This window comes from Acinetobacter sp. NRRL B-65365, assembly GCF_001605865.1.
Lineage (GTDB): Bacteria > Pseudomonadota > Gammaproteobacteria > Pseudomonadales > Moraxellaceae > Acinetobacter > Acinetobacter vivianii.
Genome location: NZ_LRPD01000042.1, coordinates 1 through 57,671, shown reverse-complemented (window position 1 = coordinate 57,671; position 57,671 = coordinate 1). Strand labels below are relative to the sequence as shown.

At 40.5% G+C, this 57,671-nt stretch carries 49 protein-coding genes and 1 pseudogene (1 of these 50 running past the window's edge); 17 read left to right on the top strand and 33 right to left on the bottom strand.

Features of this window, described 5'->3' with window-relative positions; genetic code table 11:
• A protein-coding gene (locus AWW72_RS14415) for an IclR family transcriptional regulator (protein ID WP_005258332.1) crosses the window boundary here: on the top strand, window positions 1-798 show its 3' portion. Its footprint begins 48 nt before the window's first position; only the last 798 of its 846 coding nucleotides appear in the window; the start codon falls outside the window, past its left edge; it ends in the stop codon at window positions 796-798.
• On the opposite strand, the pseudogene AWW72_RS14410 reads toward AWW72_RS14415, so the two are convergent.
• The 6 genes and pseudogenes from AWW72_RS14410 to AWW72_RS14385 all read right to left on the bottom strand — a co-directional run bounded on the left by AWW72_RS14410 (window position 791) and on the right by AWW72_RS14385 (window position 7,403).
• Window positions 791-2,003, bottom strand: a pseudogene (locus AWW72_RS14410) (MFS transporter). The gene AWW72_RS14415 and the pseudogene AWW72_RS14410 sit on opposite strands and share 8 nt — an antisense overlap.
• A 63-nt stretch (window positions 2,004-2,066) precedes the next feature.
• On the bottom strand, window positions 2,067-2,909 hold the full coding sequence (locus AWW72_RS14405) for an IclR family transcriptional regulator (RefSeq protein WP_047428446.1): 843 nt from the start codon (window positions 2,907-2,909) through the stop codon (window positions 2,067-2,069).
• Window positions 2,910-3,018: 109 nt separating this feature from the next.
• On the bottom strand, window positions 3,019-4,224 hold the full coding sequence (locus AWW72_RS14400; RefSeq protein ID WP_047428443.1) for a 3-oxoadipyl-CoA thiolase: 1,206 nt from the start codon (window positions 4,222-4,224) through the stop codon (window positions 3,019-3,021).
• Window positions 4,225-4,238: 14 nt separating this feature from the next.
• Window positions 4,239-5,762, bottom strand: a complete 1,524-nt coding sequence (locus tag AWW72_RS14395; RefSeq protein ID WP_062847803.1) for a 3-hydroxyacyl-CoA dehydrogenase — start codon at window positions 5,760-5,762, stop codon at window positions 4,239-4,241.
• Window positions 5,763-5,823: 61 nt separating this feature from the next.
• Window positions 5,824-6,585 (bottom strand): SDR family oxidoreductase, encoded by a 762-nt coding sequence (locus tag AWW72_RS14390; protein ID WP_062847802.1) that lies wholly within the window; start codon window positions 6,583-6,585, stop codon window positions 5,824-5,826.
• Window positions 6,586-6,614: 29 nt separating this feature from the next.
• Window positions 6,615-7,403 carry an enoyl-CoA hydratase gene (locus AWW72_RS14385; protein ID WP_062847801.1) on the bottom strand — a complete coding sequence of 263 codons (789 nt, stop codon included), beginning with the start codon at window positions 7,401-7,403 and terminating at the stop codon, window positions 6,615-6,617.
• A 311-nt stretch (window positions 7,404-7,714) separates the two neighbouring features.
• Between AWW72_RS14385 and AWW72_RS14380 the strand changes: the two genes are divergently transcribed.
• Complete coding sequence (locus AWW72_RS14380; protein WP_062847800.1) at window positions 7,715-8,869, top strand: acyl-CoA dehydrogenase family protein; 1,155 nt, start codon at window positions 7,715-7,717, stop codon at window positions 8,867-8,869.
• 56 nt (window positions 8,870-8,925) lie between these two features.
• A complete protein-coding gene (locus AWW72_RS14375; RefSeq protein ID WP_062847799.1) occupies window positions 8,926-10,176 on the top strand; it encodes an MFS transporter in 1,251 nt (416 codons plus the stop codon).
• A 203-nt stretch (window positions 10,177-10,379) separates the two neighbouring features.
• Here the strand turns inward: AWW72_RS14375 and AWW72_RS14370 are convergent, their stop codons facing one another.
• Complete coding sequence (locus AWW72_RS14370) at window positions 10,380-11,531, bottom strand: winged helix-turn-helix domain-containing protein (protein ID WP_062847798.1); 1,152 nt, start codon at window positions 11,529-11,531, stop codon at window positions 10,380-10,382.
• A 90-nt stretch (window positions 11,532-11,621) separates the two neighbouring features.
• Window positions 11,622-12,398: an AraC family transcriptional regulator gene (locus AWW72_RS14365; RefSeq protein WP_062847797.1), complete on the bottom strand. Its 777-nt coding sequence runs from the start codon at window positions 12,396-12,398 to the stop codon at window positions 11,622-11,624.
• A gap of 150 nt (window positions 12,399-12,548) precedes the next feature.
• Between AWW72_RS14365 and AWW72_RS14360 the strand changes: the two genes are divergently transcribed.
• Window positions 12,549-13,772, top strand: a complete 1,224-nt coding sequence (locus AWW72_RS14360) for an MFS transporter (protein ID WP_062847796.1) — start codon at window positions 12,549-12,551, stop codon at window positions 13,770-13,772.
• Between the two features lie 74 nt (window positions 13,773-13,846).
• On the opposite strand, the gene AWW72_RS14355 is transcribed toward AWW72_RS14360, so the two are convergent.
• The 8 genes from AWW72_RS14355 to AWW72_RS14320 form a co-directional block, all read right to left on the bottom strand.
• The gene (locus AWW72_RS14355) at window positions 13,847-15,253 is read right to left on the bottom strand and encodes a molybdopterin-binding domain-containing protein (RefSeq protein WP_062847795.1); all 1,407 of its coding nucleotides are present in this window, start codon (window positions 15,251-15,253) and stop codon (window positions 13,847-13,849) included.
• Between the two features lie 230 nt (window positions 15,254-15,483).
• Window positions 15,484-16,350, bottom strand: a complete 867-nt coding sequence (locus AWW72_RS14350; protein ID WP_004772921.1) for a cysteine ABC transporter substrate-binding protein — start codon at window positions 16,348-16,350, stop codon at window positions 15,484-15,486.
• A 32-nt stretch (window positions 16,351-16,382) separates the two neighbouring features.
• Window positions 16,383-17,285 (bottom strand): transporter substrate-binding domain-containing protein, encoded by a 903-nt coding sequence (locus tag AWW72_RS14345; RefSeq protein WP_062847794.1) that lies wholly within the window; start codon window positions 17,283-17,285, stop codon window positions 16,383-16,385.
• Window positions 17,286-17,303: 18 nt separating this feature from the next.
• Window positions 17,304-18,035, bottom strand: a complete 732-nt coding sequence (locus tag AWW72_RS14340) for an amino acid ABC transporter ATP-binding protein (protein WP_062847793.1) — start codon at window positions 18,033-18,035, stop codon at window positions 17,304-17,306.
• Window positions 18,032-18,703: an amino acid ABC transporter permease gene (locus AWW72_RS14335; RefSeq protein ID WP_062847792.1), complete on the bottom strand. Its 672-nt coding sequence runs from the start codon at window positions 18,701-18,703 to the stop codon at window positions 18,032-18,034. Before AWW72_RS14335 ends, AWW72_RS14340 begins: the two co-directional genes overlap by 4 nt.
• A complete protein-coding gene (locus AWW72_RS14330) occupies window positions 18,693-19,352 on the bottom strand; it encodes an amino acid ABC transporter permease (RefSeq protein ID WP_062847808.1) in 660 nt (219 codons plus the stop codon). The genes AWW72_RS14335 and AWW72_RS14330 overlap by 11 nt, the downstream gene beginning before the upstream one ends.
• Before the next feature lie 204 nt (window positions 19,353-19,556).
• Window positions 19,557-20,279 (bottom strand): hypothetical protein, encoded by a 723-nt coding sequence (locus AWW72_RS14325; RefSeq protein ID WP_249409178.1) that lies wholly within the window; start codon window positions 20,277-20,279, stop codon window positions 19,557-19,559.
• Window positions 20,280-20,406: 127 nt separating this feature from the next.
• A complete protein-coding gene (locus tag AWW72_RS14320; protein WP_249409177.1) occupies window positions 20,407-20,808 on the bottom strand; it encodes a hypothetical protein in 402 nt (133 codons plus the stop codon).
• Between the two features lie 67 nt (window positions 20,809-20,875).
• Here AWW72_RS14320 and AWW72_RS14315 point away from each other — a divergent pair, with 67 nt between their 5' ends.
• The 3 genes from AWW72_RS14315 to xseB all read left to right on the top strand — a co-directional run bounded on the left by AWW72_RS14315 (window position 20,876) and on the right by xseB (window position 23,836).
• Window positions 20,876-22,234: an amino acid permease gene (locus tag AWW72_RS14315; protein WP_081410388.1), complete on the top strand. Its 1,359-nt coding sequence runs from the start codon at window positions 20,876-20,878 to the stop codon at window positions 22,232-22,234.
• Window positions 22,235-22,386: 152 nt separating this feature from the next.
• Window positions 22,387-23,664 (top strand): exodeoxyribonuclease VII large subunit, encoded by a 1,278-nt coding sequence (xseA, locus tag AWW72_RS14310; RefSeq protein WP_062847789.1) that lies wholly within the window; start codon window positions 22,387-22,389, stop codon window positions 23,662-23,664.
• Complete coding sequence (xseB, locus tag AWW72_RS14305) at window positions 23,639-23,836, top strand: exodeoxyribonuclease VII small subunit (protein ID WP_062847788.1); 198 nt, start codon at window positions 23,639-23,641, stop codon at window positions 23,834-23,836. The genes xseA and xseB overlap by 26 nt, the downstream gene beginning before the upstream one ends.
• Before the next feature lie 415 nt (window positions 23,837-24,251).
• Here xseB and AWW72_RS14295 read toward each other — a convergent pair whose 3' ends face one another.
• Window positions 24,252-24,941 (bottom strand): LrgB family protein, encoded by a 690-nt coding sequence (locus tag AWW72_RS14295; RefSeq protein ID WP_005258367.1) that lies wholly within the window; start codon window positions 24,939-24,941, stop codon window positions 24,252-24,254.
• 11 nt (window positions 24,942-24,952) lie between these two features.
• A complete protein-coding gene (locus AWW72_RS14290; protein WP_062847786.1) occupies window positions 24,953-25,384 on the bottom strand; it encodes a CidA/LrgA family protein in 432 nt (143 codons plus the stop codon).
• A gap of 110 nt (window positions 25,385-25,494) precedes the next feature.
• Between AWW72_RS14290 and AWW72_RS14285 the strand changes: the two genes are divergently transcribed.
• Entirely contained in the window at window positions 25,495-26,412 is a 918-nt protein-coding gene (locus AWW72_RS14285) for a LysR family transcriptional regulator (protein WP_155757772.1), read from the top strand.
• 113 nt (window positions 26,413-26,525) lie between these two features.
• A complete protein-coding gene (gene yghU, locus AWW72_RS14280) occupies window positions 26,526-27,377 on the top strand; it encodes a glutathione-dependent disulfide-bond oxidoreductase (protein ID WP_062847784.1) in 852 nt (283 codons plus the stop codon).
• A 99-nt stretch (window positions 27,378-27,476) separates the two neighbouring features.
• On the opposite strand, the gene AWW72_RS14275 is transcribed toward yghU, so the two are convergent.
• The 4 genes from AWW72_RS14275 to AWW72_RS14260 form a co-directional block, all read right to left on the bottom strand.
• Entirely contained in the window at window positions 27,477-28,625 is a 1,149-nt protein-coding gene (locus AWW72_RS14275) for an acetyltransferase domain-containing protein (RefSeq protein WP_062847783.1), read from the bottom strand.
• Between the two features lie 125 nt (window positions 28,626-28,750).
• Complete coding sequence (locus AWW72_RS14270) at window positions 28,751-29,641, bottom strand: LysR family transcriptional regulator (protein ID WP_047428505.1); 891 nt, start codon at window positions 29,639-29,641, stop codon at window positions 28,751-28,753.
• Window positions 29,642-29,839: 198 nt separating this feature from the next.
• The gene (locus tag AWW72_RS14265) at window positions 29,840-30,826 is read right to left on the bottom strand and encodes an aldo/keto reductase (protein ID WP_062847782.1); all 987 of its coding nucleotides are present in this window, start codon (window positions 30,824-30,826) and stop codon (window positions 29,840-29,842) included.
• 25 nt (window positions 30,827-30,851) lie between these two features.
• A complete protein-coding gene (locus tag AWW72_RS14260; protein ID WP_062847781.1) occupies window positions 30,852-32,036 on the bottom strand; it encodes an MFS transporter in 1,185 nt (394 codons plus the stop codon).
• 300 nt (window positions 32,037-32,336) lie between these two features.
• Between AWW72_RS14260 and AWW72_RS14255 the strand changes: the two genes are divergently transcribed.
• Window positions 32,337-32,831 (top strand): cyclophilin-like fold protein, encoded by a 495-nt coding sequence (locus AWW72_RS14255; RefSeq protein ID WP_062847780.1) that lies wholly within the window; start codon window positions 32,337-32,339, stop codon window positions 32,829-32,831.
• A 14-nt stretch (window positions 32,832-32,845) separates the two neighbouring features.
• Window positions 32,846-33,916: an alpha/beta hydrolase gene (locus tag AWW72_RS14250; protein WP_062847779.1), complete on the top strand. Its 1,071-nt coding sequence runs from the start codon at window positions 32,846-32,848 to the stop codon at window positions 33,914-33,916.
• Window positions 33,917-34,060: 144 nt separating this feature from the next.
• On the opposite strand, the gene AWW72_RS14245 is transcribed toward AWW72_RS14250, so the two are convergent.
• The 5 genes from AWW72_RS14245 to AWW72_RS14225 all read right to left on the bottom strand — a co-directional run bounded on the left by AWW72_RS14245 (window position 34,061) and on the right by AWW72_RS14225 (window position 43,342).
• Entirely contained in the window at window positions 34,061-35,773 is a 1,713-nt protein-coding gene (locus tag AWW72_RS14245) for a fructose-specific PTS transporter subunit EIIC (protein WP_062847778.1), read from the bottom strand.
• A complete protein-coding gene (pfkB, locus tag AWW72_RS14240; RefSeq protein ID WP_062847777.1) occupies window positions 35,760-36,710 on the bottom strand; it encodes a 1-phosphofructokinase in 951 nt (316 codons plus the stop codon). Before pfkB ends, AWW72_RS14245 begins: the two co-directional genes overlap by 14 nt.
• A complete protein-coding gene (gene ptsP / locus AWW72_RS14235; RefSeq protein ID WP_062847776.1) occupies window positions 36,703-39,564 on the bottom strand; it encodes a phosphoenolpyruvate--protein phosphotransferase in 2,862 nt (953 codons plus the stop codon). Before ptsP ends, pfkB begins: the two co-directional genes overlap by 8 nt.
• A 295-nt stretch (window positions 39,565-39,859) precedes the next feature.
• Window positions 39,860-41,149 carry a class I SAM-dependent methyltransferase gene (locus AWW72_RS14230; RefSeq protein ID WP_062847775.1) on the bottom strand — a complete coding sequence of 430 codons (1,290 nt, stop codon included), beginning with the start codon at window positions 41,147-41,149 and terminating at the stop codon, window positions 39,860-39,862.
• A gap of 93 nt (window positions 41,150-41,242) precedes the next feature.
• Window positions 41,243-43,342 (bottom strand): TonB-dependent receptor plug domain-containing protein, encoded by a 2,100-nt coding sequence (locus AWW72_RS14225; RefSeq protein ID WP_062847774.1) that lies wholly within the window; start codon window positions 43,340-43,342, stop codon window positions 41,243-41,245.
• A 458-nt stretch (window positions 43,343-43,800) separates the two neighbouring features.
• Here AWW72_RS14225 and AWW72_RS14220 point away from each other — a divergent pair, with 458 nt between their 5' ends.
• On the top strand, window positions 43,801-45,891 hold the full coding sequence (locus tag AWW72_RS14220; RefSeq protein ID WP_062847773.1) for a TonB-dependent siderophore receptor: 2,091 nt from the start codon (window positions 43,801-43,803) through the stop codon (window positions 45,889-45,891).
• 199 nt (window positions 45,892-46,090) lie between these two features.
• Entirely contained in the window at window positions 46,091-47,431 is a 1,341-nt protein-coding gene (locus AWW72_RS14215) for a PepSY-associated TM helix domain-containing protein (RefSeq protein WP_062847772.1), read from the top strand.
• A gap of 40 nt (window positions 47,432-47,471) precedes the next feature.
• On the opposite strand, the gene AWW72_RS14210 is transcribed toward AWW72_RS14215, so the two are convergent.
• From AWW72_RS14210 to AWW72_RS14195, 4 genes are all read right to left on the bottom strand, one after another.
• A complete protein-coding gene (locus tag AWW72_RS14210) occupies window positions 47,472-47,927 on the bottom strand; it encodes a copper resistance protein NlpE N-terminal domain-containing protein (protein ID WP_005258400.1) in 456 nt (151 codons plus the stop codon).
• Between the two features lie 38 nt (window positions 47,928-47,965).
• Window positions 47,966-50,203, bottom strand: a complete 2,238-nt coding sequence (locus AWW72_RS14205) for a TonB-dependent receptor (protein ID WP_155858563.1) — start codon at window positions 50,201-50,203, stop codon at window positions 47,966-47,968.
• 72 nt (window positions 50,204-50,275) lie between these two features.
• Window positions 50,276-50,788, bottom strand: a complete 513-nt coding sequence (locus AWW72_RS14200) for a DUF2946 domain-containing protein (RefSeq protein WP_249409176.1) — start codon at window positions 50,786-50,788, stop codon at window positions 50,276-50,278.
• Between the two features lie 476 nt (window positions 50,789-51,264).
• Complete coding sequence (locus AWW72_RS14195) at window positions 51,265-51,603, bottom strand: hypothetical protein (RefSeq protein WP_062847770.1); 339 nt, start codon at window positions 51,601-51,603, stop codon at window positions 51,265-51,267.
• 417 nt (window positions 51,604-52,020) lie between these two features.
• Here AWW72_RS14195 and AWW72_RS14190 point away from each other — a divergent pair, with 417 nt between their 5' ends.
• Window positions 52,021-53,292 (top strand): tyrosine-type recombinase/integrase, encoded by a 1,272-nt coding sequence (locus tag AWW72_RS14190; protein ID WP_062847769.1) that lies wholly within the window; start codon window positions 52,021-52,023, stop codon window positions 53,290-53,292.
• Between the two features lie 22 nt (window positions 53,293-53,314).
• Here the strand turns inward: AWW72_RS14190 and AWW72_RS14185 are convergent, their stop codons facing one another.
• Window positions 53,315-54,208 (bottom strand): NAD(P)/FAD-dependent oxidoreductase, encoded by an 894-nt coding sequence (locus tag AWW72_RS14185; RefSeq protein WP_062847768.1) that lies wholly within the window; start codon window positions 54,206-54,208, stop codon window positions 53,315-53,317.
• A 307-nt stretch (window positions 54,209-54,515) separates the two neighbouring features.
• Here AWW72_RS14185 and AWW72_RS14180 point away from each other — a divergent pair, with 307 nt between their 5' ends.
• Window positions 54,516-55,163, top strand: coding sequence for a TetR/AcrR family transcriptional regulator (locus tag AWW72_RS14180; RefSeq protein WP_062847767.1), 648 nt, complete (start codon window positions 54,516-54,518; stop codon window positions 55,161-55,163).
• Window positions 55,164-55,279: 116 nt separating this feature from the next.
• Here AWW72_RS14180 and AWW72_RS14175 read toward each other — a convergent pair whose 3' ends face one another.
• Window positions 55,280-55,915 carry a TetR/AcrR family transcriptional regulator gene (locus AWW72_RS14175; RefSeq protein ID WP_062847766.1) on the bottom strand — a complete coding sequence of 212 codons (636 nt, stop codon included), beginning with the start codon at window positions 55,913-55,915 and terminating at the stop codon, window positions 55,280-55,282.
• Window positions 55,916-56,109: 194 nt separating this feature from the next.
• Here AWW72_RS14175 and AWW72_RS14170 point away from each other — a divergent pair, with 194 nt between their 5' ends.
• Window positions 56,110-57,195: a hypothetical protein gene (locus tag AWW72_RS14170; protein ID WP_062847765.1), complete on the top strand. Its 1,086-nt coding sequence runs from the start codon at window positions 56,110-56,112 to the stop codon at window positions 57,193-57,195.
• Between the two features lie 118 nt (window positions 57,196-57,313).
• On the top strand, window positions 57,314-57,671 hold a 358-nt coding region (locus AWW72_RS14165), incomplete at its 3' end, for a hypothetical protein (RefSeq protein WP_062847764.1).

The window sequence follows — 57,671 nt, the reverse complement described above, 5'->3', positions numbered from 1 at the left end:
TTAAGGCATGAGTTGTTACATCCGATTGAAGACATGCAAGATGAAAATGACCGCCAATTTATTACGGCTTTAGCTCGTGGTTTAGAGCTGCTACGCTGCTTCACTCCAAAACATCAGCATCTGGGCAATCAGGAATTGGCGCAAATGACAGGTTTGCCGAAGCCAACGATTACTCGTCTCACGCATACTTTGTCTCGTTTGGGATATATCAAGCAAGTCCCGAATTCGAGCAAATTCCAGCTCTCTGTGGGTGTCTTGGCTTTTGGTTATTCCATGCTGTCCAATGTATCGATTCGTTCTATTGCGCATCCTTATATGAAGAATTTGGCTGACTATGCAGGTGCTGCGGTTGCAATGGCAACACGTGATCGTCTGAATATGATTTATCTGGATGTGGTACAGGGCAAAGGCAATATGACCATGCGCCGTCAGGTCGGTACTTATTTACCGATTCATTTGAGTTCGATGGGGCGTGCTTGCCTAGCTGCAATGCCTGAAGATGAACGAGAATTTTTACTTGATGCGATTCGCAGCAAGCATAAAGAAGACTGGATCAAGATTAACCGTGATTTAGATAAAGCCTTTAAAGACTATCAGGATTTTGGCTATTGTTTTTCAGTGGGTGAATGGCATAAAGATGTCAACTCGGTTGCTGTTCCATTAATTCATGAACAGCATGGTTTACTGGTATTTAACTGTGGCGGTCCAAGTTTTATTATGAACCGTGAGAAGCTTGAAGAAGATATCGCACCACGTCTTTTACATATGGTGAATAATATTCGTACCGAAATTAGTTAAGCGCGTTCTTCATTTTAAAAAAGCCAGCATCATATTTATGCTGGTTTTTTTGCATCACATAAACAATAATAAAGACATAGCACGGCAAAAATTAAGCCTAAAATACAGACACCTATCCATCCGAAGTGTTTCCAAGCATAGCTTCCCGCTGTTGTGCCTAATGCGCCGCCAGCAAAGTAACCTGTCATATAAATCGCATTAAATCGTGAGCGTAATTCTTGATTCAGTTTAAATACAATACTTTGATTAGTAACATGAACAGCAGAAAGAGAAGCGTAGAGAATGAGTAAAGCAATAATATAAAAGACGAAATGGTAGGGTAAAAGTGAAAAAAGAATCCAACTTAAAATTAGCCCAATGCCGCAATAAATCGAAATTTTATGAATATAGCCTTGATCAATAAATTTGCCTGAGAAATTAGCAACGAAAGTCCCTAACACGCCAACAAAACCAAAAAGACCAATGGTAAAGTCACTAAAAAAGTAGGGCGCTGGAGCCAGTAGCAACGACATTGTGGTAAAGGTTAAACTCACACAAGCAAATGTAAAACCACCAATATAAGTTCTGGTTCTTAAACGCCGATTTTGAATAAAAATCTGTGGTAAAGAGCGAATAGTTTTTACATAGTTTTCAGATTTGGTTGGTGGAAATAACCCGATATTACGATGCAAAATAAAGGCAATAACAAGTAATAGAAAACCACTGACCAAATAAATAATATTCCAAGCGAAAAGTGTAGACATAAGCCCTGAAAGGGAACGGGCGAGTAAAACACCCATCATCAGTCCGCTTAGTAAAAAGCCAACCACACGGCCGCTTTGTTGAATCGGAACCAGACTTGCAGCAAGGGGCAATAACAGTTGGGCTGAACTGGAAAATAGACCAGTAATGACGGTGCCAAGTAGTAAAAGATAAATATTGTGCGAAAAACCGCTAATAATTAATCCACTTGAAGCCAATAACATAAAGATAAATAGTAGCTTGCGCTTTTCTATTATGTCCCCTAATGGCATTAAGAAGAGTAAGCCACATGCGTAGGTGATTTGGGCTAGAGTGGGCACCCACGCTGTAGTTGTTTCAGTTAAATCTAGGCTTACACTAATTGAGTGAATGAGTGGCTGACTAAAATAATTTCCGCCTGTACAAATGCCTGCAGCAATTGCCATTAAAATAATGGTTGGGGTATAGAGTGCGTTTTTCATCATGCCTTAGTCATAATGAAAGTGGAATTTTAATCAACTCAACCATGATTGTTTTAAGCACGATTGTTAGTGCGTTTCATTCAAGGCATCTTGAATATTGTGCACCATGTGGATTAAACGTGGTCCAATTTCACCTTCAAGTTTTTCTGGATTTAAATGAAAACTTGGCGCACCACAGTTAAAAACATAAAGACCGTGTTTGGAGCTGACCAAAGGTACAGCCACCGAGTTCACTTCTTTATGCCACTCGCCTAAAGACAAACAATATCCATAATCTTGGTAATCACGGAAAGCTCGTTCTAAAGAGCGTTTTATGGCTGGCCAGTTTTCGGAATTCTTTTGTTTCAGTGCATCGAGTAGAAAGTTGCGTTCACGTTCAGGAGTTGCAGCTAAACAAGCTCGACCCATTGAACTACTATGGAGTGGTAAGGTTGACCCAATTGGACGGCGCATATTTAATGCAGTTTCAATTTGTACAACATCGATATACACCATATTTAATCGGTCACGCGTTGCCATCGCCACAGGAGCCTGAACATACTGACTCAATTCTTCCATATATTGATGAGCAATATTACGAATCGAGATATTAGATAATGCTGCATATCCTAAAGATAAAACACCAATGTCTAATGTGTATTTAGTTGAGTTAGGCAATTGTTTTAAATAGCCTAATGACACAAGGGTATTGGTAATACGTGCAATGGTCGGTTTAGGTAAACCCGTCATTTTTGCTAATTCTTGGTTACCAAGCACCTGATTATTTGCAGAAAAGCATCTTAAAAGTTCTAAACCGCGTGCTAAAGAAGCAATAAATTGCGGGTTGTTTTCCCGATGTATATGCGAAATAGGATCTAAACGTATCTCATCAAAATTTATTGGTTTTTCAGTTTCCATGTTTTGAGACATTCGATCCTCAAATATAATTAAAGCAATAGTTTTGCCATTATATTTCGCTCTGCAAAATAAATCCATTCATCACTGCGCTGTTGTGATGAATGGATATCGGGTTCAACGTTTATGCAACGTTTTCAATCACCATTGCAAGACCTTGACCTACACCAATACAAAGGCTCACCACAGCATATTTCTTTTTACGGCGAATTAACTCACGAGCTACTGTTAAGCTAAGACGAGCGCCAGATGCACCAAGTGGATGACCAACCGCAATCGCACCACCGTTTGGATTTACACGTGGGTCATTAAAATCAACATTTAAGCCTTTTAAACAAGATAAAACTTGTGAAGCAAAGGCTTCATTAATTTCAATAATATCCATGTGATCTAAAGTAAGACCAGCACGCGCAACGGCTTTCTTAATAGCTTCGATTGGGCCTGCACCCATAATGCGCGGTTCAATACCCGCAGCTGCGGCTGATAAGATTTTTGCCATTGGTTTTAGGCCATATTTTTGACCGGCAGCTTCTGAACCAATCAAAAGTGCTGCTGCACCGTCATTAATCCCTGAGGCATTACCAGCTGTAACCACACCACCTTCAAATAGAGGTTTTAACTTTGTGAGTGCTTCAACAGTTGAGCTTGGGCGAGGGTGTTCATCTTCTGAAACGAGTTTAGGCGGTAATTTTTTGCCTTGGAAAACCTCAATTGGAGTAATTTCATCAGCAAAGAAACCTTCTTCTTTGGCTTTTTGATATTTGGCTTGTGATTGAGCTGCAAATAAATCAGCTTGCTCGCGGCTAATACCAAAGTCGGCTGCAACGTTATCACCCGTTTCAGGCATTGAATGTCCGCCGTACTGAGCAATAATTTTTTTATTTGGAAAACGAGATCCAATGGTAGTGTCATAAATTTTTGCATCACGGCTATAAGCACTTTCGGCTTTACCCATTACAAAAGGTGCGCGCGACATACTTTCTACACCACCTGCGATATAGAGCTCGCCTTCACCACAAGTAATTGCACGTGCCGAGTCAATTACGGCACCTAAACCACTAGCACATAGACGGTTTACCGTCTGGCCCGGTACAGTGACAGGTAAGCCGGCAAGTAATAATGCATTTCTCGCCACATTACGACTATCTTCACCCGCTTGATTGGTGTCCCCTAAAATCACATCTTCAATATCCGCGCCCGGCACACCAGTTTTTTCTAGTAGTTTTTGAATGACAGTTGCGGCTAAATCATCAGGACGAATTGAGGCAAGTTCACCTGCATGACGGCCAAATGGACTGCGTAAACCATCATAAATATATGCATTTAACATTGAGAAATTCCTTTTCAAGACTCGTGAGTAAAAGTAAGAGGTAAATGAAGTGCGACACGACGCTGTAACCACGGACTAGGGCGATAGCGCGGGTCATGCGTAAGTGCTGTTATACGGTTCAGAATGAGTAAGATTTTTTCGCTACCGACTTGATCGCCCCATTCAATTGGTCCAAACGGATAACCTAAACCAAGACGCACCGCGGCATTAATGTCATCTACCGTGGCAACATTTTGCTGGGCAATATCACAGCCTAGATTAATCACCATCGCTAAAACGCGCTGTGCAACAAAGCCGATACTTTCATTAATCATACTCACCAGATTTCCATCTAGATTGAAAATAGAGTGAGCGGCTTGTCGGTATTCAGATTTTGTAACAAGTGAAGGCATCAAGGTACGGTGCTTGGCAATGCCATACAGCATGTCTATAGCAACGGCTTGTTCTGGGGTAACCCCTAAGCGAGTAGCTGTTTGAGTTGTGTCTTCACCATAACAAGCGAGTAAACATAAACTATCTGTTTGAGGTTCAGCGTTGGTGTCTAGAGCAATATTTTGCTGAGTTAAATAATCTTCGAGCTGTTTTTTATCATCTAAAAAATCTGCCGCAATCCAAACTTTGGGATATTGCGCTAAACGCTCTACAAACTTGGCAGGTTGTTCACCTGTTTTTGAACCAGTTTCGTAGTTATAAAAACCTTGATTAACCTTACGTCCAAGTTGCTTAGCGTCTAGCATTTGCTTGGTCAGTGGATTTGGTTTGTAACGGGCTTCTTCATAATACTGATGATAAATCGACTCCATGACTGGATGAGAAACATCAAGGCCAGTTAAATCGAGTAATTCAAAAGGACCCATTCTAAAACCAACGCCATCACGTAAAATTCGATCAATTTCACTGATGTCACAGACGTTTTCATTTAAAATTTTAAGCGCTTCGGTTCCATAAGCTCGACCGGCGTGATTAATAATAAATCCAGGGGTGTCCTTCGCAACAACAGGGCGATGACCAAATGCGCGAGACAGATCATTTAAGGCATCAATAATAAGTGGGTCAGTTTTTAAACCACGAATGACTTCGACCACTTTCATGAGTGGAACTGGGTTAAAAAAGTGATAACCCACAACACGTTCAGGTTTTTTGCAGTTTGCAGCAATGGCTGTAATAGACAGAGAAGAGGTGTTCGAGGCTAAAATTGCATTTTCTGAAACGACGTCTTCAAGCTGCTGCATCAAACTTTGTTTGATATCGAGGCGTTCAACAATTGCTTCTACAATAAGGTCGCAATTTTTTAAATCGTCAATTTGCTGAGCAACAATCAAATGGTTATTTGCCGCTGCTGCCTGCTCAGATGTAATTTTATTTTTGTCGACTAACTTTTGAAATGTGGCAGCCAGTTTTTCTTTAGCCTGTTCTGCCGCGCCTGCTTTGGCATCATATAAATAAGTGGTATGACCTGACTGAGCAGCAATTTGAGCAATACCACTGCCCATAATACCGACACCAATCACAGCCATGCTTTTAATATTATAAGTCATGTCGATCATCCTGATGATTAATCTATATTTGAAATTAAACGGAAAAATAGGGTTGGGTGATTTAGCTTAAGCATTGTTTATCACCATCAATCGGCAAGATTTGACCTGAAATAGAGCGTCCGCTATCTGAAGCTATAAATAGGCATAAATCTGCAATATGCTTTGGATTTACAAAATATTTGAGCGACTGATTTTTCAGTGCATTTTGAGTCACTTCTTCAAGTGAGGTATGAGCTACATCGGCACGCGCCTGTAATACACGCTGGACCCGATCACCATCTACTGCACCCGGAAGAATAGCGTTAACTCGAATATTGTCTGCACCGAGTTCCATAGAAAGCGTTTTGGTAAAACCAATCAGCCCCCATTTTGAAGTGGAGTAAACCAATCGGTACGGATAGCCTAAGCGGCCGGCAATAGACGACATATTTATAATTACGCCTGCTTTTGCTTGCTTTAAATAGGGAATGGCTAACTGGGTAATTAAAAAAGTACTATTCAGGTTTAAATTAATTACCGTATTCCAATCTTCAAAACTTAGTTCATCTGCTGCAACGGTCGGGCCTGAGATGCCTGTGTTATTGACTAAAATATCAATACCACCAAGTTTCTGAATGGCTTGATTAAACATGAGTTTAATTTGCTCATGATCAGCCAAATCACATGTATGTATATGCAAATTTGGATAATCTTGTTGAAACTGTTCTAGGCTTTTAGCATTAATATCACAAACAAAAACTTCATCATGATTGTTTAAAAATGCCTCGGCAATGCATCGTCCAATCCCTGAACCACCTGCACTAATCAATACTTTTCTGCTCATTTTCATTCCTTTGTTATTATCGTTTTAAATTATTTACCTTGATAAGATGGTTTACGTTTTTCAATAAAAGCTTGAACGCCTTCATTTTTATCTTCGGTAGAAAACAGCAACTGGAATGCTTTCCGTTCTAGGGTTAAGCCTGCATTTAATGGCACGTCTTCGCTCATCAGCGCAACTTCTTTAATTTGTTGCAGGGCAATTGGAGGCATTTTTGCGAGACTCTGCGCCATTTGAATCGCAGTTGGAATGGTTTGGTCGTCTTCTGTGACTTGTGAAACAAGACCGATGATATAAGCTTCTTCGGCTCTCACCATGGCACCCGTCATAATCATGCGCATGGCATGGAATTTACCAACCGCACGGAATAAACGTTGTGTACCACCAGCACCTGGCATTAACCCGACTTTAATTTCCGGTTGACCAAAGGTTGCACCTTTACCTGCAATAATAATATCGGCATGCATTGCAAGTTCACAGCCGCCACCTAATGCATAACCATTTACAGCAGCAATCACAGGTTTAGGGCACTGAGCAATCGCGTTCCAGTAACGTTCGGTATGACGTAATAACATTTCTGTGGACGTTGCGGTTGCCATTTCTTTTAGATCTGCACCTGCTGCAAAGACTTCTTCACCACCTGTGAGCACAATCGCATTGATCTCATCATTAAAAGTTAATTCGGTAAAAGCTTGTGCTAGTTGCTTGCGAACCTCTGTATTCAGTGCATTTTTTGCTTCAGGTCGGTTAATTTTTACAATCGCTATTTTTTGAATAGAAAAGTCAATTTCTACGAAATTATTCCCTGTTAATACACTCATTTTTGAATTCCTTGTTTCGCATATCAAAACTATATTCCTTTTATGATGCTTGTTTTGGAATTTATTTCAAGTCTTATTTAGTTTGTTCTAACGATTATGAATTGTGAAACAATCTAAGTGTTTGATATTGCGTAATGGTGTGTTTTTAAATTTCGTTTAACGAAATTAATTTTCAAAAAAGCTTGAAATTTGTGTTTTTGTTCTCGTACTATGAAACGCATCCACAGTAAACAAGATTTAAAACATGGTATCCAGACAAGCTGGAGATAGCTGATGGGTACGATGGAAATACATAAAAAAGGAGATCACAGATGATCCGTGATGAAGGGATGTTGGAGCAGTTACTTTCAACAATTCGAGATTTTGTAAAAAATGAATTGATCCCTCGTGAAAACGAAGTGGTAGAGAAAGATAAAATTCCAGATGACATTGTGCAGCAAATGCGTGAGCTTGGTTTATTTGGCCTCACAATTCCTGAAGAATATGGTGGCTTAGGTATCACCATGGAAGAAGAAGTCAGAGTTGCATTTGAACTTGGTCAAACTTCACCGGCTTTTCGCTCTTTAATTGGTACTAATAACGGTATTGGCTCAAGTGCGATTTTGATTGATGGCACAGAAGAGCAAAAGCAAAAATATTTACCGCGTTATGCAAGTGGCGAAATTATTGGTTCATTTTGCTTAACCGAGCCTGAGTCTGGTTCTGATGCTGCTTCTTTAAAAACCAGTGCGGTTAAAGATGGCGATTTTTATGTATTAAACGGTACCAAACGTTTTATTACCAATGCACCTCACGCTGCAACTTTCACCGTAATGGCGCGAACGAACCCTGAAATTAAAGGGTCAGGCGGTATTTCAGCTTTTTTAGTTGAGGCTAATACACCAGGCATTACATTGGGCAAAATTGACCAAAAAATGGGGCAAAAGGGTTCACACACCTGTGATGTGATTTTTGAAAATTGCCGTGTACCTGCTTCTGCACTGATTGGTGGGGTAGAAGGTGTTGGTTTTAAAACGGCCATGAAAGTTCTTGATAAAGGACGCTTACACATCGGTGCATATAGCGTGGGTGTTTCTGAGCGTATGTTAAACGACGCATTGCACTATGCAATTGAGCGCAAACAGTTCGGTCAGCCTATTGCGAACTTCCAGTTGATTCAAGCCATGCTTGCCGACTCAAAAGCCGAAATTTATGCCGCTAAATGTATGGTCTTAGATGCAGCTCGTCGCCGTGATAATGGCGAAAACATTAGTACAGAAGCATCTTGCGCAAAAATGTTTGCAACTGAAATGTGCGGACGTGTTGCTGACCGCTGTGTACAGATTCACGGTGGCGCAGGCTATATCAGTGAATATGCCATTGAGCGTTTTTATCGAGATGTCCGTTTGTTCCGTTTATATGAAGGTACAACCCAAGTTCAACAAATAATTATTGCCCGAAATATGATTCGAGCAGCTTCTTCATGACTCCCAAGCACTTTAAACGACTTAAGGTGCTTTAAATCAAATGTAGGTAATGGATTATGGCTACACTCTACAGTACACCTCGCTCACCAATACAAGCACATACCTGGAAAATTGCTTTTATTTTTGCCTTTTTGGCTTTGCTGGTCGATGGTGCGGATCTTATGCTGCTGTCTTACAGCTTAAACAGTATTAAGGCAGATTTTGGCTTAAGCTCAGTTCAGGCAGGTATGCTCGGTAGTTTTACTTTGGCTGGTATGGCCATCGGCGGGATTTTTGGTGGTTGGGCATGTGACAAGTTTGGACGTGTCCGCATCGTTGTTATTTCTATTCTCACCTTTTCGCTATTAACTTGTGGCTTAGGTTTTACCCAAAGTTTTCTACAATTCGGAATCCTCAGATTTTTTGCCTCACTTGGCCTTGGTTCACTCTATATCGCCTGTAATACCCTCATGGCGGAATATGTACCAACACGTTATCGCACAACTGTACTCGGAACCTTACAGGCAGGTTGGACCGTCGGATATATTGTGGCAACCCTGCTAGCAGGCTGGATTATTCCAGATCATGGTTGGCGTATGCTGTTTTACGTGGCAATTGTCCCAGTGATTATTGCTGTATTAATGCATATGTTTGTTCCAGAACCAGAAGCATGGCAACAGTCTCGATTAAAACAATACGATGCAATAGCCAATACCGAAAAAACCTCTGCCTTTAAACTGATTTTTCAAGATAAACGCAATCGTAATATGTTTATCTTGTGGGCATTAACCGCAGGTTTCCTACAATTTGGTTATTACGGCGTAAATAACTGGATGCCTTCATATCTGGAAAGTGAACTGGGTATGAAGTTTAAGGAAATGACCGCTTATATGGTGGGCACCTATACCGCAATGATTCTCGGCAAAGTTCTGGCTGGAATGATGGCGGATAAATTAGGTCGTCGTTTTACCTATGCTTTTGGCGCGATTGGTACTGCTATTTTCTTACCCTTGATTGTTTTTTATAACTCTCCAAGCAACATTCTATATTTACTGGTGACCTTCGGTTTCCTCTACGGTATCCCTTATGGCGTAAACGCGACCTATATGACCGAAAGCTTTGCTACAGCCATTCGCGGTACAGCTATTGGCGGCGCTTACAATGTTGGCCGTTTAGGCGCAGCACTTGCCCCTGCTACCATTGGTTTCTTGGCTTCTGGCGGTTCTATTGGTTTAGGTTTTGTGGTGATGGGTGCTGCTTACCTGATTTGTGGTGTGATTCCAGCGCTATTTATCAAGGAAAAACAATATGACCCACAAAACTCTTAAATAAAATATTCCAGAACATCATGGGGTGGCATGAAAATGCATGATGACTTGAATGCACTTAAATATTAAATGTATTCATGCAGGAGAATACTCCTCCTACCCAATAACGTTAGAGTGTTTATCATTCTTCGATTCAGCTTTTTAGGTAAACCTAGCCCTCTCGAGGGCTAGGTTTAAAATGAAATCACCAAATATTTAACAACTTAGCTTATTAAATGTCTAATCTTCCCTAAATCAACACTTGCACACTGATTAAACACAGCGAAACGTTGTAATTCTATCTCTAAAACTTGAATAAAAACCTCTCGATCCAGCATATTCGGATCTTCTAAATGCAGACGAATCACCTCTAATCGCTTTTCACGGCGATGCACTTTACAATCAATACGGCCTACAAACCGATCTGCATATAACAAGGGTAAACAAAAATAACCATATTGTCTTTTCGCAGCTGGCACATAACATTCAATACGATAATCAAAGTCAAATAAGCTACTCAAGCGCTCTCGATGAATCACCAGATTATCGAAAGGAGATAATATTTTGAGTTGCGGTTGAATAATGGGTTCATGTTCTAATACCGCACTGGCTGCATAAATCGTTTGTCCATTTTCCAGTTTTACAACCTTTACTAAACCTGCATCGATATGTTCATCCAATACAGTACGCATCACCTCACGTAACGCTTTTCCTTTTAAATGCAATAACTGCTTCCATGTAAATACACCGTGTGCGCGTATGTTCATGTTCAATAAATAATGCGCATATTCATGCAACGTCGGTGTACTCAGATCAATCCCTTGTGGCAAACAGCGTTCAGTCAGATCAAAGACTTTCTCCATGCCATTACGCTCACAGATCATCAAGTCACCTTGCATAAATAACTGCTCAAGCGCCTTACGACTTGGACCGGCATTCCACCAACCTGCTGGGCCTTCCCGCTTCTCCTTCTGCATATTTCGCAGTTGGATTTTACCTTCTGCTTTAACCCGAGCCAGAATCTCCTTCATCAAACGCGGATCACTTTTGAAATAGCGACTTTCACCCTTTCGTATCGCATTCATCAAGGGCATGGCATAACGATAATCCCGCATCGGCAGATAAGAGGCTGCGTGTGCCCAATGTTCGAAAATAAGTTGATCTTTAACTAACTGATTTAAATGACTCAACTGATAATCTGGCACCCGACTCCATAAGACATGATGATGCGCACGCTCAACCACTGAAATGGTATCTATTTGCACATAACCGAGATGCTCAATCGCGTTCAGTGTTCCAGATAATCCTTTACCGAATGTGTTATTTTTTTCTAGACCTTGATGGGACAAGGCCAAACCTTTTAATAATGACAGCATAAATTTATCGTTGATCTTATGTTCTCAAGCCATACAAATGTTCGTGAAATGAGTGAATTGATTTCATCTCACATTATCACATTCACCGAATCATTTTCCTTGTAAATAAAAGCGCGGAGCCACACCTAAAGAACGTTTAAAGGCCGCAGTAAAGGCGCTACTGCTACTATACCCAAGCTCCATCGCCACACGGGTAATCGGCTGTCCTAATTCCATTCTGGTCAATGCATTCAGTAGACAGGCCTGTTGCCGCCAATGACTAAAACTCATGCCAGTCTGTAGTCGAAAAATTCGGGTGAAATTTCGACGGCTCATTCCCACTTGTTCTGCAATCTGATCCAGATCATGATCTAAAGTCGGTGCTTTTAATAATTGCAAACATAATGCGGCCAAGCGTGGCTCTTGTGGTAAAGGCGCATTCAATGGCAATTCAGGCATCAACGCGATTTCGGCAATGATCAATTGCATCAAATAATCATCGCGTCCACCCAACTCATATTCGGCAGGCAGATCAACCGCTGTCGAGAGTAATTCATGCAATAACGGCGACACGTTGATAACCGCACAATAAATGGGTAAACCTGCTTTGCGCGCGACTTCTGGAAGAATATAGGCACTGCGGGTTTTGGTGATACCGCCCATATGCACTTCATGGTCAATGCCAGCAGGAATCCATAACGCACGTTTCGGTGGTACCACCCAACTGCCTGTATTGGTGGTTACTGTCAATACGCCTGTTATCGCATACAAACATTGCCCTCTAGCATGACGATGGCTTGCGAGGATGTGTCCATCTTCGTAATCATTGCCTGTTGCCATCACATTACGGGCCACATCCTGATAATCATTGACCTGAATATTACGCATTAGCTTCGTCTCTCAATATGGCCTGAAATCGATACTATCTGTCCCAAATATGATTGTGGGCCGCTTTCAGTTCAGTTTAGGATAAAAACGCTGAAAAACAAACCTTCTTCAATATCACGATTTAAGCTGATACAACCTGTTGGAGCACGTATGGCAAATCATACAGGGACTCTTGAGACCACCTTTCCACAAGAGCAATTTCCACCTCAAGATCAACCGCAAAAATTCGTGTTGCGTGTTGTCGGTGCAGTCGCCTTTGCCCATCTATTAAATGACTCTATTCAGGCGGTCGTCACTGCAAGTTATCCCATGCTCAAAGCAGAGTTTTCACTGAGCTTTGCCCAGATTGGCTGGATTGCGTTGGTGTATCAAATTACCGCATCATTATTACAACCGTGGATTGGACTCTATACCGACAAACACCCAAAACCGTATTTATTGCCTGCGGGTATGTTCGCCACGCTGATCGGCATTGGATTAATGGCGATTGCAGGAAGTTATCACAGCTTACTTTTTGCAGCTGCACTGATTGGTATAGGATCATCCACTTTTCATCCTGAAGCGTCACGTATTGCCCGTACTGCATCGGGTGGACGTTTTGGTACGGCGCAATCCATGTTTCAGGTTGGCGGAAATACCGGTTCAGCGCTGGGTCCCTTAGTTGCTGCAGCCGTGATTATCCCCAACGGACAAGGGGCAATTGGCTTATTTGTTCTAGTTGCTGCTCTGGCTATTTTCGTTTTATTACGCGTAACCAAATGGCTGGTCAAACAAGCACCTGCACAACGCCTCGCCAGTCAACGTGCCATTTCAACCTTGACGCGTAAACAGGTGATTCAGGCCATGGTCGTCATCTGTATTTTACTATTCGCCAAATTTATCTATATCGCTGCCATTACTAATTATTTTACTTTCTATTTGATCGAACGATTTAACGTTTCAATCCAGACATCACAGCTCTACTTATTTATATTTTTAGGCGCTGTGGCACTCGGCACTTTTGCAGGCGGACCAGTTGGTGATCGGATCGGACGTAAAGCCGTGGTTTGGGTATCCTTTTTAGGTATCGCGCCATTTGCCCTGATGCTGCCTTATGTCGGCCTAACAGGAACCGCCATTCTGGTCATTATTATTGGTTTAGTGATGTCTTCTGCCTTCTCTGCACTTGTGGTATATGCACAGGAAGCTGTACCTGGTCGGGTTGGTATGGTTGCTGGCCTAATGTTTGGACTGATGTTTGGTATTGGTGGAATTGGTGCAGCAGGTTTAGGTCATTTAGCGGATACACATGGCATTGTCTGGGTTTACAAACTCTGCTCGTTCTTACCTTTGTTAGGTTTTATGACTGCGTTATTGCCAAACACTAAAAAGTAATTTTTATATTCCTTATAAGACAACAGCCACGCTCGACTGTTGTCTGGGTTGAAAAACGTTAAAGTTGTTCAGACTTAATCTATTTTAATAAAATACACTGATTCACCAGACTGAATCGGTGGCTCTGCAAATGGCACAATAATAATGCAATTGGCAGCAGCAAAACCATCAATCTGAAAAGCTTGTTGTGGAATGATCTGTAGCGAATATTGACCATCTGCTTCAAACTGGTAGCGTCCCCATAATAATGTTCTATACTTTGGATCAGGCTCAAGCTGCTGGTCGATCCTGCCTTGCACATACAGATTCTCAAAAAAATCAGGATCATGCTTATTTAAAATATATTTCACAAATACGTGCATCAACAGTGCAACATCTTGCGTATTGCCAGGTAGACTGATAATCGTCGTTCGATCTTCAGTGATCTCGGTACGCATTTCCCTTAACTGCCCACGTTCATCATAACGGTTTATGACCTGAGTGAGTCTAGGGCTTCGGTCATTACTCTGAAAAATCCGGAATTCACTGGCTGGCACACAACATGTCGTAACGGGACCATCACCATTGCCTTGATAAAAGTTAGCCAGCTTTGAAAGCCCTACTCCAGAACCGTAATGATTTAAAGGTGACCAGCATAAAATAATGTCAAACTCAGGAATTTGCTCATCAAAAAACTGATGATATTCGTCCCAAGCGGAAGTCAAGCTTCCATCTAATGCGGGATGTCCAGCTTCTTGATGGGAATTAAATGCCCTGTCATAACGTGCCGGTTTATGCGGTTTAATCTCAACCTCGCCATACCCCCATGTTTTTAATAAATCTTTGAGGTATAAGCATTCTTCAATGATTTCCCCCGCTTGATCGAATGGAAACATATTAACAATCAGGATTTTAGGGTGTCGATAAATAGAAAGCTCTGTAATACCCGCACGTCTGAGTGCGACTAACCGTTCAGGTGTAATTTTCTGGTTTTTTGCAAGGATTAAATCGCCTTGTTTAAACACACTGCCTTGTTGAATAACACCTTGCATCGGCGCAATTGTTTTTTTTATTTTTACACCGCTGCTCTTACCAGAGAAATCTAAGCGCTTATCCTGTTCTAAAATAATAGTATCTACCCCTTCAGGAAGTCTGGTAAATTTAGGGATCTTGATTATATATCTGTCCAGATCAAGTTTATAAGGATTAATAGAGTGATATAACTGCTGTGTCCAGAAATACAAATCTTTTTCTATCCCCAGATTTTTTGAACTAACCTGCTGAGTGATATTCGAATCAATCGCCCAGCCTTCATAGGCAGAAAAATTGTGTAGTGGAAAATCTTGTAATGCATAAAGATCATCAGTATTGATCTGATTGAGTGCATCATCCAGCTTAACTCGCTGTTTCACATTTCCTTTTGGTAAGTATTGATGAATGCGGTAAAAGGCATCAGTTAATCTACAGGGAAGGTTTTCAGGTACAGGCAATCGATTGAACATCTATATTATTCCGCAACGTACTTATAAAGTGAGTACGAATCTATTATTTATAATGATAAAAATAGGACAGCTTTTTAAAATATGATTATCCCTTCATACTGAAGAATAAAATATTAAAGAAAAGCCCCAGCAAAAAAGCCAGGGCATTTTAAATTATTTACCAGAAAAATGGTGCTTAATATACAAACACTTAAAACATATACTTTTTATAATATTGAAGGTGATTTAAATCACTCAACAATCAAATCTTTAGCAGGAATACCATCACCATAAACAGGTTTTAAGGTTTTTTCATAAGCTTGATGAATCACACCTTCTTTTGCCAGTTTGTCTAAATCCTGATTTAACCAATCCAGCAATTCTTTATTACCCTTTTGCACTGCAGGTGCAATTAAATCTTGCTCACCTAAATTGGTAATGCCGACGGTGTAATTCGGGTTTTCCTTTGCCCACGCCAGTACCAATAGATTGTCATGTGCTAATGCCACGCCACGACCATCTTTTAAAGCATCAAAGGTTTCCGTATTTTGCTCATACTTTTGCAACTTAATTTCAGGATGCTGCTTGCTAAAGAAAGAATCTGCTGTGGTGCCCTTATTTACCAATAAAGTCTGATCCTTTAACTGGGCAATATCGGTAATCGGTTTATTTTTAGGAGACACCACACCCAAAGCGACTTTTAAATAGGGTTTGGCAAAATCCACCACCTGTTCACGTTCAGGTGTCACAGTGAAATTGGCAAAAATAATATCGACTTTGTTGGCTTTCAGATATTCGACACGATTGGCCGCTTCAGTCAGAACAAACTGCACTTTATTTTCATCGCCCAATAAATCTTTGGCAACGTGTTTGGCAATTTCAACATCAAAGCCCTGATTTTTACCTTGAGCATCCAGATAACCAAACGGCGGCTTGTCGCTAAATACACCAATACGAACCACACCGTTTTTCTTGATCTGTTCAATGCTGGAGACCTGTGTGGCAGAGTCCGTGTTCTTTTCAGTGGATTGTGGATTCTTATTACAAGCCGTCAGCCCTAAACTCAGTACAGAAGCCAGCAGTAATTTTTGAATATTTGAAAATGTTATTGTTTGCATAAGTTCACCTATTTTTAACGTTTTAAATTGTGTTATTGCTTGGGAATATCGACATCCAGAAAGATATTCGGATTCACTTTTTCGCCATAAATCGGCTTCAAAGTTTGGTCATAAATCTTTTGAACTTCACCTGTCGTTCTGAGCTGTTTAATTTCATCATTGAGCCAGTGCAATAATTGGGTATTACCCTTCTTCACGCCTGCTGCGATAAAATCTTGATTGCCAATTTGTGGGATACCCGCGACATAATTTGGATTCTTGGCTGCCCATGCCAGTGCATAGGTACTGTCTTGGGAAATGGCATCCCCCCGACCATCAATCAGTGCATTGAAGGCATCGGTATTTTGTCCAAATTTCAATAAATTAATTTTGGGATAGTTTTTACTAAAATAAATCTCCGAGCTTGAACCCTTATTTACAATTAAGGTTTTGCCTTCGAGACTTTTAACATCGGTAATGGCTTTGGCTTTTGGTGAGACAATCCCCAAGGAAGCTTTTAAATAAGGCTCGGAAAAATCAACCACCTGTTGCCGTTCTGGCGTCACCGAAAAGCTGGCAAAAACCACATCAACTTTTCCTGACTTTAGAAACTCAACCCGATTGGCAGCTTCCGCAATCACAAACTGGATTTTATTTTCATCACCCAGTAAATCTTGAGTGACACGCTTAGCCAGCGCTACATCAAAGCCTTGATTTTTGCCCGCACTATCGACATAACCAAAAGGAGGATTATCCGCAAATACACCAACCCGCAATACACCATTCTTCCGTATCTGTTCTAGTGAAGTATCTTGTGCTGTGTTTTTAGGTTCAGAAGACGCTGGTTGATTACAGCCCGTCAACACGCCTGTCATCGCTACACAAATGATGCCCAGACCAAACATTTTTGTTTTTGAAGAATGGTGATGTTGCCTAACTGCTAAATTCAATCTCATAAAGTCCTCATTTTCATTTTAATAATTCAAAATATTTAAAAAGGTTTTGGCTCTTTCCGTCTGCGGATGCTGAAAAAATGCCTCTGGTTCGCTTTGCTCGATAATCCTGCCCTTATCCATAAAAATAATGCGGTCTGCCACTTTACGTGCAAAGCCCATTTCATGCGTCACGATCAGCATGGTCATGCCTTCCTGTGCCAGTTTCAGCACCACATCCAGTACTTCACGTACCATTTCAGGATCTAAAGCTGCGGTTATCTCATCCAGTAAAATTACTTTCGGTTTCATCACTAAGGCACGGACAATCGCAATTCGCTGTTTTTGCCCACCCGATAAATTGGAAGGATAATCATATTTACGATCAAGCAAACCGACTCGCTGCATTAGCTGATCTGCCAGTTGTTCCACTTCTGCACGCTGGCGTTTCTGTGCTTTTAAGGGCCCCAGCAAAATGTTATCAATCACATTCATATGCTTGAATAATTCATAGTTCTGAAACACCATGCCAATCTGCTGACGTACGCTATCCCACGGTAAATCCTGTCCTAATTTTCCAATGCCTTGGAGATAAATTTCTCCCTCCTGAATCGGTTCCAACCCATTGATACAGCGCAACAAGGTACTTTTGCCACAACCCGATGGTCCCAAAATCACCACCACTTCGCCCTGTTGCACTTCCAAATCAATGCCATGCAAAATATGACTTTGTTTATAAAATTTCTGCACATGTTGTATCGATAACAAAGTCATGCGTTCTCCCACACTTTTTCTAAATGCGCTGCTAAAAGCGATAATGGATAACAAATCAGGAAATAAAGAATAAAGATGAAACCGTAAATCCACAGCGAGGCACTTGGGACAGTTAATAATGAATTTTCAATAATCTGCTGCCCGACTTTCAGGACTTCCACCATCCCGATCAATACCGCCAGAGAACTGGTTTTGATCATGCGGGTAAACAAATTCAATGCCCCAGGGGTCACCCGTTTTAAACTTTGCGGAAAAATCACATAAGTCAAAGCCTGCACATGATTTAACCCTACAGCAAAAGCAGAATCACGTTGATGCTGATCGATCGAAGTAATCGAGGCCCGAACTAAATCACCCATTTCCGCAGTTCCCCATAAGGTAAATACAAAAATACACACCCAAAATGATGAGAGCTGCCAGTTAAACCAAGTTGCAAAACCGAAATAAAAAACAAATAAAAGTACCAGAATCGGTACAATCCGAATGGTTTCCAGATAGAAACGGCACAGGATTTTGATGAGTATGTTTTGGGAGGTCATGATCACCCCAAAAACCGTCCCGAAAATGGCAGATAAAAATACGGACAGAAAGGCAATCTCAATGGTTTGCAACAGACCATACAGCAAACGTTCGATATGGCTCGGTTGGAATAAATATTCAAGTCCCATGGCTCACCTTCCGACTGCGATATTCCAGATAACTTGTCAGTGCTGAAACGGGTAATAAGATCATCAGATAAGCCACGATTAATAGAAATAAAGCTTCCGTGGTTTTATAGTCCATCCCAATCAGGTCTTTAGTGACAAACAACAGTTCCACCACTGCAATCGTACTCAAGACTGAACTCTCTTTAATCAAAAATAAGCAGTTCGCTCCAATCGCAGGAATAGACAGTGATAACGCTTGAGGAAACACCACATATTGAAAGACTTGCACGGCGTTGAGTCCTACACTTCGGGCCGAATCAATCTGCCCTTGTGCAACTGACTGTAAACCTGCACGGAAGGCTTCTGCCATGTAGCTACCGCCTAAAAAAGTTAAACCAATCACACCACATGTAAAACCATCCAGTTTGATGCCAATCTTGGGTAAACCGTAGTACAGAAAAAAGAGCTGAATAAGCAACGGTGTATTGCGGGAAACCTCGATATAGATTTTGACGATTTTATTGAGTATCCGAACTTGATAGGTACTGATCACACTACAGATGAGTCCAAGCAAAATAGAGAGTACGATACCAATACTGGAGATTTTTAAGGTCATAAGCATGGCCGCATAAAACTGCGGCAGCACACTGTGTATATACTGCCAATCCAAAGAAAACATCCGAATAAAAAATTGATTCTTTTGATAAATACGTTGTTGTTATTTATCTTTGGATGAGTCTAATCTGGTTGAAAATTCACATAAAATATTATTATTTGCTAAGCTTTGCTGAAATTTGGATGATGAGCTATATCTCAATTCAGTTTATAAAAAATTCTGGTAATTTTCCCAGAATTTACAGATTTAACCATTAAATTAAAAGTACAAATAGAACAGAAACATAAATAGACTACCTAGTACCATTGCTATCCAAGATAACATCTTAGAGATAAGTCTCTCTTGTTTTAAAAAAAGTGGAGCGACCCATTTATCAACTTCTATTTTTTGTAACCATGATAGATACCTCGGAAAGGTTAGCGTAAATATAAGTGAAGTAATCATCACACTAACAAAAGTTGGTCTTTTATAGAAATCAGAACCACCAGTTTTAAAAAACAAGAACCAAAATATAATTTCTGCTATGCAAAGAAAAATACATAAGTACACATTAAATTTAGCCTTAAAATTAGAAAAAAATAATGGCGTTAGTATCCAAAAAGGATATATAAAACCCAACATAAACCTAAAACCATATAAGTCATGTTTTATATCAAAAAAATAATATCGAAGAAATATTAAAAAATAATAAGCAACCAACAAAAAGTAAATTAAAGCTCTAACTTTATCAAAACAAATATTATCTTCATTACGTATATACACTTGCTTCAATATACAAAAACCAAGCAAATATGCGACATAAAAATATGTTATATACCAAACAACTAGAGCAAAATTATCTATATTAAGTCCAGCAAAGCTATATAATTCAATAGAAAGTCCTAAATAAAAACCAGAAAAAACAAAGATTAGCCCAAAAGTTGAAAAACCTTTTAAAATAATAGAAAAAGGAGAATCTTTTTCATTTAAATCTGAGTTCATAATCGTTTTCATTCACCTCTTATTTTAGCCCATCTGAATAGCTTTATTCTCCAAACGCAATACAGGCTTGGCACAACCATTTCTATTTTCAACTTTTAGAATCAAAACCAATGCTGTGTATAAGACTCTATTTTATCTTAAAATAAAGATGATATCTTTCATCCACCATAACAAGCGGTTCAATTGCCGTATCCCAAATTTTTGCGCCTTGCCTTTGCGTTTCTGATAATTCATTTGAGCTTATTGCTGTTCTAATAGCAAATACAATATCCATAAATTGCTGTGAAGATAGCCCATCAAATCTGGTTTGCTCAACAAATAGCTCTTCTGTAATTTTTTCATAAATCTTTGGATGGGTATCCTGAATTGATCTTTTGATTAAACTACGAAGATAGAAATCAGCAATAGAATTACAATCAAATTCTGTCCATTGATAGCCAAAAGGTTGTTTTTTATTAAATCCAACTATATAAAGTATCCCCATATCAGCAATCTCATCATTATATTTTGCCTCTTGATGATAATCCAATTTTCAACCTAGTCGATCTCCTCGCAATCCATTACAATCACTTCTTTTTTGTTCAGCGCATCTTATTTTGAGTACTTCCTCTCCCGAATTAAAACGTGGGCTTAAAAATCGTCATATCCACCTGATCGCTATGGGCGGTGCGGTGGGTACTGGACTATTTTTAGGTTCTGCTCAAGTGATCCAGTCAGCTGGCCCTTCGATTATTTTGGGCTATGCCATCGTTGGTCTCATCGCATTTCTCATCATGCGACAAATGGGTGAAATGATTGTAGAAGAACCTGTCGCAGGCTCTTTTAGTTATTTTTCACAAAAATATTGGGGAAGATTTGCTGGCTTTTTATCGGGCTGGAATTATTGGGTCGTCTATATTCTAGTAGCAATGACTGAGCTGACAGCCATTGCCAAATATATCCATTATTGGTGGCCACATATACCTGCATGGATCTCGACTTTATTTTTCTTCATTGTTGTGACCTGCTTAAATCTAGGCAATGTGAAGTTTTATGGTGAATCAGAATTTTGGTTGGCGATTATTAAGGTTGTTGCCGTCATTTCAATGATCCTGTTCGGTTTGTATCTATTGCTGACTGCGGGTGCTGATTCGACTGCTAGTTTCACCAACTTATGGCAACACGGCGGATTTTTTCCGCATGGTTTCTCAGGTCTATTTTATATGTTGGCCTTTTTAATGTTTGCTTTTGGTGGCATTGAATTAATCGGTATGACGGCTGCTGAAGCAGAAAATCCTGAGAAAAGCATTCCGCAAGCTATCAATCAGGTGATCTTCCGGATTCTGATTTTCTACGTGGCTTCACTGGCTATCATCATGTCACTGATTCCATGGAATCAACTGGATTTAGGCGGTCTGGATAAAAGCCCATTTGTGATGATTTTTAGTCAACTTGGGATCGATTGGGCTGCACATTTACTCAATTTTATTATTTTGACGGCAGCACTCTCTGTGTATAACAGCGGCATGTATGCCAATAGCCGTATGCTCTATGGGTTGGCAGTACAAGGCAATGCCCCAAAAGTTTTTGCAAAAGTCAGTCAGCAAGGTGTGCCGATGCCTGCGGTGATTTTCTCTTCAATTTTGATTTTTGGCTGTGTATTACTGAATTATTTTGTGCCAGAACAAGCCTTAAGTCATTTGATGTATATGGCCGTTGCTGCTTTGGTTCTAAACTGGGCGATTATTAGCTTTACTCATTTAAAATTTAAACGTGCCGTTCAACAACAAGGTACAACAGTCAAATTCCCTGCCTTATTTTCACCATTTAGTAATTATCTGGTTTTGGCATTTATCGTGATGATCTTATACATCATGTGGACGCAAGGCTTTAAGGAATCAGTGATTTTAATTCCGGTCTGGATCATGTTTATGTTTGGATTATTTAAATTTTTGAAATGGAATAAATCACTCTAAATATCTGCCTTACAATACGCATCTACAGCACTCTATAAAAACTGGGGATGCGTTATCACTCAACAAAAATAAATAAAAACAAGATAGGCCTTATTTGTTATCAGGTTAATCCATTTGCTACTATAGCCCTATCCTATTCATCCTCTGATCCAATGTCTGAACCGCAACTCTCTCTGAGCGATTATCTAGCAACGGTACAGGAAATCATTCGCCTGACCTTTGACGAACCTGTTTGGGTAAAAGCCGAGATTCGGAATCTGAGTATCAAAGGTGGGCATTACTACCTTGAACTGGCTGAAAAAGAACAAGACACAGACAAAGTCATCGCAAGCTGTAAAGCCACCATCTGGAAGTTCACGGCTGCAAAAATCGTGCTGAAGTTCGAGCGTGAAAGTGGCATTGAACTGTCCAGAGATTTGAATGTACTGATTAAAATTAAAGCCCGCTTCGATCCTCAATACGGCTTCTCTGTCAATATTGAAGATATCGACTCCATTTTTACCCTCGGTGATATCGCCAAACGTTATCAGCAGATCCTTGCACGACTCAGTAGTGAGGGTTTACTTCCCTTGAATAAAGCTCTCCCTACACCGTTTGATATTGAGCATGTGTTGGTGATTGCGCCCGAAAATGCGGCTGGATTAGGTGACTTTAAGAAAGATGCCGATGCATTACATCAAGCCGGCGTCTGTGATTTTGTCTATCACAACGCGACTTTTCAGGGAAATACTGCTGCGCACAGCATTATGGAATCGCTAGGCACTGGGCTACGTCAATGGGCAGCAGACTACAATTTTCCACCCGACCTGATCGTAATCATTCGAGGTGGCGGTGCAGTTAACGATCTTGCGTATTTAAATGACTATGATCTGGCCGCCTTGCTGTGTAAACGCAAAGTGCCAATTTGGGTTGGGATTGGACATGAAAAAGATCGAACCATTTTAGATGAAATTGCGCATCGTTCTTTCGATACGCCAAGTAAGGTGATTGCAGGTATTCGCAATCTGATTTCAGAGCGTTCTGTAGAAGTCATGGAACATTTTCAAACCATCAAATTGCTTTCTCAACAACAGATTAGCGCTTATCAAAGCCAGAATGATCAATTGATCAGTCGCATCAAATCGCAGTCTGAAAATCAAATCAGTACCAGCTATTTGCAGCTTCAAGTTGCCAGATCAACGCTGCAATATTTTTCCAAGCAACAACTGAAAACCGCTTCAACTCAAATCGAAACATTAATGCGGGAAACTTTGTTGCAAAACCCGAGAAATGTACTGGCTAAGGGTTATGGCATTGTGCGCAGTGAAAATAAAGCGATTCGCTCAATCCATCAAGCGAGTTCATCCCTATCTATTGAAATGCAAGATGGCTATATCCATGCCAAGCTTACCGAGGTGATTGATCATGACGAAGAAAGAATTAAGCTTTAAAGATGGTTATGCTTTATTAAAAAAGAATGCCGAACTGCTCGAAGCACAGGAACAACCTGACATTGATAATTTGATGAAAATCGTCGAAGAGTCAATGATGGCTTACAAAGCCTGTAAATCCAGAGTCGATGCAGTACAACAAGCCTTAAACGAGACATTTAAGGATGACTAGCCATCGTCTGACTATGTTTCATAGCTTGACCTGAAAGGTCAGCTCATTCTTCTGCATTTATATAATACTGCTAACTTCATGATCAATTGGTCTATATTTATAGCGCCATAAGATAAATACTCGGATTCAGGAATATTTTTTTTGATGTAATTCAATCGACTGATATATTCATCAATCCGACCATCCATGAACAAATAGAAGTGATACCCTTCCAATAAACCATGCTCATTGTTTTCTATGATCTTTGACTTCTCAAAATTAATAAACAGCTCATCAGTCATAAAACTTTTCTATATATCATTGAAGAAATGTAGTTCATAAAAAAGATTATTTCATGTGGTTATGACGAACTTATGAATCAGTTCTCACAATTTCTGTTATCCATCGTTATATCTAAAACTAGTCAACGAGGTGGTTAGAGTAATAACCACAAATGAATGGCAAATGGTCCAACCAGCACCATCAAGATACCTGCAATCACCATGGTTAAGCTGGCAATCACGCCTTCTTCATTATTCCGTTGTTGGGCTCTCGCTGTACCAAAGCCATGAGCGGCATTACCGAATGCAGCACCATTTGCCACAGCAGAACGAATTTTGGTGAATGCTAAAATGGCATCACCACAAATCATACCAACCAAACCTGTAATCACGGTAAATAGCGATACCAATGCTGCTGAACCATGAATATCTTCGGCTAAAATCATCGCAAAAGGTGTTGAAATAGAACGAGCCATTAAACTGTTGGTGACTTCTGGACTGAAATGAAAGAGCTGTGCCATCTCATAAGCCGACATTACCCCAACGCTCATGCCGACAATAATCGCGATGGATAAAACACCGATATTTTTACGAATAGTAGCGCGATAACGATAAATAGGCACAGCAAAGGCAACCGTTGCAGGCCCAAGTAAATTGACGATCCATTGCGTATCTTGGGCGTAGGTCTGATAGGAAATGCCAAAAATCGTCATTAATATAATCGTGAGCACTGGCACGCTAATCGCAGGTGAAAGCCATAATTTAGGATGTTTCTGATAGAGGCGTTTTGCAACCACATAGGCGACCAAAGTCCAGATCAGACACAGGATTGACCAGATATTCATGTGAAATGCCTTTAGATATGCTTATGCTGGAAAGGTTTACGTGTTTGCAAATAGCTTTTAAGACGATTGTAATAATGAATGGTTAAGCAGGTGCTCAACATTACCAAGATTGTCCCCAGTGAAATACTCAGTACAATCTGCCAGCCTTCGGTCATAAACAGAGTTTTGTACTGAACCACGGCAACAACCACAGGCACAAAAAACAGTAATAATTCACCGAGAATGACCGAAGCGCCCATCGCCACCTGATCCATTTTAATAATTTTTAGAAATAAACAGATCAGCAATAACAACATGCCTAAAATCCCTGCGGAGATCGGGACACCTAATTGTTGATGCAAAACATAACCAACACCCCAAAAAGTCGCCAGAATTAAAATCTGTTTGACCAATGTGAAGAAGCTGTTTGGGGAAGACGTTTCAGAAACGGAATCAGTGCTCATGACAACAAATAAGATGGTGAACTACATCATTATGTTATCCCAGTGCTATTGGCACAATATGGATTATTCATGTTAAAATTATGCCAAAATGGAATAATATTTTATTCATGATGCTTTCATTCAAATCGCTGCAATGCTTTGTCACTTTGGTTAAAACCCAAAGCTTTACCCGTACCGCAGAACAGCTCTATCTGACGCAACCGACCATCAGTAAAATCTTGCAGCAGCTTGAGCAACAACTACAGGTACAATTGTTGGTAAAGCCAGAACATGGCCGCAAGAGACAGGTTGAACTGACGGAAATTGGCCAGCGCATCTATCAACATGCACTCGAACTTTTGCAAGCAGAACAAAATATTTTTCTGGAAATTGAAAACTATCAGCAATTAAAAACAGGCACTTTAAAGTTGGGTGTTCCACCTTTAGGCTCTCAACTGCTGACCACTGCCCTATTTGATTATCATCAACAATGGCCAGAGATCGAACTTTCCTTTCTTGAAGTCGGGTCCAAAGGTATTGAACAGGCCTTACTAAATAATGAACTGGATGTAGGGGTGTTGTTACATCCTTTTGATCAGCAAATCTTTAATAGCATCGAATTGTGTGATTATCCGTTGATGGTGCTATTACGGCGAGATGCGACCTGGGCCACACGCAAGAAAATAAATCTGGAAGAATTACAGCATCAATCCTTTTTAATGTTTCCTGAAAATTTCTCGCTCAATCGCATTATTCTGGATGCATGCCAGCAACGTGGCTTCTACCCAACCATTGCCTGCCGTACCAGCCAATGGAATTTACTGGCAGATATGGTGCTACAACGTATGGGGATTGCCCTATTGCCGCAATATTATACCGACATGCTCGATCCCGATTTATTTGCAGCCATTCCACTCGAAAAGCCGAATATTCAGTGGCATCTCGCTATGGCATGGAAAAAGAATCTGCCCGTATCTCCCGCAGTACAGGCTTGGCTTAATGTAATTGATCAACACTTTCAGGAGATTCATTCAAAAGCTGGTGAATAACAGAGCCGTATTATTTATTCAAAATCAGTTAAAGCTTTGCCACAAAAAAACTACCCTATCTAGGGCTGGCTGACCTACACTGAATCAATCGATTCGTGACATGGCAAATAATAATGAATGACTCAAATTATATCCCACCTAAAGTCTGGCAATGGACTGGAGATAAAACCGATTTAAATCAGCCAACTTCAGGCAGTCGCTTTGAGCAGCAATTACCGGTTGGACAACATCCGCTCCAGTTATATTCGCTTGCCACCCCGAACGGGCAAAAAGTAACGATTCTGCTTGAGGAATTACTGGCATTGGGACATACAGAAGCTGAATATGATGCGTGGTTAATTAAAATTGGTGAAGGCCAACAATTTGGTAGTGGCTTTGTTGAAATTAACCCAAATTCTAAAATTCCCGCCTTGGTTGATCATAGTCAAAATCCGCCACTCAGAGTGTTTGAATCAGGTTCAATTTTGCTCTACTTAGCTGAAAAATTTAAGGCCTTCATTCCCACTGACATTGCTGCACGTACCGAATGTTTGAACTGGTTATTCTGGCAAATGGGCAGCGCGCCTTATATTGGTGGTGGTTTAGGGCATTTTTATGCTTACGCGCCAGTAAAAATCGAATATGCCATTAACCGTTTTGCGATGGAGACTAAACGTTTACTGGACGTATTAGACCAACATCTGGCGAAGCACGAATACCTCGCGGGTCATGAATATAGTATTGCCGATATTGCTGCTTTCCCGTGGTATGGCAGCGTTGTAAAAGGCTGGGTTTATAATGCGGATGAGTTTTTAAGCGTCGATCAGTATCAACATGTGCAACGTTGGGCCGATGCCATTTTGGCGCGTCCTGCGGTACAACGTGGGCGTATGGTAAATCGCACCTTTGGCGATTTAGCTAGCCAACTGCATGAACGACATGATGCCAGTGACTTTGAAACCAAAACGCAGGATAAGTTGCAATAAAACAATTAAAAACCTCTTAGCTGGCTAAGAGGTTTTTTAAGATTCAAATGCTTAATCCAAATAGATCTAAAGATGATTGAAAAATCTATTTTTCAAAAACTAAAAATATTTTAGTAAAGGAATATGCTTATTGCGGTGTTTAAAGGAAGAGAATTTCAGCATCACTGGATATAACAGAATGCTTAGGATTATCGCGATTCCCCACACTGTAGCCATGTGATCCACGCCATAATAATTTCCATAATTATGTCCCCAAATACCTACAGCAATGACATATAACGCTTTAAGCACAAATAAATGCACGATGTAGAAGAACATAGGCACAGAGCCAAATATGATTAAAGGCTTAATCCAGTTTTTGGTTTCAACCTTCTGGAGTAACACCAGAACAATAAGTCCGATACCGACATTCCATAAAATGAAAAATAATGAAGGTGGATATTTGGTCAGGTTCAGGAAACTCATCACTGTTTCACTCCACGTTGGCATCATTTCCCAAGGTTGGTCACCGTAAATGTTGAGCGCCCTTAATACGAGAAATAAGGCAATGCCAATCAAACCTAAAGTGATGAGCATACGATTGTTTTGCTGAGTCGTTTTCGGTTTGCCAAAAACAACGTGGCCAAGACAATAACCTAAAGTTATCACGCCAATCCAGGGCAAGACGGGATACGATGTTCTGACCCGTAGCACATCTCCAAAGTTTATCCAGCCCCGCTCATGTAAGACCAACCATATCCCATTCATGACAGAACCTTGTGCGAATGAAATATTGTCCATTAAATTATGTCCAAAAATGATCAGCAGACTGATGCCCCACAGCAATTTTTGCGGCAACCCAACCAATAACGCCAAGGCAATCATACTAAAACCAATTGCCCAAATGACTTGTAAATAAATCACATCAGGTGGGAACTGGCCTGTCCATGCGAAATTGACAATCAGCAATTCTAGCCCAATTAAGAATAAACCACGCTTCAATAAAAATTCGCGCGTCATCGCAAGACTATTGTTCTTGGCTTGATAGAGATAAGCAGATAAACCTGTAAGCACCACAAAAACAGGTGCACAAAGATGGGCTAAGACTCGGCTAAAAAATAGTGATCCTTCTGTTTCAGAAATAACCATCGGATCTGGAACTTGATGATGCAAGTAAAATGTTTCCCGTACATGATCAACCATCATGATAAGAATCACCAACCCTCTGAGCGCATCAATCGCTTGTAAACGTTGAGATAAAGCAGACATAAAATCAAAAAACAAACAAAGATATGTTATATCATAACAATAAATACAAGATGAATAAAATAGAGGGTAAAAAATTAGGAGATATTAAAGTAGCTATTCGAAGTCAGTTAATTTTATTGATCTGATTAGATTCTCAGTAAATCAATCACGAGCCTGAATGCAGAAGATTGTTGTCTGCGGTGAGGATAATAAAGATGGTAACCTGAAAACTGGATACTATATTCCTCCAAGACCTGAACTAAATCGCCCTGCTGAATTTCTTTTTCTATCATGTCTTTTGGAATATAGGCCAGTCCCATACCCGCCTTCACAGCTTGGGCAATATCAAAACTTTCATTAAATACCCATTGCGGATTAATCTTAACTTTAAATTCCTGTTTTTCTTTTTCAAATTCCCAAGCGTAGATTCCACCTTGGGTCATTAATCTAAAACCAATACATTGATGCTGGTCTAGATCTTTTGGGGTTTGAGGCATTCCATGTTGCTGGAAATATTCAGGTGTTGCAACCACAGCCATTTTAACATCTTCGCCAATACGAACGGCCACCATACCATCAGCGACACGACTACCAAATCTCACTCCAGCATCAAAGTGCTCCGCCACAATATCGACCATCCCATTATTGGCACTGAACTCTACTTCAACATCTGGATAAAGATGCGCAATTTTTGCCAGTTTTGGAATCAAGATATGTTGTATAGCGTGGCTGCTAGCATTGATTCTCACTCTACCTGCGGGCGTATCCCGAAACGTATTGAGTAATGTCAGTTCATTGTCAATCTGGTCAAAGCTGGCACTAATGGTTTGTCTTAAACGTTCCCCAGCTTCTGTGGGTGAAACACTCCGTGTCGTCCTGTTTAACAATAATATTCCCAATCGCTCCTCTAAACCCCGAATCGTATGACTCAGGGCAGATTGGGAAACCCCAAGTTTGCCCGCCGCCTTGGTAAAGCTTCCTTCTCTTGTTACCATTAGAAAAGCATGTAAATCGTTATAATTTTCTCTGCTAATCAAGGCTGTTTCCTCATCAAATTCATTTTTTCAGTATATGTATCGTCCACTCATTCTGGACTTTATATGGAATCTATTATTCATAAAATACACGCATAACTCTATTAATTTTTACACACAGACCTTCTGTTCTTTTGCTTATGAATCATGTCCATTAAAATAAAAAATGCCCCGTTAGACCAGTATCTAACAGGGCAATTGTTACCAAGCATAGGCCTGCGGTGCTTCTCCACAAGGCGGCCAGATCTCATCAAGTTTTGCCATTGTTTCTACTGAAAGCTGTATATCCAATGCTTTGATATTTTCCTGTAACTGCTCTACGGTACGAACGCCACTAATCACGGAAGTCACAGCAGGTTGATGTAATAACCAAGCCAAAGCGACCAATGCAGGGCTTTGGCCTAGTTCAGCACACAGAACTTCATAAGCTTCAAGTTGTGGGCGAAGTGCTTGGATCCGCTGTTGTAATGCTGGGGTTGCTCTACGACTACCTTGTGGAAGCTCATCAAAAACCCCACCTAATGTGCCCATACCTATCGGACTCCACGGAACTAAACCAATACCAAAATGACGTATTGCCGGGATCACTTCCAGTTCAATACTACGTTGGGTCAGGTTATACAGACTTTGCTCTGATACTAAACCGAGCTGATGACGAGCATTGGCCATACATTGAGCAGTGGCGATGTCCCAACCAGCGAAATTACTACTACCCACATAGGTAATTTTACCCTCACGGATCAACTGTTCCATGGCCTGCCAGATTTCTTCCCATGGTGTATTCCGGTCAATATGATGCATTTGATAGAGATCAATATGATCTGTTTTTAAACGCTTCAAACTGGCTTCACAAGCACGTTTGATGTGATACGCAGATAATCTTCGATCATTTGGGCCTGTATCCATCGGTTGATACGCTTTGGTTGCCAAAACAATTTTATCTCTACGCCCGCCTTGAGCTAACCAGCGACCAATAATTTCCTCTGATGTCCCAAAACCCTTTTCCATATCGGGTGATTGTGGCCCACCATACACATCTGCAGTATCAAAGAAATTAATTCCTTTCTCTATCGCCTCATCCATGATTTTAAAACTGGTGGCTTGATCAGTTAACTCTCCGAAATTCATTGTACCCAGTGTAATACGGCTGACTTGTAAACCTGTACGTCCTAAATATGTATATTGCATAAATAATTCCTTAAGATATCAATTGTTATGCCACTTTCAAGCGTGAAACCCAAAGTGTTAAAGCAGCAGAAATAATTAAAAGAATTGCACTCATCGCAAAAGTTGTCTGATAGCCACTATGATCAAAGAATAGACCACCAACAGTTGAACCCAATGCGATACATAGCTGAACAATGGCGACAAATAAGCCCCCGCCTGCTTCTGCATTATTCGGGAAAGTCTGGGCAATCCAGCTCCACCATCCCACAGGTGCGGATGTTCCAAGCAGGCCCCATAGCCCTAGCATCACGATGACCAAAACGGTCCATGTTCCAAAGCCAATTAATGTGAAAGCAATGGCTGCCATGAGAAGTGGAATAGCAATTAAAGTTCCATAGAAATGACGTTTTAATGCAAAGCCGATTAACAGCGTACCGACAAAGCCCATGACCCCAATCACAAACAGAGTAAAAGATAATGTAGATACACTGGTCTGCGTCACCGTTTCCAGAAATGGACGGATATAGGTATACAGCGAGAACTGTCCCATAAACAGTAGACCCGTTGCTAACATGCCAACCAAGACAATAGGTTGCTGCAACAGATGAAGTATCCCTGCTGATGAGCTGGAAGTAGAAGCTTTGTTTTTTAATGAGGGAAGGCTGATCCATTGCCAGATAAAAGCAAGTATCGCAACAGGCACCAAACAAAAGAAAGCGCCACGCCAGCCAATCATTGCCCCCAAATAGCTTCCCAGAGGTGGTGCCACTACCGTTGCCAAGGCATTACCACTGTTAAAAATTGCCAAGGCTCTCGGCACTTGGCTGTTCGGTACAAGACGAATCGCCGTTGCTGCTGACATTGACCAGAAGCCCCCCACAACTACACCAATCAACGCCCGACCAAACATGTAGAACCAATAATTGGGAGCAAGTGCAACCACCGCTCCTGAAACTGCCATTAATGCAGTCAAGGCAAGCAGCAAGGTTTTACGATTGATGCTGCCTGCTAGACGTGAAATCGATAGACTGGTGATAACCGCAAATGCACCTGAAATCGCAATACCATATCCAGCTAAGCCTTCCGTAACACTTAAATCTTTGGCAATCGGTGTTAATAAACTGACAGGCATAAATTCGGAGGCGATCAATGCAAATACACACAAGGTCATGGCAACTACGCCACTCCAGTATGCGGGCTGCTGCTCTATCTCGGAAGATTGAGATGTCATAGGCTCTCTCTATAAAAATCAGACAGCCATGATAAAGATACCGCATCACCTGAATAAGTACCTTTCCACGAATAGAGTTATGAGCCTAATTCATCAATTAGGATTCAATAAAGCAATTTCTTCAGAATAAAAATTATTTTAACCCTGAATTTATGAATGAGATTCATAGGACTATACCATTTTTAGGGGCTAATCCTTGGCCATCTTCGCCTTTATACTGATGAACAAATCATTTCAGCAGACAAGTTAAGTTCATGCTGACGTTTAAAACGTTAACTGCTACCTGATTGGGAAAACAACATGATGCAAGAAATTAAACCTGACTTTCCGGTTATTGGTGGCGTTGCTCTGCTTGTCCTGACACTTGGGATCACTGCATCTACACAAGCAAAAACCCATGCAGAACAATCTGCTTCACAAAAGGTTTCCAGTATGAATATTCGTTTTGATATCGAAGGCTCAGCTCAGCCAGTATTTGTTCGCTTAAAAGATTCACCGACTACACAGGACTTTATTAGACAGCTTCCTCTTAGTTTAGAACTGACTGATTACGCAGCAGCAGAAAAAATTGCCTATCTGCCTGAAAAACTGACCTCACAGGGAGCTCCAAAGGGACATCCAGCCAAGACTGGCGATATTGCCTATTACGCCCCTTGGGGCAATCTCGCTATCTTTTACAAAGACTTCGATGGTGTTGCCAACAACCTCATTTATCTGGGCAAATTCAATACTTTGCCAAAAGCATTTTCAGACAATAAGCCCTTTAAGGTCACGATCTCAATTGATTCAAAATAACAGGAATGAACCCTATGTCTTCTGAAGCACCTGCAACACCACACCGTTTTCTAAAAAAAACTTTTGCTATTCTTAGCCTGAGTATTGGAGCGTTAGCTATGAACCAAGGTGCATTGGCCAATGAGGAGTTAAAACTCACCACCAAATGGGACAAGACTTTTGTGCAAAGTAACAAAGTCGAACATCAGAAAGTGACCTTTAAAAACCGTTATGGCATTACTCTCGCTGCTGATCTGTATATCCCTAAACATGCTAAAGCTAAACTTCCAGCGATCGTGGTTGGTGGTCCATTTGGAGCTGTAAAAGAACAATCTTCTGGGCTCTATGCACAAACAATGGCGGAACGTGGTTTTATTACGCTTGCATTTGATCCATCGTATACAGGTGAAAGTGGTGGTGAGCCACGCAATATTGCTTCACCAGATATCAATACCGAAGATTTTAGTGCAGCGGTAGACTTTATCGGACTGCAACCCAACGTTGACCAAAACCGCATTGGAATGATCGGAATCTGTGGTTGGGGCGGTATGGCACTCAATGCGACTGCGGTAGATAAACGTGTCAAAGCCGTTGTTACAAGCACGATGTACGATATGACCCGAGTGATGTCTAAAGGATATAATGACAGTGTCACACCTGAACAGCGTAACAAAACCCTAGAACAACTCAATGCTCAACGTTGGATCGATGCAAAAAATGGCGAGCCTGCCTATCAATCACCTTATAATGTATTAAAAGGTGGCGAGGCACAATTCCTAGTCGATTATCATGACTACTATATGACGCCTCGTGGCTATCATCCTCGTGCAGTCAACTCTGGCAATGCTTGGTCAGTGACGACACCAATTTCATTTATGAATATGCCCATTTTAACGTATATAAAAGAAATCTCACCGCGCCCTATTCTTTTTATTCATGGTGAAAAAGCCCATTCACGTTACTTTAGTGAAACAGCGTATGAAGCAGCAGCACAACCGAAAGAACTCTATATAGTTCCAAATGCCAATCATGTTGACCTGTATGACCGTGTTGACATGATTCCGTTTGATAAGATGACTCGTTTCTTTAATCAAAACTTAAAGTAAATATGTTTTTAGCCAAGTTAAGTGCGCTTCATTTGGCTTTTCTAAAGCGCTTTATCTTACAAATAGAATGCAATTCTTAATAAAAAGGTAGATCATTGTGCCCAACAATCTACCTTATATATTTTAACAGATAGGAACTAAAACCTAGGCAGCCTGTACCTCAACCACTTCACGGCGTTTTAGTAACGCATAAATTACACCTGTAATACAGCTACCAATCGCAATGGCTGCAAGATAAAGCCAAGCATGACTAATCGCATTTGGAATCAGCAACACAAAGATCCCACCATGCGGTGTCACCAACTCACAATGGAACAATGCAACCAATGCACCAGTCACTGCCCCACCTGCAATACAAGCTGGAATGACCCGAATCGGATCTTTGGCAGCAAATGGAATCGCCCCTTCAGAAATAAAGCATAGCCCCAGCACAAAGGCAGCCTTACCTGCATCTCGCTCACTTTGGTTGAACTTTTGTTTAGCCAATAAAGTTGCAATTGCCATCCCAATCGCAGGCACCATTCCCCCAGCCATGGTCGCAGCCATCGGCATATAGGTATTGGTGGTCAACAAACCGACTGTAAAAGCATAAGCAGCTTTGTTAATCGGGCCACCTAAATCAATACACATCATTGAAGCCAGTACGATCCCCATCAGCACGGCATTGGTGGTTCCCATATTGTTGAGAAAATCTTTCATCATCTCAAAAATTTGCGCGACAGGATGTCCCACGATGTAGAACATGATCAGACCGACCGATAATGTTCCCAACAAGGGCACAATTAAAATCGGCTTCAAGGCTTCCAGACTGGTTGGAAGCTTGATTTTTTTGGCAAGGAATAAAGCGATATAACCCGCTAAAAAGCCAGCAACGATCCCGCCTAAGAAGCCCGCATTTAATTGAGTTGCGATGAGGCCACCAACCAGACCCGGTGCTAAGCCTGGACGGTCAGCGATTGAATATGCAATATAGCCAGCCAGCATTGGCACCATCAAACTAAAGGCAGCCGCACCAATTTGCTTTAACACAGCGGCTAGACTTCCAGCCTCCTCAGCCGCATTCAGTCCAAAACAAAGGGATAGCGCGATGAGCAAACCACCCGCCACCACCATTGGCAACATAAACGACACGCCAGTTAAAAGATGCTTATAGACACCTGTTTTTTCTTTATCGGCGTCTTGATTGGTCTTTTGACTATTTTGTTTAGACGATTCTAAGACCTTGGCTTCCGTCATTGCTTCTGCAAAAGCCTTATCGGTTTGTTTCAGTGCAAAGCCTGTCCCGCAACGATAGACACGTTTTCCGACAAAGCGATCTGTATTGACCTCAATATCCGTGGCTAAAATCACAATGTCCGCAGCAGCAATCGCCTCATCGGTCAGGATATTTTTAGCACCGACTGAACCTTGCGTTTCGACCTGAATGCGATAACCCAATTTGGCTGCACCCTGCTGTAATGCTTCCGCAGCCATAAAGGTATGTGCCACACCCGTAGGACAAGCTGTCACCGCAACAAAATTCTGTGCTTGTCGCTGATCGTTGGGTTGTGTTGCCAATTGTGCAACTGTCTTGGTATTACTCAAAGCATCCTGCAAAGACTGCTCGGCATTATCCATCGCTTGCTGGAGTGAAATGGTTGCAACAGCATAATCATTGAAAGCTTCAAGTTGTGATGGTGTCTGTCCAATAAACACAGCCGTATCAAAATCTTGTTCAGGAAGCTCATCCTGCACAGAAATGATCGCGCTGTCATAGCCTTGCTGTTGCGCAATCTGCGCCAGTTTTTTTGCCAGAATCAACGCATTGACATACTGTTGCGAATTGATCACAAATAAAAGAGATTTAATTGTTTGCATCAGACTTATCCAGAGTGTTGATCATGGTTTGTTGTTTTAGCGCTTCCAATCGCTCAGGTCCAGGCACACGAAAGCCGATTTGACTCACCGCATGACTGGCAATTGCCGTAGCAGTTTTTAAGGTTTGCTCAGGCGTCATTTCACTTACCAGACCATGCACCATGCCCGCCAGTAATGAATCGCCAGCACCCACAGTACTTTTTACGGTGACTTTAGGTGGGCTGGCATGTAACGCCAGTGCTGGATTGATCCAGTTGACACCTGCTTCGCCCATCGAAATGACAATATGTTCAATATGACAATTTAAGCGCTGGAACAAGGCAACTTGCTGTGAAAACTGTTCTACAGACTCACCAAAACTTTCCTGTAACTCATCCGTATTCGGTTTAATCATCCATGGATTCATTTCAATCGCAGCAACCAGCGCCTGTCCGCTGCTATCAATTGCAACGTGCTTTTGCTGTTTGTGTAAGATAGAGATCAGATACTTGAAATCATCTATGCTAAAACCCTGCGCAAGACTCCCAGCAATCACCACATAATCAACGTTTTGGCAACATGCCTGAATACGCGCAAAGAAGGCCTGTTTGTCATGTTCAGACACCAGAAAACCTTTCGCATTAATATCGGTCATTCGTCCAGACAGTTCTGCAATCTTGATATTCTGGCGGGTTTCACCCTCAACATAGACAAATTGATTATCAAACTGCATCGCTTGAAAGTGCTGATCAAATAAGGCTCGATTCTGCTTTCCCAAAAATCCTGACACAATCAGGTCATGTCCAAGATCATGCAGTACTTGTGCAACATTCAGTCCCTTACCTGCTGCATGGTATTGCACCTGTTGCTGGCGATTGACCTCACCCAAGCGCAACTCATCCAGCTCAAGCGTGACATCAATTGCTGGATTTAGAGTAATTGTTAAAATTTTAGCCATGCTTCAACTCCACCAAATCACGGACTGCTGTGGCACTTTCACACTGTAAAGCGCGTTGAGCAAGCTGCTGGCAATTCTGATAATTCAAAGTACGAATTTGTGCTTTCACCAATGGAATGCTGGATGACGACATACTCAGTTCATCGACGCCCAATCCCAGTAAGATCGGGACAGCCTTGGGATCAGCGGCAAGTTCTCCACACACGCCTACCCATTTCTGATGGGCATGCGCAGCCCGAACAGCTTGATCAATCAATAATAAAATACTTGGATGCAAACCATCGGCTTCGGCAGACAATACGGGATGGCCACGGTCAATTGCCAGCGTATATTGAGTTAAATCATTGGTGCCAATACTAAAGAAATCCACTTCTTTGGCCAATAATGGAGCCAGTAAAGCCGCTGAAGGCACCTCAATCATGATTCCCACTTGAAGATTTTCACATGGATATTCCGCTAAAACCTCATCCAGAATATGTTTGGCTGCCCGCCATTCTTCAATTCGCCCAACCATTGGGAACATTATCCGTAAAGCACGACCATCCGCTGCTTTTACTAGAGCAATCAATTGTTGACGCAATAGCTGCGGTTTCCGTAAGGTCAGTCGAATCCCGCGTAAGCCAAGGAATGGGTTTTCTTCAGCAGCAATCGGCAAATAAGGTAGAGGTTTATCACCACCAACATCCAGTGTCCGTACCACCAATGGACGCCCTGCAAGGGTATCCAGCACATGACGGTATTCTTTTTCCTGTGTAATTTCATTCGGTGCCTGACGATGGGCCATAAACACCAGTTCGGTCCGCAATAAACCAATCGCTTCTGCACCGTGATCGACAGCTTTTGCAGTATCCAGAATCTTACCAATATTGGCTGCAATCTCGACCTGATGCTGATCTACGGTGACGGCTGCTTCCTGACAATGGCGCTCCGCTTCCTGACGTCGCTGTTTCTGTTGCTCACGCTCGCGAATCGCTTGTTCGATCTGCTCAGGCGTTGGATCAATATCAATTGCGCCTGTATCCCCGTTAATCAATACCGTGGTTTGTGCCTCAATATTTAGAATCTGCTCACCCGCACCGACTACAGCAGGAATTCCCAATGCACGTGCCACAATCGCACTATGTGCCGATGCACCACCAACCGCTGTTAATATCCCAGCAACGCGGTCTTTGTCTAAACGTGCCACATCCCCGGGCCCAAGATCATGCATCACCAGAATATAAGGTTGCTCAGGTTCAAGCTGCATGACTTCATCACACAGCACACTTAAAACCTTGTCGCCAATATCTCTTAAATCGGCTGCACGTTCTGCCAACAGCGGATCATTCAACGCTGCCTGCGTTTGTGCGGCCTGTTCAATATAGTCATGCCATGCAGCAGCAGCCGTTAGATTCTGATTTAAGCCCTGATGCATCTGCTGGATCAGATCTGGATCATCCAGCATTTCCAGATGTGCCTTAAAGATCTGCCTGATCTCATCAATCTCGGTTTTTAGAATCAGTTGGTGAATATTGTTTTTGACACTATAAAGAGCGATTTCTAGTTTTTCTTTTTCTGCTTTAACGTTGTGTCCAAAACGTTCATATTGAAACTTTTTCGGTTTAATCACATGCGCTGGACCAAAGGCAAGCCCCGAAGATGCAGCAGTTCCCTGCGCAGGTATATCGGTCTCAAGAATTTCTTCCCATGCTGGTTCTGCTTGAACAAGTGAAGCTGCTTCAGATTGCTCAAGCGCTTCAACCTCTTCGCCCAAACCATTTTTAACGGCCTGTACAATCGCAGTTAATCCTTCGACGGCATCTGTGTTCGGCTCAGCAATAAAGGTCAGGGTCTGTCCATATTGACAGCCCAAAGCCAATAATTTGGTCAGACTTTTGGCAGATACATAAGCTCCACCATCCACCGCAACCTGAATGTCGCCTTTAAATGTTTTACTGATATTGACCAGTTGTGTGGCAGGACGAGCATGCAAACCATGCTTATTGGCAAGCACCACAGGTTGATACGGCCAGTCTGGAATAATTTCTGCACCAATCAGCTTGGCGATTTCATGGCGACTTTGTTCAGATTGAAGTTGCTGTTGAATATTTGACTGAAATAAAAGATCAATTAAATAATTCAACTGTACGGTATCCAGTTGCTCATGTTGGGCAATGCAAATTAGAGTTTGTATTTGTCCCTGTGCAAAATTTAAAATCTGATCGGATTTCACAATACTGACGGCGGCTTCTGAAACGTAATTTTTTCCTGAAATCGTCCAGATGGCATCCTGAATCTGAATCAGGTTTTTAGGATCTAACTGGCTAATGAAACCCGCTTCCACCAGTTTTTGTTGTTTTAATAACTTGGTTGCTGCCCAGAAAAAATCATCAATATCTTCAACATGTGCCTGCGTCTGGATTAAATTTTCGTGCAAAACCAAAGAATCTGGACGAACTTGCAAAATATCAATAATTTGCTCAGCCGTGGTTGCCGTTTGTACCTGAACACTAACATCGTGATTTAAAGCACGAGTCAGAATTTGCAGAACCTGTAAATGCTCATCTGATTTTGCAGCAATTACCACAGCCAAATAAATTTTATGTTCACCGTCCCACACCACACCTTCTGGAAAATGCGCAAGTCGGATCCCTGTTTCTTTAATAAACTCACGCGATTGAGGGGTACCATGAGGAATGGCGATTCCTTGCCCTAAATAGGTTGCGCCCTGTGCTTCACGAGCCTCTAAGCCAGTTAAATATTCAACCGTTGTTAATTGATCTTCAACCAGAATATTAACTAAACATTGTAGTGCTGTTGCCTTATCCTTGGCACGCAGATTCATATGTACATGCTTTGGCTCAAGTACAAACATAAAGTGTCCTTCAAAAAGTTGAAACCGTTGTTTTTAATTCAAGATGAATAAAGGAAATATAAACCAAGCCCATCCATTTCCCTACATTCTACAATAAGCTTTTTGATTCTCGTTTTAACAGTCACAAATCTTATGAAAAACAGACTAAGTTGATCATCTAATCTACTGTTTTGGTTATTAGAAGATGACTTGTTTCTTGAAATTGCGAAAATTCAGACAAAAAATAAGCCCTTACAATAACAAGAGCCTATTAAATTTATCATAATCGTATCAACAGTAAGAAATCATGATTTGCTTATATTTGAATCGCTGTACCATATTTTGCCAGACATACCCAATTCAACTGTTGATCCGATAGCCATTGATTCATAGACTGCTCAAACTTAGGCTGGATTTCGTTGTGTTGACACGGATGAATATAACCTGCCCACATCAAAACCAATAAAATTTCTATAAGCTGTTTTAAAGATAGATTCTGTTTGAGCAGGCTGGACAACTCAAGCGTTGAAAGCGCCTGTTTATTAAGTAGCTTAAGTATCTTTTCAAATATTTGGATGGCATCTTTTATTCTACCGAGCTTGGCATCCAGACTTAAATCCTTTCCAACTGGAGCCGCAGGTAATAGTCCAAATTTCACCGTTGAATAATAGTTTTCTAACTGTTGTTGATTAAGTTGAGTTCTATTTTTTACATAGATATCTTGTCTCTGCAAGGTATAGCGTGCAATATCCTTAACGGTCTCTTGTAAAGTAATTAAGGGTAAGCTTTTTACCACTTTTTGAACTTCTGGTGGCAAACTGATCTTATCTAAGTTTTCAATAATCCCAGCTCCCCCCATATAAGAAAGTCCCAACTTTCCAAAGCGTTGGATCATATCGGCAGAATGTTGAGGTTGCCAATGTTCTGATAAAAAATCATGGGCAATATAGTTTGGCTTATCTTGGGCAAGTTCAGATAACTCTTGATTCAAACCTGGAATTTTTTCAAATAATCCACTCTTCGCTGCACCAATTTGCCGAACTAAATTCAGGCTTTGTACGGCTTTGGTGGCTGAGTCGCCTTGCAAATTCTTAGACGTTTCCAACATCAACTTCTGGATAGATACCAAAGAAGTGGCACCAGGATGACTCATATAGCTACAGTATAAAACCCCGTCTTTTTTTAAAAATTTATCAACAATTTGCGCAACAATATTCTGGTTTTCAGGTGAGATCCAAGACCAGACCCCATGCGTTATAATAAAGTCAAATGGCTCTATGTCAGCATTTAAAAAGCTTTCAAAATCCGCGTGAATAAATTCAATATTATCAATACTGGTCGTTTCTAAACCTTCTTGTGCAACCATCAAATGCTGTTGGTTAAAATCAACACCAACAAAATGACCCAGAGGATTTGCAGCAGCTGTGAGGTGTAAATGAATTCCCATTGCACAGCCAAGTTCTAGATATCGATATGGTTTTACAAGATCAGGAGCACAAAAGCCTTTTGATTGAACAATCATATTCAGCCACAACGGCATCGTTTGTCTATGTACAAATGTTGGATAAGGTACATCTACAATATAACCGTCTTGCGAAGAACTCATTCAATTTACCTAAGCAGAATAATCTAATAATTCAAAAAATAGATCAGCCCATTACTGAAATAAGCTGATCTGTTTTATGACTCAAATATCGATCTAGAATCGAGTGGTGAAACCTACGTAATATGTCGCTGGTGGAGCATCACCATAGTCGACACTTCCCTTGTTGACTTTGTCACCACCGATATTTTCAACGCCCGCTCTCAAGCTGAGTGAATCACTATAATCAAAATTCACACCCACGGCTCCCGTTGTTGTGGCATTTGAGAAGTATAACTCTTTACCTGCTGAGCCTGATCCTGCAACAAGATCAGCCTCTGTAAATGCTTGTTTACCGAGATATTGTACACGAGCAAATGTATTCAGACGATCAGTAACATCCCAATAAACCGCCAAGTTGGTAGTAAATTCAGGAACTTGAGCCAATGATTGACCTGTTGCTTTATTTTCTGACTCTATCATATAAGTGGCATTACCCGTCACTCGTAGATAATCATTCAATGGGAATTTATAAGTCAGTTCCAATCCACTTGTACGTGCCTTTTCAACATTCGATTGACGTGTATACCAGATACCGTTAATTCGCCCGTAGTAGTTATTTACGATCATATCTTTGTAATCACTGAGGAAGTAGGTAAAATCAACACCATACCCATCTTCTTCGTAACCAAAACCAATTTCATAATTGGTACTGGTTTCTGGATCAAGATCTGGATTACCTAACATGTAGCATGATTGTCCCGATTGCCAACCATAAGGCGCTAAACTGGTACAGCCCATGCCCATTGAACTTGTGCCAGATGAACCTGAACGTTCTTTTAAATTCGGCGCTCTGAAACTACGCGAAACACCACCTTTGACAGTCCAGGCATCTGTTGGATGATAGACCCCGTAAATACGTGGACTAAAGTTAGGATCATAATCATTGCTGCCATCAACACGGCCGCCAAGAGTTAAAATAAAATTATCTTGTAGATGGATTTGGTCTTCAGCAAACAAGGACCAAGAATAATCATCTGGATTCTTATCCGGTGTCTGGATATTGCCATTTTCATCAGGAACCAATTGATTCCCGATGTTTGATGCATTAGAGACTTGTTCATATTTTCCTTGTGCACCAAGGGTCAGATCATTTTTACGGCCCCAAAGATCTAAAGGTTTATTGGCTTTTAGATCCAGAACTGTTTCACTACTTTTAGAACCGCCGTCTACAGCAAATGCAGGTGTCTTATTTTCATATTGATTATAGTAAAGGTCTGCATTTGTGACTAAACCATCAGCAAAACGCCCTTCATGACCAATACCAACATTGTAGTGCTCCATTTTGTCAGCACCAAAATGTTCTGTACCTAATTCAGCTTGCTCAGCCTCACTCAACTGTGGATTCTTCTCAACGCCGTAACCTAGATCAAAATTAAAATCCTGGTTATCAGAAATTTTCCAGTTTAAACGACTCGAGATATTTTGCTCTTGATTCTCGCCAGTACCATTCTGAATACCTTCATCGGCATTTCTTTTTTTGATGTTGCCGCCAAGTCTAAAACCTAAATTATCCGTAATTGGCCCTGCAATGTTTGCAGCTACATTAATGGTATCACCTCGATAGCTACCATCAGGCTGGCTATAATCAGTTCTTAATGAACCCGTAAGCTTATTGGGAATTTTCTTGGTAATAATATTGATCACGCCACCCGCAGCTTCAGAGCCGTAAAGTGTTGACATTGAACCTCGTACCACCTCAATTCGCTCAATCACTTCTGGAGAAATCCAGTCAATATCTTGCGAAATTGTATCAGGACGATGACCTAGCAAGGATGAGTTACCAACTCGCTTACCGTCGACTAGGATTAAAGTATATTTGTCAGGAGCACCACGAAATGCAATTTTTGAACCTGGCCCAACATTTGAATAGCCACCCACTGCCCCTGGTAATTCACCGAGTAAGTTCGCAATACTAGAAACAGGACGTTTTGCTATTTCTTCAGCGGTAATTACACTAATTGAAGCTGGAGCATCTTTAACATTAACGCCAGATCCACTCGCAGTCACAACAATCGTTTCTAATTTAACAGTTTCATCTGATTTATCGAGTGGTTTACTCTCTTCATTTGTCATTTCGGCAGCATGGGCAAAGGCCATCATACTACTTAGGACTGAAACTGCGAGTAGAGATTGTCGAGCTATGTGTTTGGCCATTTTCCCACCTAAAATCAGACTAATATTAAAATTTGCTTAAAAATGCACGTGAATTTTAACAAAAGTTAAATAAAACACAATCAAAATGATAATTATTATTGTTTATATGGTTTATTCAATCTTTTGCTTTGAAATTTTACAGCTTATGGGTAATACGATTTGAGTTACTCTCTCTTACCGCTTTCATAGATGTCATTATCAGAATTTTTACACTTGACGCTATGTAGAGGAAGCCCTCACATATCTAGCAAAAGCCACATAAAGATATATGTACGATGGCTTTGTGTTCTACAATTTCCTCTTTACATCAATCTGAACTTTAATTCTTTTCAAATTCAGGATGGAAAGTAGCAATCAAAACTAATCACTTCCAATCTTCTGAAATATTTAAGAAATAAAATGCAAAAGACAATTTAATGCAATAATATAACATTACATTTGATTTGTATGTGCTTACTATGCTTTCCAAATTTTATCTAATCTCTTCATGTTCATTACTGTCAAACTTTGTTTGGGCACAAACATCTGATTCGACGACATCCCTTCCAACAATCGTCATACAAGCACAAAAAACAGATCAAGATGTCTTAACAACATCTGCATCGACGAAATTTACGCATGATGTACTTGATACCCCCTCTAGTCGTAGCTTTCTTTCTCAGGAAGTTTTAAAACAGCAAGATGTACAACGTATAGATGACGCTTTAAATCAAGTCAGTGGCGTGTTCAGTCAAACCAATTATGGTGGCGGCTTCTGGGATAATTTTTCATTTCGTGGATTTAGTACTGACCCGAATATCGGACCGCAAATTATTCGAAATGGATTAAGTGTAAATCGGGGTCTCAGTGCGTCTCGGGATATGGTCAATATTGAATCTTTAGAGTTTCTCAAAGGCCCAATGGCTGCACTATATGGACGAGGAGAAACGGGTGGTTTACTCAATATCAATACGAAAAAGCCAGCATGGGAATCATCTAGTGAAATCAATTTACGAGCGAATAGTCTAGAAAAATATCGTGCTAGCTTTGAGCATACCGCCCCCATTAATGACCAATTAGCATATCGTTTTGCTATTGCACATGAAGATAATCAGAGTTTTCGGGACTATGTGAGTAATTCACGCTGGTTTTTTTCTCCGCAATTAAGCTGGAAGTTATCCGATCGAACTCAATTAGACTTAGACACAGAATTCACTCGTGTAGAAGGATTATTTGATCGTGGTATTAGTGCTTATCAGAAGCAAATTGTGATGAATCCAAAAACCTATACAGGTGAACCAAGCGATGGAGATCATTTACAAACTGATAATTTTTATCAAATTCGGCTCACGCATGAGCTAAATGACGATTGGAAGGTCAAAAGTGCTGTGAGTGTGAAAGATAGTTTGTTAAAAGGTTTTTCTAGTGAACCTCGTCGTATACAAAGCGATGGTCGTACTTTAGAGCGGCAGCGACGTTATCGGGATAATAAAAGTGATGATGTGTTATTCCAAACAGAAATGTTAGGCACGATCCAGCAAGACTGGGCAAAACATGAAATATTGTTAAGCGCAGAAACAGGACAAATGAAATATCGCCAATTGCAGCTACGGCGTAATCACAGTTCAGATATACCCAACACCATTGATATTTACCAACCTGTATATGGAAAATATTTACCAGACCTTCCCCTATTTATTGACACTGAGGATCGACAAAAATACTTCGCCTTCAATGTCCAAGATCAGATATTTTTAAATGATCAATGGAGTGTTTTACTTGGTCTACGCTTTGATCATGTCACACAAGAATTTGTGAATAAGATTGCCACGACCTCAAATCAAAAAGACTTACAACAAACCAGTCCACGTTTTGGTTTGAACTATCGTTTGAGTGATGCGTGGTCAGTCTATGCCAATTACAGCCAATCATTTGCAATTAATAGTGGCATGGATCGCAATAATCAAACCTTTGACCCAGAAAAAGGTCAAAGTTATGAGATCGGCAGTAAATACCAACTCAACCCACAAAGTCTGCTCAGTATTGCATTATTTAAAATGGATAAGGAAAATGTGCTCACAACAGACCCAATAGATAACAACTTCCAGATAACCGCTGGACAAGTCTCTAGCCAAGGGATAGAGCTAGATGTCGAAACACAACTGAATGACCAGTTATCACTTCGCGCCAATTATAGTTACACAGATGCTCAGATTGAGAAAGATCAAACACTTGCTAAGGGTTCACGCCTAAGCAACGTTCCTAAACATAGCGGTTCAATCAGTACAAACTATGAATGGATGCTATCTAACAACTCAAATGTAGGCGTTGGGGCAACAGCTGTTTATGTTGGGAAACGTAGCGGTCATAGCACTGATAACGGATTCAATCTTCCTGAATATACATTAATTAATTTAAATGCTTACTATGCGCCAAGTGAACAAATACGTTATCAGTTCAACCTGAATAACCTTCTGGACAAAACCTATTACACGGCGAGTTATAGTGAGATGTGGATACAGCCTGGTGAACCATTGAATGCATCATTGGCAGTGCAATGGAAATTTTAAAATGTTTGAATGAATGCGTTAAGGCTAGCTAAGCTGATACAGCCTTAACCATTAGACTTATGAAAGTGTAAACATATTGTCAGCATCGAATATAATCGCCAACCTTATAATACGCATTAACATTACCCTGTCGTGCTATATGGTCTAAACAGTTATAATTTCATCACCCCCAATAGCTCATCATTAACTTCTGATTGCCATGCCTCAACAACCTTCTTATTGGCGAAATCTATTCCGCTTAGTCCATATATATGCAGGGATATTTGTTGCGCCATTTATTTTTATTGCCGCATTTACTGGCTTCCTGTATGTGAGCAGTCCGCAATTAGAGCAATATATTTATAAGGAGCAGTTGTATGTACACAGTGAAAATCGCCCTCAACAACAACTGAGTCTGCAAGTCCTTGCAGCTCAATCTGTAATGGCAGAATCAGCAAGAATTACTGAGCTACGTCCAGCACCTACATCGGATCAAACCACTCGAGTTATTTATTCTGATCCAGAAAATAAACTGAATAACCAAGCAGTTTTTGTGAATCCGTATACATTAGAGGTTATGGGGCAACTACCTGTTTATGGTACGAGCGGTGTACTCCCCTTAAGAACGCTAATCGATCAACTCCACAGCAATTTACTACTGGGTGACATTGGAAGACTCTATAGTGAGCTTGCAGCAAGTTGGTTAGCCATTCTCAGTCTGTCAGGACTTTATCATTGGTATATGCGTAGAAAACATTTTAATCAGAGCAAGACCATCCGCAATAAAGTTTTAAAATGGCATAGCACAATTGGAATAGTCTTGCTCCCATTATTACTCATTGTTGCGATTACAGGACTAACTTGGTCTAAATGGACAGGAGAAAATATCCGCATACTTCGCCAAGCCTTGAATTGGCAAACACCAGCTCTCGTTAGCTCTCTTTCGGGTACGCATTCGATTGATAGTCATGCACATCATCATAGCGATATGGGTCAAATGAACCATCAGCCACTTATAAAAGCAGAAGATTTTGATCAAGTGCTACAGGTTGCCAGACAAAATGGTATTCGCAGTGCTGAACTTCAAATAAAACCACCGACAACGATAAATACAGCATGGACAGTTTCTGAAATACGTCGTCGTTGGCCTACAGAAGCAGATAGTATCGCTATTGATCTTAGAAATAATAAGGTTATTGATCATTTACACTTTAAAGATTTTCCAATCGCGGCAAAACTCACACGCTGGGGTGTTGATGCGCATATTGGTGTTTTATTTGGTTGGGTCAATCAATTGATCTTAATGATCTATGCACTTGCTCTATGCTTTCTGATTCTTTTGGCTTTCTGGCTGTGGAGCCGTACATTTAATTTAAAACAGACAACCTCCAATTTCGTAAATCAGAGCTTACAACTTTGGGGAGCCGGCAACATAAAACAGAGACTTTTTCTTCTTCTGTCTCTGGTTATTCTTCTAATTTGTTTGCCAACCTTAGCAATCAGCATAGCCGTGGCTATTGCTTTCATCATGCTTAAACAGTATCAATGCAGATTGTTATAATTGGTTGGCTAGGCACTAAAAATAGTGCCTAGCAACTCTATTAGGCAATTTTATCCAGTTGGAAATCTTCAAATAGCTGATAAGGTAATCCCGTCTTAGTCTCTAAAACTTCAACATAACCATGACCTAAAATTAGCTGATTTCGCTCTTTCACACTTTGTAATTGGATTTTTACTTTCCCATTATCTAAGAAACTAAAATTTCCGGCATACAGCTCATGTTTATTATGATCACTATTACTTGTCCGCTCTAACCGAAAAGTCTGATCTGCATAAATTTTTAAATCTACATTCATACCGTCACAGCCTTCACAAAATGCCGAACATCCCGCACATGGAAGTGCGCCTTCATAATGCCCAACCCATTTTTGTAGTTGGGCATCAAAATTTCTTTTAACTTCCGAATTTGCTTTCTCATCCTTCACCGCCTGATCATGCTGACCACAGCCCATCATTACACTGGCGAAAATGAAAGAACTCAATAATCTTTTCTTCATCACTGTTCAACTTAATCTGTTTAATTTCACTCAAAAAATCAGAAAGACCAATCAAAGCGCAGGGTCGCTTTCAATGGTTCGTCAGGCTGTACCCAGAAATTTGTATAGCTCGCAACGTAATAATCCTTATCGAAAAGATTATCGATATTGAGTTGGGCTCGCAGATCAGGACGGATCTGTAAATAGCCACCAATATTCACTACCGTAAATTCAGGTAAAGTTGTTCCATTATCAATATAGTTCGCGCTACGTTGTCCGTAATAGTTAATGTTTCCAACTAATCCAGCCTTACGTCCAAAAACATTCATTTGATAATCAGCACTAAGATTTGCAGTATGTTTAGGAATATTTTTAAGTCGGGAGCCAGTTTCATCTACTTCACTTTCAATGACAGAAGCATCCGTATAGGTATAATTTGCATTCACCCGCAGGTTATCATTAAATTGATGTTGCAGTTCAAGCTCAATGCCTTTGCTTTGCACATGACCATTATCAACATAACTATCTGTAATACCTTCGGTGAGCAAATGGCGCTTATCTAAATCAAAAAAAGTTAATCCAAACCAACTCTGCGGTTGAAATTGATATTTTGTCCCAACTTCCCAGCTCGTTGTCTTTTCAGGTTCATAGAGGTCATTATCTTTATTCAACCCCGTGTTTAGTTCAAAGCCCTTCCCCCAGTTACTGTAAAAAGACAGCTTTTCTGTCGCTTTAAAATTAATAGCAGCTCTTGGTGTAAATGGCATAAATAGCTGTTGAGATGATTTTCCTGTTTGATGGTTTTCAATTCGCTGCTCTAAACGATTAAAACGACCTCCCAATAATATATTCCACTGATCATTCAAGAAAATCTGATCCTGAATGTTCAGTCCCAGCATATCCTGAGTTTCCGTAGTGTCTTTAGTGATTCGGGTCAAAGGCAAAAGATTTTCACCGTAAATCGGATCATAAATATCTATTGGGCTGTTAGTGCCGACAGCATTCCGAAGCTGAGTCTGATCAATCGTATAATGCCCAGCTTCCACATTGGTTACCAATTCATGTTGAAGCGAGCCACTACTAAACTTGCCTCGTAAAATTGACTGAAAATGTGTTGTTTCCGTCTCAAATTGACGAGCTCGACGGAAACGATTTGCGGTTCTGCCATCTTCTGCAATTGAACCAATCTCAGTTGATGTACCTTCACGCTGCCCATGATTGTAGGTAATTGCAGTCGTATTATTCCAATTATCGTCAAACTCATGATTCAAACGTAACTGGTACATCTGATCTTTAATTTTAATATCACCATCACTTGGTTCTCCCAAGAACGTTTTTTTATTTACCGCAACCTTGTCATCAACCATTGGAATACCACGATCAAAAACACCTTGGTATTCAGTAAACTCCGTATCAAGATTCAATTGAGTTTGTTCTGAAATTTTCCAAGCCAATTGTGGTGCAAGATAATAGTGCTGGTTATCTACATGATCTCTATAACTCTTATTATTTTCATAAGCTGCACCTAATCGATAGGCTAGATCATCACTGATTGCATTGGTTGTATCAAACGCGAACCTATATTCATCTAAAGTACTGCCACTTAAACTTAAAGTACTTTTAGACTGCCATTCAGGTTGTTTAGTAGTGATATTCATAATACCGCCAATTGCGCCCTGCCCATACATCGCAGCCATTGGCCCTTTTAAGAAATCAATTGCTTGAATACTTATCATGTCTCGTGGAGTATGGATCCCACTCACCGAACTTAAACCATTACGCATATAGATCGTTCCCATATTTGGGTCAGTACTAAATCCTCGAAATGAATAATTATCCCAAAAACCACCACCGTAACTGTCTTGGTAGACCACGCCATTTACAAATGCCAAGGCATCACTAATACGTTGAACATTATGGTTTTGAATATCCTCTCCCGACACATGAGACTTGGTAAAAGGTACTTCTAATAAGTCGTGATTAAATTGTGTGATCGCCTGCGAGGAAGTATGCCTCTCATCCTGTTTCTCAGCCGTAACCGTTATGGTGGGTAACAACTCTACTTTAGGATTTACACTCAACTCATTTTCTGCTGCAACAATGTTTGTTGAAAATTGAGGGGCTTGTTGTAAATCATCTGCAGCAAACGCAGTTGAACCAGATACTCCATAGACTAATAACGTAATACTCAAATGATAAGCAAAGCTAGCATTTATAAATTTTATCTGTGGTACGACATAATTTGAGACAATAAAACTGTTCCCATTTAAGAATGGGTTTAACTCGAATTGAGACATTTCAATTCCTTTAAAGCATAAATTTCCGCTAAGACATTGCAGGAATGTCCATAAATATAAAAACTTTGGAAATTAGGCAAATAAAGGAGGCGCTCTACCCTGTGGAAGTAGATATAAACGCTGTAAAGCAAAATAAATATGCTGAAAATGATATTCAAATGCCAACATCCGCACAAAAAGGCGGTCAAGTACCTGATCAAGATTAAAGTCCAGACCTGTAGTTAAATTAGCAAAGACCATACAGTATGGACATTCATGTCCAGCTTCATGCTGGTGGGTGCTTTGAACAGTCTGAACTTTTTGATCTTCATTCATCATATGGTGCTGATGAGAGTGATCAGATAAATGATGGGAACTATGTTGTTGAGCAGCAATTATGGTATTGGAAAAAGCATCAGAAATGGTGACACAGACCAGCGCAATACGATATTGTTCTGGTAAAAGTGGTTGTATAAATACAACGGATTGCAGGAACATTGCCATGAGGGCAAAGACTAGAGCAACTCTCAAAATAGGCTTTTCAATATTGAAACGGTGGCAATTTAACACAGCCCGCGCAATGTGAGCAATTGTTAATATCTTCATTGGATTTAGGATTTAGCCCTACTCATAACATAATGTGAGACGATCGCCATCGTGAGTCATCTAAAGTGACACAGAATCTTCCTTACGGTTCATATAAGCTATTGAATCATTCCGACTATGTTTTAAAACATATCAAACCGCTTTTCTATAAACGGACACGAGCTCAATCTCATGGATAAGTGACTTCAGGTTGAGAGTAGAATTTCAATCTGACCATTAGCTTTTTCTCTTTATTCTTTTCTAGTCCTATCCCATGTAATTCAATTCAAGTTTTTATATAGGTTAAGTTGAAGTATAAATTTCAGATAAAAATAATCCTATGTAATAACAAATATTTAGCTAGACATTTATTGGAAGCGGTGACACTCAAATTAAAGAAATAAACTGTTGATTAAAAGTCTTAAAATTGTATGACTTTATTTTACTAAAAGACATTAACCTATTATTTTTAGAGCACTAGGTATTTGATAACCCCATCAACGTAATTTCATATTTGCTTCTGATAAATAGGCCTTCTTGGTGGTCTTATTCCACAAACAAAGCTCTTGGCCCGTTTTATTTTTCATGTGCGCTTGCGGATATTGACCTTGAATCAGAAGTGCTGAATATCCAGCGCGATCATCAAACAACATAACATTACTCGCTGGCTTGGCATTTTTAAGCTGGCTGACTTTTATACAAGCCGATTTGATATCCTGATCATGCTTTTTCCAAGCCTGCTCCGAACTGGCGAACGTCACACTTGTAATGACAGAGCTTGCTACAAAACCCAAAACAGAAAGATATTTTAAAAAGCGGCGGTTTCTTATTGCCATGATCATTGTCCTGTAAAGTCGAATGCCTTGATCTATACTGAAACAATCTTATGGGAGAATCTAGCAATTTATACATGTTGTAACAGCACATCTTCAGGATTAAACATATCTCTGAACATCGATTTGAACACGAAATGGAACTCATTTTTTTGTTATGCCAAGGTTATGAGATATTTGAAAAGAATCACATTGAAGGATTTTTGCAGACAAAAAAAATAAGCCCTTGTAGAAACAAGGGCTTATTTAGATATTTGGCGGAAGCGGTGTCCGTATAACAAGTGTCTCATACCGTCCAACCCACTCTTATAAAAATATACTTTTCAGTACCTTAAGATATTATCAGTCTAACCACGTCTTGTCTAATCCAACCATTTCTAGTATTTTAAGAGGGGTAGGTTGTGGGGTAAATCAAAGATCATGCCAAAGAAAGCTAAAGAGCTATCTGCTCTCAGTGTAGCAAAAATCAAAGAGACTGGACGACATTCTGTAGGGGGTGTTGACGGTCTTTGCTTAAATGTCGAAGGTAATTCTCGTGTATGGATTTTGCGTGCTGTGGTTGGTAAACGTCTTGATAGGGATGGAAAGTTAAAACCTCATCGCCGTGATATCGGCATTGGCCCCTATCCTGAAGTTTCCTTAGCTGAAGCTCGCGCTAAAGCAACTGAATTAAGATTACAAATACGAAGTGGCATTGATCCAATTGCCCATAAACAAGAACAACTTGAAAAGCTATGTATCCAGCAGTTAAGAAACAAAACATTCCGTGAATGTGCCAAAGTTGTGATTGCCAATAAAACCCGTGAACTCAAAAATGACAAGCATATTGGGCAGTGGTCATCAACACTAGAAACTTATATCTATCCAACGTTAGGTGATATTAGTATTGGCACGATTACCAAAGTCGATATTGCTGAAGTGCTTAAACCCATCTGGATTGAAAAGAATGAAACAGCTAAACGTATTCGAGGTCGTATAGAAACTATTTTTGATTATGCTAAAGCTATGGGATATTTTGAAGGAGACAATCCAGCCGTTTGGAAAGGTAACCTTGAGCCCATCTTAGGTAACTTAAAACAGGAATCACGCCCTCACCCATCCTTACCTTATGAACAAGTTGCTGAGTTTATTCAGCACTTGAGACAGAAAAAAGGGATTTCGCCTAAGGCTCTGGAATTTGCAATTCTAACTGCCTGCCGCTCTGGTGAGATTTTTGGGGCTAAGTGGCAGGAAATTGATTTTAAGAATAAAATTTGGATTATTCCTAAAGAACGGATGAAAGCAGATAAAGAACATCGTGTGCCTTTGTCTCAAGAAGCCCTTAGTTTCCTCAAGACCATTCAAGAATATACTCAGCCACACGATTTTATCTTCCCAGCACCACGTACTGGTGAGATGCTATCGGATATGTCATTGACAACATTGATCAAACGTATGCACCAACAGAAGCTAAAAGAAAATGGCTTAGGCTATATTGACCCTAAACAAAACCGAGTGATTACAACACATGGTTTTCGTTCTACTTTCCGTGATTGGTCAGCAGACAAAACAGATTATCCACGTGAGGTCTGTGAGCATGTACTTGCGCATAAATTACCAGATGAGGTAGAAGCTGCCTACCTACGTGGAGCTTATCTAGAAAAACGTAAAGGTCTAATGGCTGATTGGGCTAAATTCTGTAGTACGCTCTGATATGAGAAAAGAACCCGTGTTTTCAAACCAACATCGACTGCTGAGCAGAGATACCCGCGATTGTGCCTTGTGATGATGCTGTGGTAACTGAGGCCATAAGTGGATTAGCGAGATCACCAGCGGCATAGATACCAGGCATACTGGTTTCACGACGTTCATCAACTTTAAGAGCTATACCGAAAGGTGTATTGATCGTGGCAAGACCCAATGATTCATGTAAGCCTGCGGACGGCTTAGTGTCTGGATGTGCGAATAGAATATCAACCATGATATTTTGATGGTTATCAAGACCTACAGTTACTGTGCGCCCTTCGTTGTGGGCAATTTCGGTAATCTGACCTTCTACAACATTTACATTACGTCGTTCGAGATCTGCGAGAACATCAGCAGAAATCTCGTGACCATTGGTGAAGACTGTTAATGTACTCGTCCAATCATGATATAGACGTACATAATTGTGGGACTTTGGACCAGACCAGACGAGTCCCCAATGTTGTTCAGCAACTTCAAAACCATCGCAATAAGGGCAAGGCACAATAGATGCACCCCAATTTTCAGCGAAACCAGAAATATTAGGCATCTGATCGACCACACCATAGCTTAAGATAAGGCGGCGTGCGCCCATAGTTTTGCCATCGCTAGTCAGAACAGAAAAGTTATCGATAGAACCAGAGATGCTTTCGGCCCGAGCATTGACTAACTGAATCGTTGGATAGCGTTCTAACTGCCGACGTGCTTCAGCTAAGATTTCTAGCGGTGGTTTATGGTCATGTCCAAGCAGTCCATGAGAATGACCAGCGAAGCGATTGCGCGGTAGCCCCGTGTCAAGAACAGTGACCTTACGACGGGCACGGCCCAGTTGCAGTGCAGCAGCAAGACCAGCAAAGCTGCCTCCTATAATAATGACGTCATCCATAGTGATAGGCTCCTAATTTAAATCAAGAAGTTAGATGATGCTTGAAGTTCAATACCCTGCTCAGATATCTTGAAGTTCAATACCCTGCTCAGATATTTAGTTGTAACAGGCAATTAATACCCTTCGATATTGCAGAGAAAGTCACCCATCACTGTGCTGCCCCCATCGAACACTATGGCGTTAGATATGCAGGAGGAGATCTAGGTCTAAAAGACATCGCTGAGATCTAATCACTGGCTTGCACATTTTGGATACTTCATGGTATCGTAATTCAGTAATTAAGATACTGTCAAGGACTATAATTATTGTGAGCGAAAAAAAAAGAAGTCAACGCGGTCGGCCAGTCAATCAAGCATTAGCTCAAACGATAGTGGATGCTGCGTATGAACTTTTTGTCGAATTGGGTTTTCAAGCAGCAACATTGGACAAAGTTGCCCAGAAAGCAAAGATATCGAAGCTTAGTATCTATCGACATTTCGAAAATAAAGAGGCCCTTTTCAGCGCAGCAATATTAGATCGGTGCCAACAGTTTGCACCACAAACTCTTTTTGAAGGGCTCCAAGGTTCGGCCGAAGAACAACTCATGGCGGTGGGATCATCTCTACTGCGTACGTTATTAAGCCCAGACGTTCGTAGTGTCGAGGCTATGATCGTAGCCGATAAGACAAACCAAAAGTCGTTAAGCAAGCTCCATTACGAAGCTGGCCCTACCCACGTTATAGACCAAATCGAAACCCTACTACTTCAATTGCATACAAAAGGAACTTTGAACGTACCTGATCCTTTTCAATCGGCTCGAATGTTTGCCGCACTTTTTAAAGGGTGTGATCTATTAATGATTGCGCATTTTGATGAAGCACGAGCAACGGACAATCATGAAATCGAAACCTATTGTCGAGCGGTTGTTAAAATGTTCATCGCGGCTCATGGTGGCAATGACCACGCTGCTGGATAAGCTTAGCCTGAAATTGTTAGTAATTAGTTGAAAGCTCAAATTAATTGTTTTAAATATTAATAAAAACCAGCCTAGTAATATCTAGACTGGTTTTTCATCCTCACACATAAAATAAATTAAGAGTTTTTTTCTGCCGAAGAAGCAAGTAAACCTGTAGCATAATTCATAATTAATAAAACTAAATTATTGGCTTTTTCTTCAGATTCAGCTAGGCGCCCTTCCAGTAAAAGATGAGATAGGCCATGCACAAGGCTGCAACATAACATCGCTAATACTTCCACTTGAGTAACATCTTCATTCACACCCAAAATTGAAGCTGTTAAGCTTTGCAATCGAGCATATGTACTATCTGCAGCCTCTTTTAACTCAGGTATTTCATTTTTTTGTAAGTCCGGATTAAACATTAAAGCAAAGAGGTTCCGATGATTTTTTGCAAAATCTATATATGTTAAACCAAATATTTTTAATGCCTGAATTTGAGTATCAGCCTTTTGTATAGCCTGATTTTGTTCTTCTTGTAAAAGTTGGAATCCTTTTGCTGCTAATGCGGCCAAAAAACTGTCTTTACTTTCGAAATGTCGATATACCGCGTTAGCACTTACGCCAATTTGCCTTGCCATTTCTCTAAAACTGAGGCTTTCTGCATCATTATTTTCTAAATGAACTAATCCTGCATTTAATAATTCTTCACGTACATTTCCATGATGATAATTTGCTTTTTGACTTAAATTTTCAGATTGCTTCAAAGGCATGTTGACACCGCGCACATAACACCAGCATAATGTGTACACTGAACACATTATGTCTCCATTGTTGTTTAAGTCTTATAAAAGACCAAATCATAATTCTCGTTCAGTAGAGCTGCTTAATACACATATTGCTTAGTGAAGAATTTCAAGAAAAACACTAAGCCTATGAAAAATAATCTTTAAGCCAAGGAACTGGTATGAACAATCTTAGAAGTATAAAACAGGCTATCTTATTTACAATACCATTAATGTTGGTCAGTTCTCTTGTAAATGCCGAACTCCATGTCTTAAATGATAAAAGTTTAGCTAGTGTAACTGGCCAAGCATTATTTAATCTCACCAATATTGCAGCTAATGAAAATGGCAACCCAAATACAGATGTAGGTTTTTATCGTCTCGGAATGGAAGCACAAATAGAGCTAAATGCAAATATTAAACGTTTACAGTTAGGTTGTGGTGGAGTTAAAGGAGTGGGTTGTGACATTGATATTGAAGATATTAGCTTAGCAGGTGTCCTTCCCGTAAATGGTAGCTATGCAGGATCAGATGCCGTCATTACTAATCCTTTTATCGAGTTTGCTATAAAATCGCCCAACAATGCTTCTACTCGAGAAATTGTTGGCTTTCGCCTTGGGGCATTAGGCATATTAGGTAAACTTGGATTGGGATCAAATACAGATTTAACAACATTAGATGATGACACAGGAGGAATTAACTCTTTATCTGGTGATTTGAATTTAACGCTTACGAATACTGTTCTGAAGAATGTAGTGATTGAAAATGGATTGATCTATACAGAAGCACACATTAATGATTATAACAAACTGCTTATTCTTAACCGCTCTACAACTGCAACGTTGGATAATGTAGTCGCCAAAACTGGTCCACTAAGTGTGTTAGGTATCTTAGATCTACCTTTAGGTTTAACTCTAAGTAATGCCACATTAAAAGATTATCCTCTATCTGGTTTCCATGAAATTTTACTCGCCCAAGATGCAGCTGGAACAATTCCTACTAGTGACACTTCACTATCCTTACAAAAGCAAGCTATCCAATGGCAAAAAATCAGTTCGGGTAGCTTCGAAAATACTGTAGCTGCTCAACCTGGATGGTGGCTTTCCTTACCGAAAGTTATTCTCACTGATATCGAAACACAACAGCGGATTGATGTTGGACTTGGGGAGGCACTCGGAGGATTAGTTGGTCGTGAGTTAATTATTAATCCTCTTGACTCTGGACAAATAGGCATTAAAAACTGCTATGGGAGCTTAAAGTTTTGCTAAGTAAAAATTGCATACAAGCATTTATATGACGATTAAATTAGAAAAACTTATCGTTTTTATATCATTATTAGCAGGGCTGAATACAACCCAAGCTACCACAGTCTATAGGTCAATAAATATGTGCTCAGCTTCAGTCCAACATATACCTGATAATATCCAGAGTTCTATCTCTAAACTTAAAGTAGGCTCAATAGAGTCAAATAGTTCAAATCTCGCCTTTATTATTGCTTCCGCAATTACTGCAAAACACAATCAACAAATAGATGTAGACCGTATTGCTATTTATTTACAAACGATTAAAAGTTCTAAAGATTTTTATTATTCCTTACTTGATATCAAGAAAACTTTCGAGAATTTCAATATATCTGTTGAGGCAAAAAAAAATGCATCACCGTTTGACTTGTTAAATTTAAGTAATGAAATACTGATTGGTATTGATCAACAAGATCAGTTTTTTGCATTAGTTGGTTCATCGC

Excerpts from the sequence above, each read along its gene's own strand:
- AWW72_RS14405 (WP_047428446.1), bottom strand. The coding sequence starts at position 2,909 with ATGTCTCAAAACATGGAAACTGAAAAACCAATAAATTTTGATGAGATA.
- AWW72_RS14400 (WP_047428443.1), bottom strand. The coding sequence starts at position 4,224 with ATGTTAAATGCATATATTTATGATGGTTTACGCAGTCCATTTGGCCGT.
- AWW72_RS14395 (WP_062847803.1), bottom strand. The coding sequence starts at position 5,762 with ATGACTTATAATATTAAAAGCATGGCTGTGATTGGTGTCGGTATTATG.
- AWW72_RS14390 (WP_062847802.1), bottom strand. The coding sequence starts at position 6,585 with ATGAGCAGAAAAGTATTGATTAGTGCAGGTGGTTCAGGGATTGGACGA.
- AWW72_RS14385 (WP_062847801.1), bottom strand. The coding sequence starts at position 7,403 with ATGAGTGTATTAACAGGGAATAATTTCGTAGAAATTGACTTTTCTATT.
- AWW72_RS14380 (WP_062847800.1), top strand. The coding sequence starts at position 7,715 with ATGATCCGTGATGAAGGGATGTTGGAGCAGTTACTTTCAACAATTCGA.
- AWW72_RS14375 (WP_062847799.1), top strand. The coding sequence starts at position 8,926 with ATGGCTACACTCTACAGTACACCTCGCTCACCAATACAAGCACATACC.
- AWW72_RS14370 (WP_062847798.1), bottom strand. The coding sequence starts at position 11,531 with ATGCTGTCATTATTAAAAGGTTTGGCCTTGTCCCATCAAGGTCTAGAA.
- AWW72_RS14365 (WP_062847797.1), bottom strand. The coding sequence starts at position 12,398 with ATGCGTAATATTCAGGTCAATGATTATCAGGATGTGGCCCGTAATGTG.
- AWW72_RS14360 (WP_062847796.1), top strand. The coding sequence starts at position 12,549 with ATGGCAAATCATACAGGGACTCTTGAGACCACCTTTCCACAAGAGCAA.
- AWW72_RS14355 (WP_062847795.1), bottom strand. The coding sequence starts at position 15,253 with ATGTTCAATCGATTGCCTGTACCTGAAAACCTTCCCTGTAGATTAACT.
- AWW72_RS14350 (WP_004772921.1), bottom strand. The coding sequence starts at position 16,350 with ATGCAAACAATAACATTTTCAAATATTCAAAAATTACTGCTGGCTTCT.
- AWW72_RS14345 (WP_062847794.1), bottom strand. The coding sequence starts at position 17,285 with ATGAGATTGAATTTAGCAGTTAGGCAACATCACCATTCTTCAAAAACA.
- AWW72_RS14340 (WP_062847793.1), bottom strand. The coding sequence starts at position 18,035 with ATGACTTTGTTATCGATACAACATGTGCAGAAATTTTATAAACAAAGT.
- AWW72_RS14335 (WP_062847792.1), bottom strand. The coding sequence starts at position 18,703 with ATGGGACTTGAATATTTATTCCAACCGAGCCATATCGAACGTTTGCTG.
- AWW72_RS14325 (WP_249409178.1), bottom strand. The coding sequence starts at position 20,279 with ATGAACTCAGATTTAAATGAAAAAGATTCTCCTTTTTCTATTATTTTA.
- xseA (WP_062847789.1), top strand. The coding sequence starts at position 22,387 with ATGTCTGAACCGCAACTCTCTCTGAGCGATTATCTAGCAACGGTACAG.
- xseB (WP_062847788.1), top strand. The coding sequence starts at position 23,639 with ATGACGAAGAAAGAATTAAGCTTTAAAGATGGTTATGCTTTATTAAAA.
- AWW72_RS14295 (WP_005258367.1), bottom strand. The coding sequence starts at position 24,941 with ATGAATATCTGGTCAATCCTGTGTCTGATCTGGACTTTGGTCGCCTAT.
- AWW72_RS14290 (WP_062847786.1), bottom strand. The coding sequence starts at position 25,384 with ATGAGCACTGATTCCGTTTCTGAAACGTCTTCCCCAAACAGCTTCTTC.
- AWW72_RS14285 (WP_155757772.1), top strand. The coding sequence starts at position 25,495 with ATGCTTTCATTCAAATCGCTGCAATGCTTTGTCACTTTGGTTAAAACC.
- yghU (WP_062847784.1), top strand. The coding sequence starts at position 26,526 with ATGAATGACTCAAATTATATCCCACCTAAAGTCTGGCAATGGACTGGA.
- AWW72_RS14275 (WP_062847783.1), bottom strand. The coding sequence starts at position 28,625 with ATGTCTGCTTTATCTCAACGTTTACAAGCGATTGATGCGCTCAGAGGG.
- AWW72_RS14265 (WP_062847782.1), bottom strand. The coding sequence starts at position 30,826 with ATGCAATATACATATTTAGGACGTACAGGTTTACAAGTCAGCCGTATT.
- AWW72_RS14260 (WP_062847781.1), bottom strand. The coding sequence starts at position 32,036 with ATGACATCTCAATCTTCCGAGATAGAGCAGCAGCCCGCATACTGGAGT.
- AWW72_RS14255 (WP_062847780.1), top strand. The coding sequence starts at position 32,337 with ATGATGCAAGAAATTAAACCTGACTTTCCGGTTATTGGTGGCGTTGCT.
- AWW72_RS14250 (WP_062847779.1), top strand. The coding sequence starts at position 32,846 with ATGTCTTCTGAAGCACCTGCAACACCACACCGTTTTCTAAAAAAAACT.
- AWW72_RS14245 (WP_062847778.1), bottom strand. The coding sequence starts at position 35,773 with ATGCAAACAATTAAATCTCTTTTATTTGTGATCAATTCGCAACAGTAT.
- pfkB (WP_062847777.1), bottom strand. The coding sequence starts at position 36,710 with ATGGCTAAAATTTTAACAATTACTCTAAATCCAGCAATTGATGTCACG.
- ptsP (WP_062847776.1), bottom strand. The coding sequence starts at position 39,564 with ATGTTTGTACTTGAGCCAAAGCATGTACATATGAATCTGCGTGCCAAG.
- AWW72_RS14230 (WP_062847775.1), bottom strand. The coding sequence starts at position 41,149 with ATGAGTTCTTCGCAAGACGGTTATATTGTAGATGTACCTTATCCAACA.
- AWW72_RS14225 (WP_062847774.1), bottom strand. The coding sequence starts at position 43,342 with ATGGCCAAACACATAGCTCGACAATCTCTACTCGCAGTTTCAGTCCTA.
- AWW72_RS14220 (WP_062847773.1), top strand. The coding sequence starts at position 43,801 with ATGCTTTCCAAATTTTATCTAATCTCTTCATGTTCATTACTGTCAAAC.
- AWW72_RS14215 (WP_062847772.1), top strand. The coding sequence starts at position 46,091 with ATGCCTCAACAACCTTCTTATTGGCGAAATCTATTCCGCTTAGTCCAT.
- AWW72_RS14210 (WP_005258400.1), bottom strand. The coding sequence starts at position 47,927 with ATGAAGAAAAGATTATTGAGTTCTTTCATTTTCGCCAGTGTAATGATG.
- AWW72_RS14205 (WP_155858563.1), bottom strand. The coding sequence starts at position 50,203 with ATGTCTCAATTCGAGTTAAACCCATTCTTAAATGGGAACAGTTTTATT.
- AWW72_RS14200 (WP_249409176.1), bottom strand. The coding sequence starts at position 50,788 with ATGAAGATATTAACAATTGCTCACATTGCGCGGGCTGTGTTAAATTGC.
- AWW72_RS14195 (WP_062847770.1), bottom strand. The coding sequence starts at position 51,603 with ATGGCAATAAGAAACCGCCGCTTTTTAAAATATCTTTCTGTTTTGGGT.
- AWW72_RS14190 (WP_062847769.1), top strand. The coding sequence starts at position 52,021 with ATGCCAAAGAAAGCTAAAGAGCTATCTGCTCTCAGTGTAGCAAAAATC.
- AWW72_RS14185 (WP_062847768.1), bottom strand. The coding sequence starts at position 54,208 with ATGGATGACGTCATTATTATAGGAGGCAGCTTTGCTGGTCTTGCTGCT.
- AWW72_RS14175 (WP_062847766.1), bottom strand. The coding sequence starts at position 55,915 with ATGCCTTTGAAGCAATCTGAAAATTTAAGTCAAAAAGCAAATTATCAT.
- AWW72_RS14170 (WP_062847765.1), top strand. The coding sequence starts at position 56,110 with ATGAACAATCTTAGAAGTATAAAACAGGCTATCTTATTTACAATACCA.